Below are 57,671 nucleotides of genomic sequence, written 5' to 3' on the forward strand. Positions count from 1 at the left end.
CCGGCCAATCCTGGTCACCGGCTCGGTCCCGCGCCCGCAACGCGGTCGCTCCGCCCATGGAGTGGCCCACCAGCAGTAGCGACGAAGAGCGTCGGGCAGCCCACTCCGCTACGATCTCGACCGACCGTACCTCGGACGTGAAGTCGCGGAAGACAGGTGTCGAGTCCCCGGACCCGAGTGGGTCGATCGTCAATGTCTCGAAACCCTGCCAGGCCCATTCGTGAGCCAGCCGGTTGTACAGCCCGTACGGGCCGTGCCTAGAACTGCCGAAGTAGCCGGGGATGACGACGATGGTCCGGCGGCTCGCCGCCCAGCTCGGCACGTGCCTGGTCACGGCGACCGCGCCGTCGGGCGACGCTATGCGGAGTTGGTCGATGTCGGGCCACGAACCTCGCGGAAAGGCGGGCGTGGCCGACCAGGCGTCACCCTCACCCCGCCACACCCGGGCGCTCCCGTTGGGAGTGGCCAGGTAGCGGTAGCGGGCATCGCTGGGCAGAACGCCGTTGAGCAGGTGGGCGAGCATGAGAACCGTCGAACTGCTACCCACCACAAGACGGTTGGGGCACCGGTCCCGGCCATCTTTCCGCCACCACGCCACCAGTCGCCGCTCAAGATCGCGGGCGGTCTCGGCCTCAGGGATGTCCAGGTCGACCGCGCTGATCACCCGTGTCCGGAACCGGTCGAGCGACCGGTGCGCTCGGGGGTGGGCGGTCCGCAGTTCCGCTGTCGACCTGCCGGCGGCCACCCCGAGGTCGATGGCGGGCAGGTCGAGTTCTCCCTCGTACCGCACTCCGAGCTGCCCCGCGAGCAGTTGCGCCGAGACGACGGCCTGCGCGGTGGGTGTCGCGACGACGGCTGTCACGCCGACCGCGGCGGCCTGGATCGCACGCGCCAGTCGCGTGACCTGTTCCTGGCCACGGGCGGTGACCGAGGCGAGGTCGGATGGGCCATGGATGTCGCGCAGATTCTTCTCGGTCTCGACATGACGGGCAAGGACGATGACTGCCATCCGTTGCCCGCCCGTTACGAGATCGCCAGCGGGCCGGCGTTCGACAGAAGCCGCTCGGCCATGATCAGAGCCGTCAGGTAGTAGCGCTGGATCCGCGGTAGGAAGGAATCACGAGTGACCGGAAGAGTGAACTCCTCCCACCGTTGTCCGCCCGACCGCTCGAAGGTGTGACCGCGCAGAACAAGATCGTCGACCTTCTCCGTGAACAATTCCATGCCCGCAGCCACGGGTAGCCAGACCAGCGCCGCGACCTCATCGGCGGCTGGCCGGTAGACACCCAGGGGACGGTCGCATCGGTAGAGGAACACCGACTGGTACTCGCGGTTCCGTTGACCGTTCGACTGGTCGGCGACCTCGACCCGCTCACCGAGGTGGTGCAGGCGCTCCGGCTCGACGGTCAGACCGAGTTCCTCGGCAACCTCGCGCAGCCCGGCCATGACCGGCTCGCCAGCTTCCAGGTGGCCGGCGGCGCTCACATCCAGCAGCCCCGGAAAGTTGCGCATGGTGTCCGACCGCTTCTGAAGCAGCAGCGCGCCACCGTCATCGCCGGAGACGATCCAGCAATGGAACGTTCGGTGCCATTCACCCTGATGGTGAGCCTGGATGCGCTCCATGCTCCCGCGCGGCTCCAGATTGGCGTTGTAGATGTCGATCCGCTCTGCCATAGCCTCACCTTCCAGTGATGAACGCGGCACCCGCCGGCCGGGCCCAGACGGATGCCGCCACCGCCCGGTCACGCAGTGTTGCCAGCTGTCCTGCCTCCGCATCTTCGTGTATCGCCTGGAGAATTCGTATCTCCAGCACGAGCGACTTTGCGTACCTTCCCTGATCCGACTCGGCCTGGAAACCTGCCTTGGCCTGACGGACCAGATCGAGGGCCTCGCGGAGCGCGGCGGTGCCCCGAGCATCACTCGGCTCGATGGAGCCACCGGTGTTCACGCCCAGTCGGGTGACGATGGCGAGCGAGCGCGCGTAGTCGACGTGGGCCAGGTCCACACGTACCTCGTGCGGCGCGAGAGCGGCCACGCCGGCAAGCAACTGCTCCGCACGGTCGAAATTCCCTTCGGGGGCCTCGCCGTCGCGCGTCGTCCTGGTCACGCCGAGATGCCGATGCGCCTTGGCCAGCAGAAGACTTCGTCGGGGTTCGCCGAAGCCGTCGGGTAGTTGTTCACCGTACCGAATCGCACGTTCGATGTTGACCACAGCGGTGTTTCGGCCGAGAAGGTAGTTGGCCCAGCCAAGGTCGTCGATGAGGATCGAGATGATCGCCAGCTTGTCGTCCACGAACTGCGCGGACTCCAGGGCCCACTCGCCGAGTTCGACGCGTTGTTCGTGGAAGCCGAGGACGTGCAGGGTGAGTGAAGAGTTCTCCCGGAGTCGCAGCACCGCAGGGTCTCGCTGCTGCTCGTGCAGAATCCGGCCGTAGGCGATGACACCCGCGGCGTACTGGTGGTAGGCGTCGCGTACGTCAGCCTTGTCGGTTCGCCGCGTGAGCAGATAGGCAACTTCGACGACTGACCCCGCGGCAATCACCACCACTGCCACTGCTGACGGGAGAAGCCAGCGATACGCGTGTTCGTGCCCGCCCTCATCCACCCACTCCTGAGTCGTCTGGAAGGCGAAAGTGGCGAGCGCGAGGGCCATGCCGACGACGAAAGTGGTGACCGTTGCGGTCCCGCTAAGCGTGCGCCGCAGGGTCACCGGCCGCCTCCCGGTTACGGACATGAATGGGTCGCTGATGCTACCGGTGCACCGCTCCTGATCCGAAGTCGTCTTTCCGACTCGCTACCGGCGTCACATGCATCCGGCGCGAGGCGGAAACCGCCACCGGCTATCGGCGCACCAGGAGGTCGATCACGCCGGTCAGGCCCTCCGCGCCGTCGCCCCCGGCCAGCCGGCGGCGCATCAACGCGAAGTAGGGATAGAGCAGTTCCGTGCTGACGTCCTGCTGCTCGGCGGTGTCCAGGAACGTCGGCACGCCCGCCACCTGCATGGCGAGGGTGGAGACGACACCCCTGGTGTAGTCGCCGCTGCGCAGGTGGCCGGCGGTCTGGTGGACCGAGGGGGCCATCGCGGTCAGCCAGTCGGCGAGCAGCGGGGCGAGCGATGCGGGGTCGATGTCCTCGCTGCGGATCAGGGCGAAGGCGTGCGCGGTGCCGGCGAACATGCCGTACATGGCGCTGAGCAGGGCCACGTCGTACAGGGCCGCGAAGCCGGCGTCCGCGCCGACGTAGGTGGCGCCGGCCGGGACGGCGAGCGTCTCCCGGTGCCGCTCGAAGAGCGCCGCCGAGCCGCTGTAGAGGATGTAGCCGCCGGCTTCCGGCACGCCGATCATCGGGGGGACGGCCATGATCCCGCCGTCCAGGTAGCGGGCGCCGCGCTCATGGGCCCACCGGGCGCGGGCGCGGGCCTGGGCGGGGGTGCTTGTGGTCAGGTTGACCAGGTCCCGGCCGGTCAGGTCGGCGTCGGCGAGCGCCTGGTCGACCGAGGCGTCGTCAAGCAGGCAGGTGACGACGAGGGTGTTCGCGGCGACCGCCTCGGCGGCGGTGCCGGCGACCCGCGTACCCTCGCCGGCGAGCCTCGTGGCGCGGGCCGGGGTGCGGTTCCAGACGGTGAGTGGGTGGCCGGCGGCGTTCCAGGCGCGGGCCAGCGCGGTGCCCATCGCGCCGAGGCCCAGCAGCGTGACGGGTGTCTTCTCCACAGTGTTCGGTGCCATGTCGACCAGGCTGGCCACCGGCCCGACGATGATCAAGTACGCACTTCGGAGTGGGTGGTTACCCTGGGGTGAGCGAGCAGGCCGGAGGGTGGGGACATGACGACATCGAACCGGCCGGGCGCACCGGACGGGCACACGTGCGGGATCGACGCCGCGATGGAGGTCATCGGCGGCAAGTGGAAGGTCCTGATCCTCTGGGCGCTCCACGAGCACCCGTGCCGCCGCTTCGGTGAGCTGCGGCGGCTCCTCCCGGGTGTCACCGAGAAGGTGCTGGCCTCGCACCTGCGCGAGATGGAGGCGGACGGCATCGTGCTCCGGGTCGCCTACGACGAGGTGCCGCCCCGCGTCGAATACTCGCTCACCGACGACGGCAGGCGCGTCAACGAGGCACTCCGGCCGTTGGCCGCGTGGGGGCGCGAGCGGCGGGCCGCTCGCCGGCCGGAGGTCCGGGCGGGCTAGACACGGGCGGTCGACGATCGGCGCCGCGTCGGACCGAACGCGGCCGAGCAGAGCAGCGGTACGCAGACCAGGGCCAGCGCCACGTCGACGCAGATCATGTTGCGCACGGTGGACAGCTCGCCGAACAACTGCTCGGTGAGCAGCCCCATCACCATGTTGTTGCCGGCGTGCGCCAGGCTGGTGACCCACACCGAGCCGGTCCGGGCGTAGAGCCAGCACAGCATCACCTGGAACAGCATGAACATCACCGTCCACAGCACCATGCTGACGGTGTGGTCGGTGAACTCGGCGTACCCGAGCCAGGCGAGCGGGTAGTGCCACACCGCCCAGACGAACCCGGTCGCGACCGCCGACACGCGCGGACGGCCGGGCGCCAGTCGCGTCCAGAGGAAGCTGGTCCAGCCGAACTCCTCCCCCCAGTAGACCGGCGTCGACACCAGTTGCAGGATCAGCAGCGGCGCGATGCCACCGGGCCCGCCGGCCGGCGACAGGTCCGGCCGCCACCAGCCGAGGGCGGCGGCGCAGCCCAGGGCCAGGAACGTGACGGCGAGCGGCGCGAACCACGCGAGCAGCCAGTGCGGCCACACGCCGCGCAGCCGCAACCGCAGGCCCGCGTCGGCGAACCCCTCTCGGGTCACCCACCGCCGCACCACCACGGCCCCGAGCGCGGGCATCATCGCCACCGGCAGTTGGACGAGCGGATTCACCAGCGACCAGCCCATCACCCACCGGGCGAAGAAGAGGTACGGCCATGTCCCGCCGAACGCGACGACCAGAAAGACGACGATTCCCCGTACCCGTTTCGACATGCCGTGAGCTGATCATCGCGGGCACGGTCGGAGCACTACCGCTGGACGGCCGGTTCGGAGTGGGTCTGGGGGTACCCGACCACATGTCGGGAAGGTCGGCAGTGTCTCGCCAGCCGAGGTTATCGGTGACGCCGCGTCGGGCACAGTGGTCCCGTGAACGATACTGAGCCGGCGTCGACGGTACGGGTCGCCGTAGTCGGGGAGCCCGGGTTGTGCCGGACGCTCGTGGCCGGGGTGGTGGCGTCGGCGCCCGACTTCGAGGTGGTGCGGGAGTGCGACGGGAACGCCACCGACCTGTGCCGTCTCGCCGCCGCCCACCCGGATCTCGTGCTCGTCGACCTGAGCCCGGAGCACGAGGACCCGGAACGTGAGGACCCGGAGCACGAACCGTGGGCCGTGGTGGCGGCGTTGCGCGGCGCGGTGCCGGACTGCGCCGTCGTGGTGCTGACGGGCCGGCCGACCGCCCGGGTGTTGCGCTCGGCGCTGCGGCTTCGGGCCCGTGGGGTCGTCGCGAAGGACGTGCCGCCCGAGGAGATGCTCGCCCGGTTGCGGGCGGTCGCCGACGGGCACCGCACCATCGACCCGGTGACCGCGCTCGCCGCACTCGACACCGCAGACAACCCGCTCAGCGACCGGGAGCGTGAGGTGGCCGCCGTCGCGGCGAAGGGACTGCCGAGCCGGGAGATCGCCGCGCTGCTGCACCTCGCTCCGGGCACGGTCCGCAACCACCTGTCCAGCCTCCTGCGGAAGGCCGGCGGCCGGAACCGGTGGGAGGCGGTGCAACGGGCCCGCGACGCCGGTTGGATCTGATTGCCGACACCCGGATACGGGTGTCGCCGAGCCAATGATTTACATAAGATCCTGACGGCTGGTTATCGGCTGTTCACATTGGGTCAGGAAGGCGGGGGTCATGGCTGGGAGTCGACATGGTCCGCACGCTGCTCGCGATCGAGGGACGGCTCGTCCGGGGGGCGCTCGCCCATTTGCTCGCCACCCAGGAGGACATCGATGTCGTCGCTGAGGCCGACACCGCCGACACCGTCCACGACGCGCTGCTGGACGTCCGCCCGGACGTCGCCGTCATCGACGTCGACGTCGTACCGGTGGAGCGGCTCGTGTGCCTGGCCGCCGCGGCCGACGGCAACCACGGCGGCCGGTTGCTGGTGCTCGTGGACCGGCGGCGGGCCGGTCGCCTCCGCGCGGTGCTCGCCGCGCATCGTGGCCGGATCGGCTTCCTCGACCGGGACGTACCACCCGCACGGATCGCCGAAGGGGTGCGGCAGGTCGCCGACGGTCAGGTGGTGCTCGACCCGGATCTGGTCGTCGCCGCGCTGGAGGTGGCGGACAATCCGTTGACCCCGCGTGAGCGGGAGGTGCTCGACGTGGCCGCCGCCGGCGTACCGGTGCGGGAGATCGCCGATAAGCTCGGCGTGTCCCCCGGCACGGTCCGCAACCACCTGTCCCACGTCATGGCGAAGACCGGGGCGCGGACCCGCTTGGAAGCGGTGCGGATCGCCCGGGAGTCCTGCTGGATCTGACCCCGTCGCCGGCCCAGTAGCCCACCAGCTCCCGGTAGGCCGCCGAACCGGCCAGCAGGCCGCGATGGCTGTCCAGGTGGGCGTACCCGCCGTCGAGCAGCAGCACCCGGCGGGCCCGCGCCGCCGAACTGATCCGGTGCGCGATCACCACGAGCGTCCCGGGCCGGGTGGCGAACGCCGTCTCCAGGCGCGCCTCGGTGGCCGGGTCCAGGTGGCAGGTCGCCTCGTCGAGGATGACCAGCGGCGCCGGGGACAGCCAGGCCCGCAGCAGCGCCACCTGCTGGCGTTCCCCGGCGGACAGGCCCGCCGGCCGCAACGTCGCGTCGAGTCCGCCGAGCCGGGCCACCAGGTCGGCCAGGCCCATCCGGTCCGCCGCCCGATCGATGGCCGCGTCGTCGAGGTCGGGTCGCAGGTAGCGGACGTTGTCCCGGACCGTGCCGGTGAACACGTACGCCTCCTGCGGGATCAACACCCGGTGCGCGGCCAGCTCGGCGGCGGTGGCCGTGGCGGTCGGCGTCCCGGCCACGTGGACGGCGCCGGCCCCGGGGCGCAGCACGCCCGCCATCAGGCCCGCGAGGGTGGACTTGCCGATCCCGCTCGCGCCGACGATCACCAGGTGGTCACCGGCCGGCACGACCAGGTCGAAGCCGTCGAGCACCGGCACCGCGTCCGGGCCGTACCGGAACGTCACCGCCCGCAGCGACAGCGCGGGCGCGGCCGGGTCGCGCGGCGACGGGGCCGCCGCGACCGCCGACCCCTCCGGGGGTACGCAGGTCGTCAGCAGCCGGTCGAGGGTGACCACGAAGCGGAGACCGCCGGCCGCCACGCCCTGGAACAGCGTGTGCAGCGCCGGCTGGATGCCGCGGACCACGTAGACGAGCGCCCCGAGCAGCGCGCCCGGTCCGAGGCCCTGCCGAAGCAGCCACGGGGCGGCCACCAGCAGCAGCGGCACCGGCAGCCACCCGCCGACGGCCAGGCTCAGGCTCCGCGCGGCGGCCATGACGGCCAGCCGCCGCTCCACCCGCGCCTGCGCGTCGACGTGACCGCCGAGCCAGCCGACGACCCGGTCCCCGGTCCCGCTGACCGTGACGTCGCGGTGCCCGGCCACCGCCACGACCGCGTCCCGGCCGAGCCGCTCACCGGCCAGGACGTACTCCCGTTGCCGGGCGACCATCGCCGGCAGCGCGGCGGCGAAGAGCAGGAGACCGGCGAGGACCGGCCCGGTGACAAGCAGCGCGACCGGAGCGGCCAGGGAGCAGAGGCCGACCACGGCGGCGCCGGCGGCGAACACGAAACCCCGGACCACCATCAGCAGGCCCGCCCAGGTGTCCCGGACCATCTCCACCTGGTGGGTCAGCCGGGTCACCGCCGCGTCGTCGCCCCGCCCGCCCGTCGCGCCCGCGAGTGTCCCCGCCACCACCCGCCGCAGCAGGTCGTCCCGGAACGGCTCCACCACGTCACCCAGCAGCCCGTACGCCTGCCGGGTGCCGAGCGCGCCGACGAGCACGGCGACCGCCAGCAGGCCCAGCCACGCCAGCCCGACGCCGGGCCGGCCGGCCAGGAACCCGTCGTCCACGGCACGGGCGGTCAGCAGCCCGGTCAACGCCGCTGGCAGCGCCTCCGCAAGCGACCAGCCGGCCAGGCGCAGCAGCGGACCGCGACGCTGCGCCAGCGCCGCGCGGGTCGTCGCGCCCACCGTGGTCACGACCGGAACACCGCCCGGTAGGCCGGATCGTCCCAGAGCACCTCGTGCGGCGCCACCGCCCGCACCCGGCCGCCGTCGACCCAGGCGACCAGGTCGGCGCGGGCGGCGGTGCCCACCCGGTGGCTGACCACCACCCGGGTACGCCTGTCGTGCGGGCCGGTGATCGCGTCCACCACCCGGTGCTCGGTGACGGTGTCCAGGCTGGACGTCGCGTCGTCGAGGATCAGCAGCCGTTCGGCCCGTAGCGCGCGGGCCAGGCCGAGCCGCTGCCGCTCCCCGCCGGACAGGGCCAGCCCGGCGAGTGGCGTGCGGTAGCGCTCGGGCAGCAGCCGCACCACGTCGTGCACCTGCGCCGCCCGGGTCAGCGGCACCGGGTCGTCGCCGCAGCCGACCGCCGCGCCGACCGTGTCGCCCACGAGCACGGGCCGCTCGAAGCCGTAGCCGACCGCCCGACCCAGCGCCGCCGGCGTCAACTGCGGCAGCGGTACGCCGTCCAGGCGTACCTCGCCGGCGTCCGGGTCCCGCAGCCGGCCGGCCACGGCGGCGAGCAGGGACTTGCCGGCGCCGGACGGCCCGACGACGGCGAGCAGCGTGCCACCGGGCACCCGCAGGTCGACCCGGTCGAGCAGCGGCTCGCCGTCGTCGCCACGGACGTCGACGCCGCACAGCTCCAGCCGGCCCGACCCGGGCGGCAGGTCGCGGGCGCCGTGCCGGCGGGCCGGCTCGTCGAGGATCTCGGCGGCCCGGGCGCAGCCGGCGCGGACCCGGACGGCGGTGTTCACGGCGCTGATCGCGGCGCCCAGCCCCGCGCCGATCGCCGCGTACTGGAGGGCGGCGAGCAGTTCGCCCGGGGTCAGCCGACCGGCCGACAGCGACCAGCCGCCGACCGCCACGACCGCCAGTTGCAGCAACGGATTCAGCAGCGCGCCCCGGGCGGACGCCCCGGCCAGCACCCGCCAGGTGCGTACGCCGTGCCGGCGCAGCTCCGGCAGCGGGGTGAGCACCCGGTCGACCTCCCACCCGGCGGTGCCGGCGGCGGTGATGGTCCGCGCGCCGGCGAGCGCCTCGACGAGCCGCCCGGCCAGATCCCCCTGGGCCCGCTGGTAGCCGGCGACCGCGTCGGACGCCTCGCTGACGAAACGCCGCAGCAGCAGCGCCAGGAGCAGCAGGCCGACCACGAAGGTCAGGCCGAGCCACGGGTCGAGCAGGGTGAGCGCGACCAGGCTGCCCAGCGGTGGCAGCAGCACGCTGCCGGCCAGCACGACCGTCGGGGCGGCCTGCCCGGCGTCGGCGACCTGCCCGACCAGGCGGCCGACCAGGTCGCCCACCGGTCGGCGGGCCACCGTGCGCGGGTCGAGCGTGAAGAGGTGCCGGACCAGGGCGTGCCGCAGCGCGGCGACCGAGCGGGCCCCGGCCACGCCGTCGCCGAAGTCGCTTGCCGCCCGCGTGCCGATCAGCACCAGCACCAGCGCGGCGACCACCGCGATCCACCTGTCGGCCGACGACTGCGGGGCGGCGCCGACCACGGCGTCCACGGCGCGCCCCAGGACGGCGGGGAGCGCCAGTTCGGCAGCGGCCTCGACCACGGCGAGCACCGCCAACGACGGTGTCCACCATCCGGCGAAGGCCACGGCGCGAAGCGCGAGCCGGTCGGCGGGGGTCATCGGGCCTCCCACGGGCGCGGGCCCCGGGCCGGCGTACGCCGGTCCGGGGCCAAGCGACTGATCGTCAGTTGCAGGTGGTGACGCTCAGCGAGCTGTCGCCGCAGAGCAGCAGGCTGGCCTGGCTGCCACCGCCGGTGCGCTCGACGGTCGGCAGTTCCATTCCCTGGAGGTCGAGCAGAGTCATGTCGCTTCCTCGTTTCTCTCGTGTGACGTCGGTCGTCGGACGGATCACTTGCAGGTGGTGACGCTCAGCGAGCTGTCGCCGCAGAGCAGCAGGCTGGCGCGGCTGCCACCGCCGGTGCGCTCGGCGGCCGGCAGTTCCATGCCCTGGAGATCGAGCAGAACCATGTCGATTCACCTCCTTCCGGTCACGTCGGTACGGGATCGCCCCGGGGAAACCGGGGGGTCGGTGGCCGTTCGGTCCGCGCCCGCGACGCGCGGCGCGTCGGGCAGCGGAGTCAGGAACGGCAGGTGGAGCGGGTCGGCCGGCCGGGTCGCCGCGAGCGCGGCGAGCACACCGGCGGCGCCGGTGGCCAGGTCCATGGAGAGCCGCAGGAGCTGGTCGCCGGGGAAGGCGGGCCGGTCGGAGTACGGCAGGGCGTGCCAGCCGAGCAGCCGGGCCTGCTGTCGGGCCGCGTCCCGGTCACCGTGCTCGGCGAGGTACGCGACGATCCCGGCGCGGCCGGCGAAGAGGCCGGACTGCGCGTAGAACGGGGAGTCGGCGGCGCGGCGGATCGCGGTCGCCTCGTCGCGCAGCTCGTCGTCGGGGCGGTGCCGCAGGTACTGGTCGAGCACCAGCCCGACGCCGACGCTCCCCTCGGCCAGATAGGGCATGGTCCGCCAGCCCTCGTTGACCTCCAGGTGCCCGGCGTCACGGCGGACGCAGCGGCGCAGGTCCTGGCGCAGCGCGGTGCGGGCGTGGTCGAGGAGATCGGCGTCGCCGGTCCGCTCGTACATCCGCAGCAGCATCAACGCCACGCCGGCCCCGCCCCGGGCCAGCCCGGCGTACGGGTGCTGCCCGCCGCTGACCTCGGCGACCGAGTCGACGTCGCCGAGCCGTCCGACCACCACGTCGACGGCTCGCCGGGCGGCGTCGGCGTACCGCCGCTCGCCGGTGCGCGCGGCGAAGTGGGCCAGGTTCAGCGCGATGCCGGACAGCCCTCCGGTCAGGTCGTCGCGAAGCTCGGTCCAGGGCTGGTCGAGGGCGAGGTCGAGCAGGCGCACCGCCTCGTCCCGGTGGCCCAGCAGGTCCAGCACGTACGCGATGCCGTGCAGCCCGTCGTAGAGGCCGAGCCGGCTGCCGGAGGCGGGTTGGCGGACCCGGTCGATCAGCCACCGCTCGTGCGCGGGGTCGGTGCCGGCGCCGCTGGCGTGCAGCGCCCAGAGCACCCCGGCCGCGCCGTACGCGAGGTTGAGCCCGCCGTCGGCGCCGGCGAACTGGCGGATGTCGCCGGGGAAGAGGCGGTCGTCGCGTTCCGGTGTGGCGCTTGCGGTGATCGCCTCGGCGATCCGGTCGCGCAGGCCGGGCCAGTCGTCCGGGTCGATCGCGACGACGTGCCGGAGGTCCGCCGGCCGGCCGCCCACGATCACCTCGACCGCCTCGTCGAGCAGCTCGCGCGGCACCGGGAAGTTCTCCGCGACCACGTCGGCCAGGTGCGCCGCCTTGGCGGGCGCCAGCCGCAGCATCGCGGTCAACGGCAGGAACAGGGCCAGGCGCAGGCAGGCGAGCGCGTACGTGTCGACCTCGGTGCCGGTGCGGTCCCGGGGCGCGGCGAACGCCTGGTTGCGCAGCGCGGGCCGGGTCGCCTCGTCGACACTGGTGGCGACCTCGAAGTCGACGAGGGTCACCTCGCCGTCGTCGCCGACCATGATGTTGAACAGATGCAGGTCGCCGTAGACGACGCCGTGCGCGTGGATGGCGGCGACCGCCTCGGCGACCTGGCGGTGCACCTCCAGGGCCCACCGGGTGTAGTCGGCCCGGTCGGCGTCCGGGTGGACCAGCGGGTACCGCTCCACCACCACCTGGTTGAGCGGGCGACCCTCGACGAAGGCCAGGGCCAGGAACTCGTGGCCGCCGAAGCTGAACTCGTCGTGCACCCGGACCAGGTGCGGCACGTCGGCGAGGCGCCGAAGGGTCTGCGCCTCGCGGCGCAGCCGGGTCACCGCGTCGGCGCCGGTGGCGTCCAGGCCGGCGTGCGGGCGCGCCTCCTTGAGCACCACCCGCTCGTCGGTGCGGGTGTCGCGGGCCTCGTACAGACCGCCGCCGTTGGAGAAGTGGATCACCTTCTCGATCCGGTACGGCAGGTCCGTGGTCGTCGCCGCGTTCCGGGCGGCCAGGTGCGGGGCGAGGAAGTCCGGCAGCGTCACCCACTCCGGCACGTGGAACACCGGGTCCCGCCGGTCCGGCACCAGGACGCCGTCCGCGTCCTCGATCGCCGGCACCGTCTGCCCGTCGGCGGAGACGCAGTAGCGGGCGGCGAAACCGCCGTAGCGCAGGTAGACCGGGCCGTCGCCGTAGCGCAGGTCGCTGAGGATGTACGGCCCCTGCTCGCCGTCGAGGAGGCCGGCGAGTTCCTTGGCCGTCAGCTCCAGCTCGGCGTCGTCGCGCGGGTAGACGGTGACGAACTTCCCGCTGGCGCCGCGCCGGGCGTACTTGCTGTTGCGCATGAGCAGCAGGCGCGGGCCGCGTAGGTGCTTGAACGGGATGCCGCGGGGCCGGCAGTAGTCGACCACCTGGGCGAGGACGTGCTCGGCGTTGTCCAGGCACGCGGAGATGTGGATCTTCCAGCCCTGGGCGGGGAGGGAACCGTCGACCGGGCCGTGGATCATCCAGTCGTCCTTGGCCTCGCACTCCCAGCCCGGCGGGACCGGGCCGGTCGAGTAGCCGTCGGCCTCGGCCGTGGTGCTCGCCAGCGAGTCGTAGAAGAGCGGATCGACCGCGCAGTACGAGTCGTACCGTTCGTCCATGTCGGATGCCTCCACCGCCTGATCGGTTGATGTCAATCAAACCGGAAGGCGGAGGCGGGGCACAGTGCGATGAGTCATGACCGGCCGATGAGTTCCACACGCCGAAGTCGTGACAACAGCGGAGTTTGAACTCACGAATACCGATTGACCAGTCACGTCACCCCCCTCCCCTCCCCCGGCCCGGCCCGGCCCGGCCCGGCCCGGCCCGGCCCGGCGATCATGAGGTTGACGGCGGTGTTGATCTCCACCGAAGCCGTCAACTTCATGATCACCCTTCTCTGCCGCTCCTCGTTCCGCCCGGCGGCAGCCCCATTAGCCGTGATCAAGGAGTTTGCGTCGAAGTCGATCTCCGTGGCTGACGCGAACTCCTTGATCACCTGCTGGCTCCCAGCACCGGCGGACCAATGGCGCGTGGTGGGGAAGCGCTTCGGCGGCCGTCGACTGTGTCGGTGGGCGGCGGCGGTTACCCGTGAGGGCGGTGGTCACGGGGCGCAGGGCCGGGAGTGTCGCCTCGGCGCGTTGTCCGGCAGTCGGGTGGAACGCCATGGGTGCCCGTGGCGCTCGGACGCACCCACGGCGTTCCAGCCGCCGGCAGGGTGGGATTTGAGTTGAGCGGCACGGGTGTCTGCGGTGCCGGGACACAACCATTGCGTTTCACCGACCACCGCGCATACCGCTGCGGTGACCACAACCGCCGGCCGATGCCGGACACCGCGCCGGGCCCGTGGACCAGGCGGACCGGCAAGCGCTTCGCGCAGCCCACCAGCGGCTTCCGGCAGGGTCAGAGCCGGCCCATGGGACAGGCGACGACGGCTGCCCGGCTCCCGGGAGCGAACAGATGACGCCCAGCCGGCGAAGAATCTCTTCCCGAGGTCGTGAGACGGGGCCCCTTCTATACCGGAGGCGTTAACAAGGGGCCCCGCCTTACCTCACATCGGGGGTGCGGAGGCGGCGGATCAGGCGCTGCCCGATGAAGGTCCGCCACACCCGCTCGGCGACCGTCGGCTCGACGATCCAGAGCCGGCGCTGCGCGTCGGCGAGGGTGAGCGGCGCGGTGAAGAGGTCCAGGAACAGCCGGCTGCTGCGGTTGAGCGCGAACACCTGCCCGTCGGCCCGCCGGAACAGGTGCCGGCCGGGCGGCAGCTCGCCCGTGCCGTCCTGGTCGTCCGACTGGATCCGCCGGTACGCCTCCCGCAGCTGCTCGTCGTCGTGGTCGACGAAGCAGCCGTTGGCGAGGAACTCGGTCCGGTCGTCGGAGTCCAGCCGGACCCGGTCGTCGGCGAGCACGCCACGCACCGACGTGCCGTAGCGGTCGTGGTAGAAGAACGTGTGCGGGGTGTCGGTGGAGCCGAGCCACGGGCGGTGGAAGTGCCCGGGGTTCAGGTCGGCCTTGGCCTGGGCGACCTCGTCGCGCGCCGCCTCGGTCACCGGCTCGTCGTACTGGAGAACCCGGACGATGTCCGAACCCTCCACCGGCCGGACGTTGGTGAGGCCGAACCGCTCCGGCTCCTTGGCGACGATGGCGCCCGGGGTCAGCATGAAGTCGCCGAGCCCGCCGAGGGTCCACAGGTCCGGGTTGTCGCGCAGGAACGTGATGCTGTCCAGCGCCTCCTCCCGGGTCTCGGTGGGGAAGCCGGTGAAGCCCATCATCTGCACCCCGATGTTGGCCTTGGTCATCGCCGTCATGGTGCGGCGTACCTGCTCCGGCTTGGTGCCCTTGTCGATCAGGTCGAGGATGCGTTGGTTGCCGGACTCGAAGCCGACCGAGATGGCCACGCAGCCACTGCGCCGCAACAGCTCGCAGCGCTCGTCCGACCAGTACTTCTCCAGCCGGATCTCGGCCCCCCAGCGGAAGTCGAGCCCCCGTTCGACGACGCGCTCGGCGAAACGCAGGATGGTGGCGGGCGCGAGCACGTCCACCGAGAAGTAGATGAACTTGGCGAACTTCGACAGCTCGGTGACGTCCGCGACCATCGTGTCCACCGTGTCCTGCCGCCACGGGCTGGTCGGGCCGTCGGTGTTCAGGCCGTAGTCGCAGAACGTGCACTTGTTCCAGTAGCAGCCGCGCGTCGGCGAGTAGTAGACGAACCGCTCCGGGCTGAGATAGAGGTCCCACGGCAGGCCGGAGAAGTCCGGGACGGGCACCTGCGCCAGGCGCTCGTAGCGCAGGGGCAGGTGGCGCTGGCGGCCGTACTTCGGGTGCAGGCGGACGTTGGGATGCCCGCCCGGCAGGGTCCCGGTCGCCACCGCGTCCAGGATCTCCGTGTACGCGCTCTCCCCCTCCCCGACCACGATCGCGTCGAAGTCGGCGAGCACCTGGAAGACGTACTCGGGCCGGCTGGCGCACTTCCAGACGTCGGAGATCTCGGTGCCGCCGGCAATGAGGAAGACGTCCGGGCAGGCCCGCCGGACGAGCCGGGCGATCCAGAGCGCGAACGGGAGCTGCCACTGGTAGGTGGCGCTGATCCCGATCACCTGGTGCCCGCCCGCCACCAGCCGCGGGATCAGCACGTCCTCGTAGTAGGGCTGGAAGGGCCGGTTGAGCCGGCCGAGCAACGTCTCGTCGGTGAGCGCGGCGACCGAACCGACCGAGATCATCGGCGGCGGGTGGAGCCGGAAGCCGGCGCGGAACTGCCCGGGGAAGCCGACCGCGCCGAGCGCGTCCATCCAGGAGATCACACCCTCGACGGCGTCCTGGTAGTGCGCGTAGTCGTAGAACAGGGTCGGGTCCTGCAACACGCCGATCGACCGGCGCAGCCGCTCCGGGTCGGGGTCGGGCAGGCCGAGCTGGTTCGCCCGGGCCATCAGCGCGTCCGGGCCGCTGAGGTCGTCGGTCGAGCGCCGGGACAGTTCCCGCCGCAGCCACTCGTACGCCGACGGGGTGTACGAGTGGTGGAACGCCTCGATGTTGGCGTCGATGATCTCCGCCGGCCGGTGTCCCTGCGCCCGGGCGTACGAGTCGAGGTAGTTCAGGGAGTGGTATCCCGAGGTGGGATCGGTCAGCGGGGGGTAGATCAGTGCCGCGTTCACCATGCCGCTCATCGACTCCTCCTCAGCCGACCCGGGCCGCGGAACCGGCCAGGGTCTCCTCCGGCGCGCGCTGCGCCACCGCCGGCAGCCGGGGGGCGCCGAACGCCTTCACGTACGCCACCAACGGTTCGGCGGCGTACCGGAACGCCGCCAGGTCGACGAAGCCCCGGTCCCACGCCGCCGCCTCAAGCCCGTCGGCGCCGCAGCCCCACAACGCGGCGAAGCACTCGTCGACGACCTCGGTGCGGAAGTGCAGCCGACCACCTGGGCGGCGGCGTCCCGTCGTACGCGGGACGAGCGTCTCGTTCAGCGACGCCGCGGTCGCCGCGACCTGCCGGGCCGCGGCGAGCATCGCGGGGGTACGCAGCGGCGCCGCGACCATCCACAGGGCCAGGCTGCGGTAGGGCGTGGTGCCGAAGGCCCGCACCAGCACCCGCAGCACCGCCTCGCGCTGGTCGAGCGCGCGCTCGCGCTCGGTCAGCCAGTCGGACCCGGTCGGTGTCGGGTGGGTCAGTCCGCGGCGGCGGGCGACCTCGTGGGCGCGTTCCTCGACTGTCGGGTCGGCGAGGTCGGCTCCGACCAGTCCGGCCAGCACCGCGCGCCGGTGCCAGGTCGGCGCCTCGGGGTGCGTCAGCATCAGCACCGCGGCGGCGTCCCGGTCGTTCACCCGGTGCCCGCCGACCGACGCCCCGGCGAACCGCGCCCGCCAGCTGTCGAGGAAGCGGGTGTGCAGATTGTCGATCGGCTGGTCGGCGGCGTGCGCCGGGCACAACTCGGGCGCGTTACGCGCCGCCATCGACAGCAGCGTCCGCGCGTCGGCGCTCTTGGCGTCCCACGGGTTCCGCCGGTGCCAGGCCAGGAAACGGTCCACAGTGGCCGCCGCACCGGGCGGCGCGGTGTGCGCCAGCGCGCGGTACGACCGCCGCCGGAACGGCAGGTCCCGGCCGGTTTCCAGCAGCAGCGTGGCCTCGGCGTCGCTGAGCACACCGGCGGCGACGGCGCGGCGCAGCGCGACCCGGATGTTGACGAGCGGCTCGCTCAGGCCGCGGTGGCCCTCCTCGGCCGGCCCGTGTACGACCGCCACCTCGTCGTCGCCGGTGACGACGCCGTCGCGGTAGAGCCGGAACACCTCGCCCACGCCGCGCATCCCGAACGGCCACAGCTCCGCGGCACGCAGCGCGCCCATGCTGGCGGCGCCGGCCACGGTCACCCCCCGGTCGAGCAGGTCGAGGATCTCCCGGTGGCGGACCGGCGGGTGTTGCAGGAAGAACCCGTCGATCACGAGGACCCGGTCGCCGGGGCCGACGTCGAGGCGCAGCAGGTCGCCGTGCGCCACCGGGGGCAGCACCACCGCGTCGGGCAGCAGCCGGCCGACCTCGTCGGCCGGCAGGCTCGGACCGATGTAGACGACGTCAGTCACGTGGCACTCCCGGTCGGGTACTCAGGGCCCGCTCGTCGAACATCCGCAGGCCGGGGGCGAACACCTTGCTCACCGGGATGCCGATGTCGTCGTGCGTCAGGTCGACGCTGAACGGCTCGACGCCGGTGACCCGCCGTACCCGCGACGCCAGTTCGCGCAGCACCTGGGTGACATCGCCGGCGGGCGGCGGATCCCGGCGGACCGGCCGGACCGGCCGGTCGACGGTGGGTGGGGGCACCGGCGCGGCGCCGACGTCGCGGTACGCGGTGGCGTCGATGTCGTCCCGGGCCCCGGAGATCATCACCAGCCGCGACTGCGCCGCCTCGGCCATGGCCCGGCCGACGGCGATCTCCGGGTCCACGTGGCACCCGAAGCCGCCGAAGGTGACCGGCAGGTCCTCCGACCAGATCGAGGCGGCGTAGCAGGGCACGCCGAGGGCGTTGGTGATGTCGCAGACCTCCACCCAGCAGCCGGCCCGCACCAGCGCCTCGTGCACGGCGCGGGTCATCGCGTTGGTGGCGGTGCCGGGGTCGGCGTAGACGCGCTCGGACAACGGCGAGGTGCAGTACGGGGCGATGCAGTCGCGTTCGATGACCTCCAGCAGGGCGTGCAGGCTGGCCTCGGCGAAGGTGTTCCCGGTGGCGAGTCCGTTGCTGCTGGGCGTGAACAGGGCGCGGTCCCAGCCGCGCCGGACGGTGAAGTCGAGTTCGATGGTGGCGCGGGGCACCAGGCAGTCCGCGCCGGTCACCAGCCCCCGGCCGGCCACCCAGTCGAGTTCGACGGCGGAGGTCACGGGCGAGCGCTCGGCCAGGTGCAGCCAGCGGACGTCGTACGGCAGGTCGAGCGCCTCGGCCGGGGACCGGACGACGGTCCCCGGCCGGAGGTTCTCGGCGTGCCAGGACTCGATGCTCTCCATCACCGCGCTGACCCGGGCCTGCGTCGCCGTGGCGCCGGTGCCGACGCTCACCGCCATGGTGGCGCCGACCGGCCGGTAGGCGACGTGCACCGGGAGGCCGATCTCGTCGAGCCGGGTGATGTCGGCGACCCGGGTGATCCGGAACCTGTCGAGCATGCCACCGACCCGTGCCCAGGTCTGCTCCACGGTGGCCGTCCGGTAGGTGCCGGATCGGAAGGCGATGGTCTCGGTCGTGTCAGTCATCGAGGCTCCCGGCGGGGGTGGAACTCAGAGGATGAGAACGGCGATGACGTTGACGTTGTTGTCGGCGACCGGGGCCACGCCACCGGCGACGGTCTCCAGTTCGGCCTCGGTCAGCTCGTTGAGGTCGACCAGCGGCACCTCCGGCACGTGCAGCACGTGCCGGCCGGGCGTGCCGGACCAGTCGGCGACGATCTGGTCCTTGGTGTAGAGCGTGGCGGGCTGGGCGCGGTCGACCTCGACGGTGGCGCCGGGGGCGACCGGAAGGCCGGCGGCGGTCGCGTACGCGGTCGGGTCGGCGAGGAGCCGCTGCAGTTCCTCGTCGCTGCGCCACACCGCGGTGACCAGTTCCGAGTACTTCGTCACGAACCTCGCGCCGTATTCCTGGTCGTCGTTGCTCATCGTTCGGTCCTTTCCTCGGGGGTCGCTGCGGGAGGAGGGTTAATCGTTGTGGCGAGAACGCTAGGAATAGCGGTGTTCGACAATCAAGCTTTTCTTCCGGCTGCCATCAGAATGTGCCGCGCCACCCGCTGGGCGGCAGACATCGGTGTCAGGTGCAGCAGCACGGGCAGCAGCAGGCGCAGCTGGAGTCCAGGCCGGCGACGACGCTGTCCAATTCGTCCTCGGCCAGTTCCGCCTCGGCCACCGGCAGCAGCGACGGCACGAAGAGCACGAAGGCGCCGGTGGCCCCCGCCCGCTCCCACGACTCGACCTGCACCTCAAGGTCCGGATCGGCGTCGGCGACGTCGCGCACCACTCGGACCTGCACGTCTTCGGGCAGTTCAAGCCCGTAGCCGGCGAGGAATCCGCGCGGATCCGCGTCGAGCGCCTGTTCCCTGGCCGGGTCGGCCCAGACGTCGGCGACCAGTCGGCTGTACGCGGCCACGAAGACCGCTCGATCGACAGGTGTCACACCCCTACTCCCTTCGACGGCGGGCCGGCGGCGGCGTCGCCGCCGGCGGCCACAGGCGGCGCGGGAGATTCCGGGCCGCCGGTTCGCTTCATCGTGGGGCACCGGTGGAGCCGGTCCGCCCGGAGCGGGGCAATTTCATCGAATGTGGCCGCGAAAAGGTCGCGCTGCGGCGAAAGCCGGGTAATTTGGGAATGAGCGACGGGCGGCGGTTTGCGATTCTAATGACCGGCACCACTGTGGACAAGTAGTAATTCCTCGCCTGTCACCCGACCGGTGCCCGCACCTACGCTGCGATCGTCGGGCCGTCCCCCGTGACAGCGGTTCGACGGCGCGCCGTGTTCCGTCACCGAGATGTTGCCGGAGGCCACCGTGACCATCGACGAGGTGACGACGACGCCCGGCGGTTCGGCCGGGTACACCGTGGAGGAGCTCGCCCGCAAGGTCGGGATGTCGCCGCGCAACATCCGCGCCCACCAGGCCCGTCGACTGCTGCCCCCGCCGGTGCGGCACGGCCGGGCCGCGTTCTACGACGACTCCCACGTGCGCCGGTTGGACGCGATCCTCGCCCTGCAACGGCAGGGCTTCAACCTCGTCTCCATCGAGGCGATGCTCGGGGTCCGGGCACGGGACGAGGCGTCCGACGGGCTGACCGCGATGCTGCAACGCCTGACCACCGACCGTCCCGCGTTGGCCCACGCGCTGACCCGGCACGGCGTGATCGGACGGACCAGCGACGGCACCGTGCGCACCGTCCGGCCGCGCCCGCTGCGCGCCGCCCTGGACCTGCAGCGGGTACGGGTGGGCACGGCGCCGGCCCTGCAGACCCTCAGCGAGGTGCTGGACAGCCTCCGGCCGGTGGCCGACGAACTGGTCGCCGCCGTCACCGCGCGGTTGCTTGCCCTCGCGCCGGACCTGGTACGCGGCGGTGCCCGGTCGTCCTGGGCCGACCTGGACCGGGAGACGCTGCTGCTGACCCAGGGTGTGGTCAACGTGCTCAGCGAGGCGTTCCGGCTGGCCGTGGAGAACCAGGCGGAGGCGCACGTCGCGGAGCTGCTGGAGAACCACCTCGACACGGACGTGTGCCTGGAGGACAGCAGTGTCATCGACAACGGCTGACCGCCGTGGTCAGCCCGTCGCGGGCTGACCGTCCGGCTTCCGGCTCTCCACCACCACGTCCGCGGGCTCCGGCTCGGTCAGCAGTTGCCGCCGCGCCAACCTGTGGAACAGCCCGTCGGGTTGATCCATCAACTCGTCGTAGCTGCCCCGCTGGACGATCCGCCCGGCGTCGAGGACCACGATGGTGTCCGCCGCGCGGACCGTCGACAGCCGGTGCGCGATGACCACCCGGGTCGCGGCCAGCGTCGCGGTGCTCCGGGTGACCACCTCCTGGGTCCGGTTGTCCAGTGCGCTCGTCGCCTCGTCGAAGAAGATGATCCGGGGCCGGGGCGCCAACGCGCGGGCGATCAGCACCCGCTGGCGCTGCCCGACGGAGAGCGTCCCGCCGCCGAACGGCACCATGGTGCTCATTCCCATCGGCAGCGCCTCCAGGTCGTCGGCGAGTCCGGCCATCCGCGCCGCCTCCCAGACCTGGTCCAGCGGGAAGCTGCCGGCGCCGCAGATGTTGTCCCGCACCGAGCCGGCGAAGAGCTGGCCGTCCTGCAGGACCACGCCGCACTGCCGGCGGACCGCGTGCACGTCGAGCTCGGAGAGGTCCTGGCCGTCGTAGAGCACCGCGCCCTGCTGCTGGCGTTCGAAGCCGAGCAGCAGCCGCAGCAGGGTGGACTTCCCGCAGCCGCTCGGCCCGACGATGGCGACGAACTCACCCGGGCGGACGTGCAGGTCGATGTCGACGAGCACCGGCGGCTCGTCCGGCTGGTAGGCGAAGGTGAGCCGGTGCAGCGCGATCTCGCCGCGCAGCTCGCCGGGGTCCACCCGGTCCGGCCGCGCCTCGGGCTCGGCGCGCAGGATCTCCCGCAGGCTGCCCAGCCGGGACACCGCCGCGACCACTTCCACCCCGGCCGACACCAGCACCAGCAGCGCGCCGAGCAGCATCGCGAAGCCCACGTTGAGGACGAAGAAGTCGGCCGGCGCCACCCGGCCGGCGAGCGGTCCCATCAGCACGGCGAACAGGACCAGTTGGCCGGCGACCGGCAGCACGGTGGCGAAGGCGACCAGGCCGGACTGGCTCTGCCGGACCCGTTGCAGCGCCGCCCGGGCCACCGCGGCCGTCTCCGACCACCTGGCGTGCGCCCGGGCCTCGGCCGCCGCCAGCTTGATCTTGACGATGCCGCCGAGCAGCTGGTTGGTCATCGTCGCCGTCCGGTGCTCGGCCGGCAACGCGGACCGCTGCCGGCGGACGATGAGCACGGCGAACGCGACGAACGCGAGCGTGGTGACCGCGACGATCGCCAACCCCCACAACCCGAGCACGGGCTCGACCACCAGGAGCAGGCCCAGGGTCACCGCGACGGTCGCCGCCGCCGAGACGACCTGCGGCAACAGCGCGCTCAGCGCCTCGCCGACGAACGAGATCCCCAACATCGAGTTGGCGATCTCACCGCTGCTGCGGCCGGTGAAGAAACGGGCCGGCAGCCGCATCAGCCGGTCCCAGATCGCCATCTGCGCGCCGGACTGCAACCGCCCGTCCAACCGCAGCAGCCGCAGATTCTGCACCACGCCGACCAGCCCCGCCACCACCGCGGCGCTGAGCAGCAGCGCGAGGAAGCCGACCAGCCCGTCGACCTCGCCCTGCCGGGCCAACTGGCCGAGCACCTCGCCGGTCGCGAGCGGCACGCCCAGGCCGAGCAACCCCACGCAGGCGGCGGCGACCAGCAGGCCCCGCACGTCGCGGGCCGCGCCGACCAGCCCGGCCCGCAGCAGGTGGCGCATCCGCGCGGTCGACGGCAGCGGCGCCTGCACCTGGGTCGCCTCGGCGGCGAACGTCGCGGCCACCGTCGCGTCGACCGGGCCGTGCGCCCGGGTGTCCGGGTCGACGTGGTGGTAGCGACCCCGGCGGAACACCAGCGGCACCGCGACGGCGCGCTCCGGGTCGACCGCGACCCGCCACCCCACGAGCGGGCCCAGGTCCCGTCGCCACCAGCGGTCCGGCAGCCGCACCTCGCGCAGGAACAGGCTGGACGCGCGGGACACCGCATGCACCGCCGCCCGGTCGTCGAGCGGCACACGGCTGCGATCGGCCGGCTCGTTGACCGGGCAACCCATGCCCTCGGTGACCACCCCGACCACCGAAACCGCCCGACCGTACCTGTCGAAGCCGGGCTCATCCTCCGGAACCGGCACCGCTTCCCCCGCGCCGATCACCCCGATCGACCGGCGGGCCGCCGCGGCGAGCACCGCGGCGTCGATCTGCCGGCGCCGCTCCACCGCGCGCAGCAGGGCGGCGTCGGCCTCCTCGATCCGGGTCTCCACCATCCGCAGCAGCCGCGCCACGTGCTGGTCCACCGCCGCCCGGAGCTGACCGGTGACCAGCAGGTCCCAGCTGCCGTGGCTCTCCACCGCGCAGGCCGACTCGGCCACCACCCAGTCGCGCTCGGCGACCAGCAGCAGCTCCCGCTCCCCCGACATCTCCGCCGGGCCGCCGTCGTTGCGGCGCAGCTGCGCCCCGGCGCTGCGCAGCCACCACGCGCCGGCGGTGGAGGTGACCGCGCTCCCCGGCGCCAGCGAGACGATCTCGCGTCCGCGCAGGGTGGACGCCTCCCGGGGCGCCTGCCCCCGGCGCATCGCGTCGGCGACGGCGACGAGCACCAGGTCCACCGCCGCGACCAGCTCCGTCGCGGCGGTCCGCGCCCGCGGCGGCACCTCCTCGTCCCCGGCGCGACCGACCCGGACGTGCCGCTCCAACCGGGACAGGTGGTGCCGGGGCAACCCCCGCAGTTCCGTGCCGGGCAGCGGCACCAGGATCAACTGCCACGCGCCGATCGCGGTGGACGTCGGCACCAGGCCGCCCGCGGGCAGCCGGGCCACGTGGTGGCGGCGCGACGGGCTCATCCCCGCCCGGCGCACCGCGAACAGGTCGGCCTCGCCACCGGACACCAGCCAGCCGGCCACCGGGCCGTCCAGGCGACAGACCTCCCGTACGCCGTCGCCGCAGAGGCCGATCAGGCCACCGCCCGGGAGGTCCTCCACCGCGCCACTCATCAGTGTCTCCTCGGATCGTCGTGGTCAGTGGTCCCGGACCAGGCGCGCGTACGCCCCGTCCCGGGCGACAAGTTGCTCGTGGGTGCCGCGCTCCACCTCCCGACCGCCGTCCAGCACGACGATCAGGTCGCAGTCGCGGACCGTGGACAGGCGGTGCGCCACGATCAGACAGGTCGCCCCGCGCCGGCGCAGGTGCATGTCGATCCGGCGCTCGGTCTCGGCGTCGAGCGCGCTCGTGGCCTCGTCCAGCACCAGCACCCGGGGGTTGCGGACGAGCGCACGGGCGATCTCCAACCGCTGCCGCTGACCACCGGAGAAGTTGCGGGCGTTCTCCCGCACCGGGCTGCCCAGGCCGCCCGGGCGGGCGGCGACCTCGTCGTAGAGGCAGGCGTCGGTGAGCGCGGTGACGACGTCCTCGTCGGCGATCGTGAGGTCCCACATGGTGACGTTGTCCCGAACCGTTCCCTCGAACAGCCGCTGGTCCTGGTCCACCATGGCGACGGTGGCCGCCCACAGCCCGCCGTCTGCCTCCGACCGTTCCAGACCGTCCACCGTGACCCGCCCGGTCCACGGACGGTAGAGGCCGGCGACCAGCCGGCCCACCGTCGACTTGCCGCTGCCCGACCGCCCGACGAGCGCCACCCGGGCGCCCGGCGGCAGGTCCAGACTGAAGTTCTCCAACAGCGGACGGCCCAACGGGTTGTAGCCGAAGGTCACGTCCTCGATCCGCAGATGACCCTCCATCGGTGCCAGCGGCCCGGCCGACCGGTCCTCGACCGGTGCCAGCGGATAGCGCTCCACGTCGCGCAGCCGGTTGAGGTCGGCGCTCATGTCCTGCAGCCGGGAGCCCAGCGCGGCCAGGTTGCCCAACGGCCGGTTCATCGCGACGGCCAGGCTCTGCATGCCGACGAGCACGCCGACGCTCATCGCCTCCGCCACCACCTGCCGACTGCCCAGCCCCAACAACACCGCGGTGGTTCCCGAGGCGAGGAACACGGGCAGGACCGAGAGCACCGCGGTGGGCACCCCCAGCCGCTGCTGCCGGCTGGTGACGGTGGCGTTGCGGGCGGCGAACCGGGCCACGGCCCGTTCCTCCTCGCCACCGGCCTTCACCGTCTCGATCATCTGGACGGTGGTGTACACGGTGGTCACCAGCTTGCTGCGGTCCGCCTGCAATCCGGCGACAGCCGTCGACCGGGTCGAGGCGACGTAACGCAGCACGCTGACGTTCAACCCGGCCAGGACCACCGCGCACAGCCCGAGCAACAGGTCGTACTGGCAGAGCAGCGCCCCGTACGCCAGCACCAGGGCGGTGTCCACGACGGTGGTGGCCGCCCGGCGGGTGAGCACCTCGGCGACGACCTCGTTGCCGCGGACCCGCTGGCTGAGGTCGGCGGCCTGCCGCTGGTCGAAGAAGGTCGGCGGCAGCCGCAGCAGATGTCGGAAGAACCGGGCGGCGCTGCCCAGGGCCAGTGTCGTCTCCGACCGTACGGTCAGGCGTTGCTGGAGCAGGCTGGCGAGGAAGGTCAGCACGGCGGCCACCGCCACCGCGGCCACCAGGCCGGCGAACGCGGCCCGGTCCTCCTGCAACAGCACCCGGTCGACGAAGATCTGGGCCATCACCGGGATGGTCAGACCGACCAGGGCGATCAGCAGGCCGAGCAACAGCATCTGCGCGATCGCCGAGCCCGGGCCGCGCCACCGCTGCGCCAGCGCCCGCAGCAGCCGGTAGCGGGCGCCACCGGGCTCGAACTGCGGGCCGGGCTCCATGGTGAGCACGATGCCGGTGAAGGCGCCGTCGAACTCCTCCCAGCTCACCGCGCGTGGCCCGGTGGCCGGATCGTTGATGTGGACCTTGCGGCCGAGCCCCTCCAGCACCACGAAGTGCTCGAACCGCCAGAACAGCACCGCCGGCAACGCCACCCCGGCCAGGCCGCCCAGATCCATCTGGAAACCCTTGGCCACCATCCCGTACCGCCGGGCGCCCTTGAGCACGGTGGCTGCGGTCGAGCCGTCCCGGCTCACGCCGCACACCCGGCGCAGCTCCTCGAGCGGCACGTGCCGGCCGTGGTGACCGAGCAGGATCCCGAGCGCGGCGGCGCCGCACTCCACCGCCTCCATCTGGATCAGGGTGGGGGTACGCACCCGTCGACGTCGGATCCGGGGCAGCTCCGGCGCGCCGATCGCGGCGGTCCTCGGCCCGCTCATCGCCGCAGCAACCAGTCGATCGGGTGATCCTGGTCCACGGTGAACCAGGCGGTGACCTCGCTTGCCGAATTGAGCTGGAACGGCGGCGGGGACTTGGTCCACCGCAGACCGCCCGGCGCGGCCGGGTCGGCCTCCAGCGCGACCGTGACCCGGACCACGCTGCCCCGGGCGAGCAGCCGCCGGACGTCCGGCCCGGTGCCCAGGAAGGCACGCAGCGACGCCTCCGTCTCCGGGAAGGCACCGACCGTGCTCACCCGACCGGCCAGGGTGCCGAACACGTTGCGCGGCGCCGCCGCGGCGGCCACCTCGACGGGTACGCCCGGTTGCAGCAGCGGCGCGGCGACGGCCGGCGCGTACACGACGGCCTGCAACGCGTCCCCGGCGGTGTCGAGCCGTTCCAGGTCGGCCAGGTGCGAGCCCGGGGTGACGATCTCGCCCTCCGAGACCAGCCAGGCGACGACGTACGCGTCACCCGGCGCGGTCTCCACCCGCACCGCGCCGTCGGACGTGCGCAGGCTGTAGAGCGGGGTGCCCTTGGGCACCCGCTGGTGCGGGGACGCCCACACCTTGGTGACCTGACCGCTGTCGAGCGCGTCGAGGGCGGAGATCCCGTTGGAGTGGATCAGCACCCCGGCCGCCTCGACGGTCCGGGGCACCACCGTGCGCACCGACCAGACACCGGCCGCGATCACGACGATGACGAGCGCGGTGGTGGCCAACCAGCTGGGCACGGTGGTCAGCCGGACCGCCAGGTCCAGTTGCTCGGGCGCCTCCAACTGGCGCAACGCCTGCCGTCGGAACTTCACGGCCGGGCCCCCGCCCGCCCGAGCCCCGGCGGCACGTCGGCGCCGCGCGAGCCGAGCAGGAAGTCGGCCACGCTCGGCTCGACCAGCGGATCGAGCCCGGACAACTCGGCGAACGCCTGGGAGTCGCCGGCGCCGAGCGCGCACGGCGCCAGCCCCATGGCGGTGGCGACGAGATACATCTGCTGGGTCAGCACACCCGCGTCCTTGAGAATCATGGCGTAGCTCATCCCTTCGTACTTCCACATCAGTCGCTGGACCCGCGCGGTGACCAGCAGAACCGTCTGCGGCGGCCGGGGCATGGCGCCGGCCGCCCGGGCGTACGCCAACAGCCGGTCGGCGGCCGGCGCCCAGCCGGCGACCGGCTCCAGCCGGTGCCCGACGGCGTCGTAGTGGTAGAGCCCGGGGTCCAGCCCGGCGCACCGCGCGACAAGCGGATAGATCTCCAGTTCGTAGACCCCGCCGCCGCCCGGATAGGGCCGGTGGCCCACCTCCTGCCCGCCGGCCTCGCCGACGGCGGTGGTGTGCTGCGAGCGGTACAGGAACTCCGCCAGCCGCTCGATCGGCAACGGCACCGCGTCGTCGTGCTCGCGGATGCTGCGCCGATCGGCGACGACCTGACTGAACCCCGGATCCGCCTTGGCGATCGTCGCCAGGTCCGGCAGCGGCAGCTCGACCGCCCGGTCCCGGTCGTAGGGGCGGCGCAGCGGCTGCGGGGCGAACCGCTCGCGCATCCGGTAGGTGCCGCCCACCGGCAGCGCGTGCCGGCCGGCCCGGGACCGCTGGTGCAGCCGCAACTCCTCCGGCGACCAGTAGGCGAGCGGCGCGTCGTCGCGTTCCGCCTCGAACTCGGCGTCGGTGACCAGGACCCGGGCGGTGGCCAGCTCGTCGAGCACCCGACCGGCGGCGGCCGGCGACACGCCGAGCGTGCGGGCCACCGTGTCCGGGCCGACGCCCGGCACGGCGGCGGCCAGCACCGCGCCGACGGCGGCGTCGGCGCAACCGACCACGAGGGTGCTCAGCGACGACGCGGCCACCAGCATGTCCCGTTCGTGCTGGAGGGTGGCGAAGCGGGACAGCCGGTAGCGGACGCCTGGGGCGTGGGTGCGGCTCTCCGGCAGGCTGCCCCGGCCCAGGCCGGTCGGCACCAGGTCGAGCAGCGCCCGGTCGTCGACCTGGACGCGGCGCTCCAACCAGGAGTGGGCCAGCAGCCGGCGCAGCAGCAACTGCGCCGGCAGCACCCGGCTCTCCCCCTCCAGGCCGCTGATCAGCCGGCCGACCTCGACGTCACCGACCCAGTCGGCGGCGAGCCGCAGCAGCAGCGCCCGCCGGCCCATCCCCGGTCGCTCCAGGGTGAGCTGGAAGCGGGTCTGCCGCAGGGTCAGCGAACCGTCCTCACCGAGTCGCAACTCCGCGTCGCGGCGCAGCCGGTAGGACTCCTGGATCGGCGGGCCGCCGTTGGAGCCGCTCACGGCGACCGCCGGCCGTCCGGATCGGTGCTCATCTCCACGTCCCTCCCCCGGTTCCCGGCAGGTCGACAGCGTCGGTCAGAAAAAGACGTTCAACGGATTCGCCGACGTCTCGTCGACGGCCACCGGGCCGCGGCCGAGGCGGGCCGGGACCTCCCACAGCCGGCCCGGACCGAGCCGGCGCCAGAAGTGCCGCAGCCCCGGCACCACGACCTTCACCACCGCCAGCTCGATGTCCGGACGGGACTGGTCGACGACGATCACCTCCAGGCCGGCGCGCTCCGCCCGGCCGACGCAGCGACGCACGTCGTCGCCGACGTCGCCGGTGGCAAGCGTCGGGTGGTCGGCGGCGGTGCGCGGTGGCCGGGCCGGGTCCGGGGACAGCCAGGGCTGGTCGGCCACCCGAACGGTGCCGAACCAGCGCGCGGTGTCCGGGTCGTCGACGCCGTACCTGTTACGGCTCGACGTGGGACCGGGAACGGCGGGCAGGAACTGGTTCACCTCGGTCAGCGCCCGGGTCAGCGCGACCCGCGCGTCCAGGTGCGCGCCGAAGCCGACAAGCACGTCCTCCGGCCCGCCGTCGGCCCGCCGGGATACCGCCGCGAACGCCGGTACGCCGAGGTCGGCGGTCAGGTCGAGGGCCCACAGCTCGCGGCCCAGGGCGGTGGCGTGGTGCGCCACGCAGGCGGCCGTCCACGGGTCGGCGAACGAGGCGAGGTCCACCCCCGGCATCCGGGAGCGGTGATACCACCACAGGGCCACGCTGTCCCGCTCGACGAGTTCGCAGAAGCCCTGCAGGATCGCCTCGGAGCGGGTGCCGCCGGCCGCGCTGCCGTTCGAGTCGGCCGCGCACACCCCCGGCCCGGCCTGCTCCGGATGCCCGTACCAGCAGTACGCGGCGGGCAGCTCGCGCGGCGCCTGCCGGGTCAACGACCAGCCGGTGGTCCAGTCCAGTTCCGTCTCGTCAGCCAGCGGGCGCGGGATGCGGTGCAGATGGCCCAGGTCGCGGTTGAGCCGGTCGCGGTCGGCGTACTGGCGGTCCGAGAACAGCAGCAACTCGCGCAGGTGCAGCGCGCGGTCCGGGCCGAGCTGCCGGTAGGTCGCCCGGTGCACCGGGCGGTCGCCGCGCCACACCCCGCAGTAGCGCTCCACCGCCTCCCCGACCGCGCTCATCCGCGCCTGCAGGTCGGTGCGGCCCTTGCCGCCGCTCTGCCCGCGCAGGTTGCGGCGCAGCGCGGCGAGCTGGCGGGGTTGGGCGAAGTTGTGCCCGGCCGAATAGGTGTGGGTGACGCCGTTGTCGGTCGCCTCCAGCGGAGTCAGCCGGCTCACCACCCCCAGGTAGCGGCTGACGTGGTGGGCGAGCGCGGCGTACGCCTCGGCGGGGTCACGGGTGCGAGCCTCCGCGCCCCGGCTGGGCTCCGCGCCGCTGGGCGGCAGGTCGATCCGGGGCTCGGCCTTACCGACGAGATCCGGGTCGCCGCAGGCGGGGCACTGCGGTTGGCGTACCAGTTGGTGGCTCTCCGTGCTCAGGTCCCGGGTGTCCAGGGCGACCATCCGGCCGGTGAGGCGGGGCGACGTGCCCCGCACGGCGAGCACGGCGAGTTCGGCGGCGAGCAGCCCCGCGGCGGTGGTGGCCAGTCCGGGCAGGACCGCCCGGCCGGGCTGCGGCAGCGGACCGGCCAGGTCCTGCCCGCCGAGGAACGCGTTCACCTGCTCGTTCTCCTGCCAGCGTTGCCGCAGGCAGGCCCAGCAACCGGTGCGGCCGGGCACCAGGTGCGGCCCGAGGAGGACGACGTTGCCGTGCGGCCGGGCCAGGGTCCACGCCCGGCCGGCGGCCAGGTGGCGCTCGTTGAGCCGGGCCAGCCGGGGGTCGAGCATCGACGACGGAAGCACCAGCACCTGCGCGGCGCCCGAGTCGGCGTCCGGCGCATCCGGGTCGGCGTCCAGCGCGCCCGGGTCGGCGTCCGGTGCGCTCGGGTCGGCGTCCGGCCCGACCACGGTCGCGGTGAGCCCGAGGGCGCGCAACGCCCCGGCGACCTCGGCGACCCGCGGCGCCCCGAGGTCCACGATGGTGACCCGGCCGCCGGCCATCCACCGCAGCCCGGCCCCGGGGGGCACACCCCGGGCGTCCCAACCGGCGGCCTCGGCCGGCGACGCGTGCGCCGGACCGGACACGAGCAGGCCGTGGTCCCGCAGCCGGGCGAGGGCGGCGGCGACGGCGGCCATCGGGTGCCGGGCGGCCAGCCGGGCCACCACGTCGGCAAGCGGTACGGTGCCGTCGAGCCGATCGGCCAGCTCGGCGGTGACCGGGTCGTCGATGAGCAGGCTGCGGGTCTCCCCCAGCACCACGAGCGGACCGTCGGGCAGCCGCACCGGCAGGTAGTCCGATCGGAAGCGCGGACGCCACATGGTTCCTCCCGGGCCTGGTGGCCGGACCGCGACTGTGCCCCGCCCCGCCGGCGATCAGGGCTGCTGCCATCGTCGCGGTCCCGGGGGTCCGATCCCGAGTTCTGCCACCGGTTTCAGCCGTCGCCGGCAGCCCGGTCGGTGGCCGGCACGGTCAGGCGACGGCCGTCAGGCGGTGACCGTCAGGCGGCGGTGACGGTCAGCGCGGTGTCGTTGAGACCCAGCACCGAGGTGCCGGTGGCCTGTGCCGGCACCAGCAGCAGGAAGGTCTCCACCCGGGCCACCCGGATCGACTTCCCGCTCACCGGCGCGCGATGGCCGGTGGCGATCAGGTCCGGGCTCTGCGGCACCATCTTGACGGTGGCCGGGCCGTCGGGCGCCGGACTCAGCGTGTCGGTCGCGTGGATCGTCAGGAAGGTGAGCGTGCCGGTCGGCACCTCGACCGCGCAGTCCGACCACTCCGCCCGGTCCATCGTCCGTCGCACCGTCGCGCCGGCGCCGGCGAGCTGCTGCCCGTAGACCTCCCAACCGCCGGCGAACTGGCCGTCCAGCAGCGGGCTCGACGCGACGAGGGACCTGTTGCTCGTGGTGGAGCCGATGCTGCGGGCGAACACCTCGGCGGCGAGGGCCCGGCGGCTGGTCTCGTCCAGGGCCTCGCCGCCCTCCGTGGCCGGTCGGCCGTCGATGCTCCGGGCGACCACGAGCGACGGTTGGGTGACCTGGATGTTGTGACTGAGCTTCCACTGGCCGTCGGCGTCGAGCACGAACTGGCTGACGTCGGTGGGGGCCAGCTCCGAGCCGGCCAGCCGGAGGGTGGCCGTGGCCAGGAAGCAGGCCGGGTCGCCGGGCGGCACCGCGAAGGCCGGGTTGAGGTGCTGGAACGACGGCTGCGGACGCTTGTTGTAGGTGGCCCGGCGGACCGCGGCGATGCTGAGGTCCAGCGAGGGCGAGACCTCCTGGGTCCGCAGCGCCTCGACATCTCCGGCCACCGATGCCGCCGAGTCGGCCGAGTCGAAGGCGGTGAGCACCAGCGCGGCGCGGTCCCTGCCGAAGGTGGCCGAATCGGACGCCGCCGGCGCGGCCGCATCCACCGGTTCGTCCCCGCAGCCCGCCAGCACGAGCAACGCCAGCGCGGCGGCGGCGACCGGCATCGGCGGCGCGACGAGGCGGCGCGGGCTCCCAACGGATCTACTGCCCAGCATCTCGTCCTCCATCCGAAACCGGTGCACGGGAATCGCGCCCGATGCAGTCGAGTATGTGAGCGACGGTCGGAGCCCGCCGGTGGCGGCGCGGCCTCATGCTGCCGGGCCATCCGGCGTTGCACCGAATGACGTCATCCGGGCCGGATCGCGGTCACCGATCGGTGACATCGAGCCGGGCGACCCAGGCGACCAGAGCCGACCGGGACGCGACGCCCGCCTTGCGGTAGATCCGGGTGAGATGCGCCTCCACCGTGCGGGGACTGATGTTCAGCCGACGCCCGATCAACCGGCTGGTGACCCCGGTCGCCGCCAACTGCGCGATGTGCCACTCCCGATCGGTCAGGGCGGCGACCGCGCGCGCTCCGACCGGACTGGCCAGTCGCGCGCCGACCCGTTCCGTCCCGCACCACCGGGCCAGTTCCAGCGCCCGGCGGCGCGCCCGCGCCGCCGGAACGCCCCGGTCCGCGGCCTCGGCGGCCCGGGCCAGGGACGCAAGCGCGAAGCTGCGGCGCAGCGCCATCCCGCCGACGCGGAACAGATCGGCCGCGGACTCCAGATGAGGCAGCGCCGCCTCAACCTCACCGCGGGCGAGCAGCACCTCGCCGTACGCCGACTCGGCGAAGCCCCGCTGCCCGGGCAGCTCGACCCGCTCCGCCTCGGCCATCGCCAGCCGCGCCTGCCGCTCGGCGTCGGCCACCTCGCCCGCGGCGAGCGCGGCGGCACAGAGCAGTTCGTGCCACATCGGCCGCAACGTGTCCTGGAGGTGGCTCAGCCGGCTGTCGCCCCCGGCCGAACGCACCAGGTCGGCGCAGGTGGCCGGATCACCGGACAGCAACGTCGCGGTCGCCAACGCCGTCGCGGCGGTCCGGCCGGACCAGGTGGCGAGGTCGGTGGCGAGGTCGACGGCGCTGCGGGCCAGCCCGACCGCCCGTTCGTCGTCGCGGAGGCCACCACGCCACGCCGTCGCCTCCGCCTCGAACGCCAGGGCGAAACACAGCAGGTGGCGGCTGCCGATGCGCCGGGCGACGATGCCCGCCTCGGTGGCCAACCCGATGGCCGCGGTCAGTTGGCCGCTGTGGTAGGCCACCTGGCAGCGACCGAGCAGCAGCTGGCACAGGCCGTCGTCCCGGTGCGCGGCGCGGACAAGCGTCAACCCCCGGTCGAGGTGCCGCACCGCGTCGGCCTGACGTTCGAGATACAACGCGGTCAGGCCGAGCGCGGTCAGGCAGTCCGGATGGTCGCGCACGTCCCGGTCGGGCAGCGAGTCGACGATCCGGGCGCCGGCGTCGAGCAGACCCCGGGCGTCGTCGACCGCGCCGCCGTGGACGGCGGCCAGGCCGCGTACGGCCAGCAGGCCGGCCAGGTCCGCGCCGGAGCCGTCCGGGTCTCCGGTGAGCGCGTCGGGCAGTCCGGCCACCGGCCGCCCGGCGAGGATGCCGGCGGCGCCGATCTCGGTGGCGAGTCGGTAGCCGCCGGCGGGTCCGGTGCCGACCGGAAGGGCGGCCAGCTCGCGCCGGCTGATGGCCGCCGCCTCCGCGTAGTTCCCGAGGAGGCGCTCCACCCGCGCCCACAGCGCGACCGCCTGGGCCCGTCGCCCCTCCGGGTCGGCGGGGAGCAACGGCACGATCTCCTGGAGCAGGGCCCGGCTCTCGGCCAGGTCGCCCGCCTCCCCGATGACCCGGGCCAACGCCAGCGACACCTCCCGGTGACGCGGCGTCGAGCCGGCCGTCGGGCGCAGCGCCCGCAACGCCAGTCGCAGCCAGTGGATGGCCAGGTCCGGTGTCTCGCGCCGGATCTCCTGCGCGGCCCGGCAGAGCACGTCCACGCAGCGTTCGGCCCAACGGCCGCTCGGCAGGGCGAGCAGCCGCTCCGCGTAGCGGGCCCGCTCCGCGGGCGACGCGCCCAGATCGACGAGCGCGGTGAGCGCCCGCGCGCAGGCGTCCACCCGCCACGCCGGATCGGTATCCTGGGCGACCGCCATCCGCAGCACCGGATGCCGGAGGGCGAACCGTCCGGTGCCGGGCACCCGGCGGATCAGGTCGCGTCGGGCCAGCCGCCAACCGGCCTCGACCGCCAGGGCCGCGGGCACCTGCGCGACCTCGGCGAGCAGATCGGGGGCGAAGGGCGCGTCGAGGATCGCTCCGGCGCGCAGGCAGGCCAGGTCGACCGGGGGCAGGTCCGCCCACTCGCGGCGCAGCACCGCCATCGTCGCGTCGGACAGCCGGGCGCCCGGCGGTTCACGGACCTCCTCGGCGCGCTCCGCGGCCGGGCCGCCGGGCAGCGCCGCCAGGTAGCCGGGGTTGCCGCCGGTCAGCTCGTAGCGGGCGCGCAGCTCCGCCGGATCGACGCCAGGATGCAGGAGCGCGGTCTCGGCGAGGCTCAGGGGGTGGAGTTCGATCCGGTCGTGTGAGGCCGGTTCCGCCTCGACGTGTCCACCGGGATCGGGTGGACCGAACGGCATCGGCGTCGCCGTCTGCCGCGGCCGGTAGACGAGCACCAGCAGCAGCGGCGCGGGCACCGGATATCGCAGCAGATGGGCGATAAGGCCGGCGGAGGCGGCGTCCGCCCAGTGCAGATCGTCGAGGACCAGCACCAGGCCGTCCCGGGCGGCCAGGCCGATCAGCCGGCGGGCCAACTGGAAGGCCCGGAACCGCCGCGCGTCGGACGCCGACGTCGGCGGCGCCGCGGCGAAGCCCCAGATCTCCCCGGTCGCTCCGGTGGGTCGCCCGGCACCCAGCCCCCGTCGCGGTGACTGCCCCGCGGCGAAGGCGTGCCGGAACACGTGGAAGGGGACGCCCCGCTCCTCCGGCGCGCAGGTCCCGACCGTCCAGGGAACCTGGGGGACGCACTGGTGCAGGGCCTCGCGGACCAGTCGGGTCTTGCCGATCCCCGGCTCGCCGACCACCTCGCAGACCACCTGTCGCCCGCGGCTCAGGGCGGCGTCGTGGGCCCGGTCGATACGCGCCAACAGTGGTCGCCGCCCGACGAAACGGGGGCCCGTTGGCACATTATCCAGCCCAGTTGTCATCACGCAGCAAAACGCTTCCCGACGAACTCCAATGGGGATTGAACGCACTATACCGGAGCGCCGTCGACCGCCGAAAATACCGATGCGGCCCATCTATTTTCAGCAGCCGGGCCAAGGGCGCCTCTTCCCACATTCGCGCCACACCCTGCATAAGGGACCGGTCACCAAAAGGCCGGAACGATATCCCCGAAGCCCAATAAATTCGCCCGGATGCCGCGACCCGATCCGGCGATCTTGGAGGTTATGTCGGATTGATCCTTCTATCGGAGGCATAACCACCGCAGGGCGGCGGCTGTCACCGCCACCCCGCCCTCGGAACCCGGTGTTCCCTGAATTGCGACGGCGCGGGTGGGAGCGGTGATCCCGACACGCCAGTCGCCCAGGCGTTAGATGGGGCCCCTTCTATACCGCAGGCGTTAAGAAGGGGCCCCGCCTTACCTCAGTTGCGGGTGATGGTGAACGTGCTGGTGGTGTTGCGGATGTCCTGGGCGTTGTCGCTCAGGCGCAGGTTGGTGAAGGTCGCGGAGCCGACCGCCGGCCCCTGGCCCGCCTCGGGCATCTCGTTGACCCAGATGCCGATGCCGGACTTCGCGTCGAAGGCGTCACCGCTGCGCCGCGCCCCGGAGATCGAGACGTTCGTCAGCACCGTGTCGGTGATCGGGTTCTCCGGCTGGCTGCCGGTGTACTTGGTCTGGAACATGATCCCCGAGTACGTCGGGTCGACGATGTCGACGTCGGTCACCCGGATGCCGCGGAACTCCTTGGACGCGGAGAACAGCCACATCGCCGGGAACGTCTGCGCGCCCCAGAAGTGCCCGCCGGACCGGATCAGCGAGATGTTCTCGAACCGGGTGGGCGGGTTGGCGCCGAACCCGACGAACGGGTAGCCGAAGTCCAGCGAGCTGATGGTGATGCCCGAGTACGTCAACTGGTCGGCGATGTAGAGGTTGCGGAAGATGTTGTCGTAGCCGCCGTACACGGCGATGCCCGCCGCCCGCCAGGTGAGCGTGGCGGTCAGGTTCTCGAACACGTTGCCGTGGTTGCCGCCCGAGCCGCCCTGGTCGGTGGCGGAGAACAACGCGAACGCGTCGTCGCCGTTGGAGCGGCCCTCCGAGTTGGTGACCAGGGCGTTGGTGCTGCCGTTGGTCATGTTCACCGCGTCGGCGAAGGTGTTGCGGAACCGGCTGTCCCGGATGGTCAGCCCGTCCACGCTCACCCCCCAGTACGCGCAGACGGTGTGCTCGACCCAGACGCTGTCGAGCGTCAGGTCGTCCACGTCCTTCAGCTCGCCCCACACCTTGCCCGGACCGTCGATCCGGTTGGTGTAGTTGCCGAAGAACGCCAGGTGGGCGAAGGTCGAACCGCTGGCCGAGGACTCCACCCGGAACCCGGCGTCGGTGTTCTGCTGGTTGGTGGGCGTCTGGAAGCGGGTGTACCACATGCCCGCGCCGACGACCTTCACCGCCTTGCCGTACACCTGGAGTTTCTGCGCGGTCTCGTAGGTGCCGGCGGGCAGGTAGACGCCGACGAACGTGCCCGTGGTGTCCATCCGCACCGCGTCGAGCGCGTTCTGCACGTCGGCGTGGCTGAACCCGGTCGGCACCTTGTAGCGGGTCGGGTCCGGGTTCGCCCGGGGCGACACCAGCTCGGTGTTGACGAAGTCGATCGCGTACGTGGTGCTGTTCGCCGGGTCCTTCTGGAGCCGGATCCGGCTGCCCGCCGGGACGGTGGAGTTCAGCAGCACGTTCGCCTCGTCGTAGAGGTGCCGGGGCGCGCCCGCGCTCGGTGAGTCGCTCGGCGCGGCCTCCGCGCCGTAGAGCCAGATGTGCTTCGAGGTGAGGCTGATCGGCTTGTGCAGCACCCCGTTGACGTAGACGTTGAGCGTCGAGTCGATCCCGCCGCCACCCGGGGCGTCCGGGATGGAGAAGCGGGTGACCAGGGCGTTCGCGGCCGACTTGGTGGTCCACTCGACGTACGCGCCGGTGGTGTTGAGGGTGACCGCCCGCCGGCCGGACGCCTCGCCGGCCAGGTCGCCGATGATGCGGTTCGGTCCGATCACCTGCGCGCCGCCGCCGACCGAGCCGTCCTCGGCCTCGTACATGTCGTAGCCCAGGTTCGCCCCGCGACCGACGAACAGCGCCCGGTCACTCGTGTTGTTCTGCCGTTTCACCGGCAGCTCGTTGGCGTCGTCGGCGAGCACCACCCGCACGGTGTGGCGGCCGTTGGCGGCGGTCCAGGTGCCGAGCGACACCGGGCCGGCGGTGGCCCCGGCGGCGATCGTGCCGGAGTACGAGCCGGTGAGCGTGCGGACCACGGAACCCGAGTCGTTGAGCACGGTGAGCGTGATGCCGTGCGCGCCGCCCGCCGAGGCGATCGTGCCCTGGTTGCGCAGCGTCACCGCGAAACTGACCGTCGCGCCGGCCGCCGGCGTGCCCGGCGACCAGGTCACCGCGGAGGCCACCAGGTCGGAGCTGTCCACCGGGCGGACCGTCAAGGCGCTCGGGCTGGTGTAGGAGTTGTTCGCCTCGTTCTGCTCGATCACCGCGTTCGACTCGTCGACCTTGGCGGTGAGCGGGTAGCTGCCGGCGTCACGCGCGCCGATGTTCGCCGAGACGGTGCTCGACGCGCCGGCCGCGAGCGCGCCGACCGAGGCGGTGCCGACCTTCGTCGTACCCAGGTAGAGGTTGACGCTCGTGGCGGCGGACGCGGCGGTGCCGGCGTTGCGCACGGTGGCGGACAGGGTGATCGCGTCGGTCTCGACCGGCGCGGACGGCGCGGCCGTGAGCGCGGTGACGGTGAGGTCCGGGTTGGGCGCCGGCACGCCGATCACCTGGAGTTCCGCGACCTGGCCGTTGGAGGAGCCGGAGTTCGCGGTGAACTGCAACCGCACGTCCGCGGCGGTCGCCGAGACGGGGACGGTCACGGTGTTGCCGGTGTTCGGGTTGAAGGAGTACGTCGCGGAGCTGACCAGGCTGGTGAACCCGGACGCGGACTGGTCCCGGCCGAGCACCTGGAACGTCTGGGTGCGCGCGCCCCACGCCGGGTCCGGGTTGAGCTTCACCACCACGGCGCTGATGCTGGCGTTGGCGCCGAGCGCCACGGTGAGCGTGCTCGGGTACGCGCCGGGCGCGCCCTCCCAGTAGGTGGCGACGTCGTCGTCGACCGCGTTCGCGGCGTTGAACACGTGCACCACGGACGAGGCGGTGGCCGGCTTGCCGACGGCCAGGTTGGTGCCGCCGGTGCCGCTGCCGGTACGGGTGACGGTGTTGCTGTTCGCCGACACGTTGCCGGCCGCGTCGCGGGCCCGCACCTGGTAGGAGACGGTGGCGCTGGCCGGCTGGGTGTCGGTGTACGTCAGCGTGGAGCCGCCCACCGTGGCACGCAGCGCGCCGTTGGCCCACACCTCGTAGCCGGTGACCCCGACGTTGTCGGTGGACGCGGTCCAGGTCAGTTTGATCTGCCCGCTCGCCGGCTGGGTGTAGGCCAGGTTGCCGGGCGCGGTCGGCGCGGTGGTGTCGCCGGTGTTGCCGGTGCGGGTCACCGTGTTGCTGTTCGCGGACACGTTCCCGGCCGCGTCCCGGGCCCGGACGTGGTACGACACGGTGCTGCCGGCGGGCTGGGTGTCGGTGTACGTGAGCGTGGTGCCGCCGACGCTGGTGCGCAGCACGCCGTTGGCGTAGATGTCGTAGCCGGTGACGCCGACGTTGTCGGTGGACGCGGTCCAGGTCAGCCGGACCTGGCCGGTGGTGGGCTCGGTGAACGCCAGGTTGCCGGGCGCGCCCGGCGCCTGGGTGTCGCCGGTCGCCGGGCCGTAGATCTCCAGCTCGGCGAGCTGCCCGGCGGGCCACGCGCTGTTCGCGGTGAACAGCAGCCGCAGGTAGCGGGTGGACGCGGTGGGCACGGTGACGGTCACCGTGTTGCCCCCGGCCGGGTCGAACCCGTACGACGCGGACGCGACGAGCGTGCCGAACGTCGAGCCGTTGGTGCTGCCCTGCACGGTGAGCGTCTGGTGGCGCGCGCCCCAGCCGGTCGGTAGCCGCAGCACCAGCCGGTTGACGCTGGTGGCGGCGCCCAGGTCGGCCTGGATCCACTGCGGGAAGGCGTTGTTCGGGCTCTCCCAGTAGGTGGCCGCGTTGCCGTCGTTGGCGTTGCCGGCCCCGTACACGTCGGAGTGGCCGCTCTCGGTCATCGTCCGGCCGAGCGCCAGGTTCGTCGACGAACTGGCCGTGCCGTAGACCTCCAGCTCGGCGAGCTGCGCGGCGGCCCAGCCGGTGTTCGCGGTGATCACGACGCGCAGGTAGCGGGCGTTGGTGGCGGTGAAGCCGAGCGTCACCGTGTTGCCGGCGGCGGGGCTGAACGAGCGGGCGGCGGAGGCGACGACCGTGGTGAAGCCGCTGCCGTCGGCGCTGGCCTGCACGGACAGCGTCTGGTTGCGGGCCTCCCAGGCGGCCGGGAGTTTGAGCACCACCTGGTCGACGGCGCGGCTGGCGCCGAGGTCGACCTGCGCCCACTGCGGCAGCGCGCCGCTGCTCTCCCAGTAGCTGCCCTGGTCGCCGTCGGTCAGGTTGCCGGCGGCGTAGGGGCCGTTGACGCTGCTGGCGCTCGCGGGGCGGCCGGCGGCGAGGTTCGGGCCGCCGGCCGCGTGGGCCGGTGTGGCGGGCGCCGCGGTGACGGCCAGGCCGACCGCGGCGAGCACCGCGACCATTCTGGTACGGAATCTGGACATGGTGGACGGACACCTTCTTCCCGGGGGAGGTGGAGAGGCGTTGACGGGGGTGGGAAATGTGGTGGTGCGGCGGGGACCCGGGTGGGTCCCCGCCGCGCCGGTCAGGAGGCGTAGACCTCGAACTCGGAGAGCTGGCCGGCCGGCCAGCCGGTGTTGCCGGTGAAGGTCAGCCGCACGAAGCGGCGGTCACCGGAGGGCAGCGCGATCGACACGCTGTTGCCGCCCGCCGGGTCGAACGTGTAGCCGGCCGCCGCCTTGAGCGTGGCGAACGACGAGCCGTCGGTGGAGCCGAGCACGGTCACCGTCTGGGTGCGGGTCTGCCACGCCGCCGACGGTGGCAGCTTGAGCACCACCCGGGCCACCGGCCGGGCGCTGCCCAGGTCGACGGTCACCGACTGCGGGAAGGCGTTGTTGGCGCTCTCCCAGTAGGTGGTGGCGTTGCCGTCGACGGTGTTGCCGGCGCCGTACACGTCGGCGTGGCTGGTCTCCGCGACCGGGCGGCCGGCGGCCAGGTTCCCGGTCGGCGGCGCGGTGGTCGGCGGCGGGGTGGTGGTGGGCGGCGGGGTGGTCGTGCCGCCGCCGTACACCTCCAGCTCGGAGAGCTGGGCCGCCGGCCAGCCGGTGTTGCCGGTGACGGTGACCCGGACGTACCGGCGGGCGCCGGACGGCAGCGCGATCGACACGCTGTTGCCGGCCGCCGGGTCGAACACCCGGCCCGCCGACGCGGCGAGTGTGGTGAACGTGGAGCCGTCGGTGGAGCCGAGCACGGACAGCGTCTCGGTGCGGCGTTCCCAGCCGGCCGGGAGCTTCAGCACCACCCGGTCGACCGTGCGCGACGCGCCGAGGTCGACGGTCAGCGACTGCGGGAACGCGCTGTTGGCGCTCTCCCAGTAGCTGGCCGCGTTGCCGTCGACCGCGTTGCCCGCGGCGTACACCTGGTTGACGCTCGTGGCGGTCGCCGGGCGTCCCTGGGCGAGGTTGCCGCCGGCCGGCGGCGGGGTGGTCGGCGGCGCGGTGGTCGGCGGGGCCGTGGTCGGCGGGGCCGTGGTCGGCGGGGCCGTGGTCGGCGGCACGGTGGTCGGGGGCACGCTCGTCGGCGGCGGGCTCGACGGGCCGTTGCCCCACTGCGGCTGCGGCCACGGACCGCAGTACGGGGTGGCCGTGTACCAGCCGGAGTTGCCGCTGCCCTGGGTGATCTGGAAGCCGCTGCCCACGCAGTTGTGCATCGGGTTGGCCTGGGCGATGTTCGTGGCCCGCACGTTCGTGAAGCTGACCTGGCTGGGCGCCTGCACCTGGAGCGCGTACGTGCCCGCGCCGTCGATCCGGACGTTGGTGAAGCTGATCCCGCTGGTCTGTCCCTCGATCCAGTGCAGCGCCGCGTAGGAGCTGTCCAGGATGTCGGTGTCGGTGACGTTGATCGCCGCGCCCTGGATCGGCTCGTTGAGCGCCGAGAACCAGATCGCGCCCACCCCGAAGTTCCAGTTGTAGTCGGAGTTGCCGTTGCGGATCAGCGTGTTGCGGGCGACCGTGATGGTGCCGGCCACCGCCGTCGATCCGGTCACCCCGGGATAGCGGTTCGCCACGTGGATGCCGCCGCCGTTGGTCACCGAGTCGGCGGTCACGTTGTCCGCGATGGTGATGTTGCGCCCGCCGTACGTGACCAGGTGGTTCGCCAGGATCGTCACGCCGACCGTGTTGTGGGTGAACGAGTTGCCCACGTTCGGCACGCTCTGCGCCCACATGGCCAGGCCGTCGTCGCCGGTGTTGCGGACGAACGTGTTGGTGACCGTGGAGTTGGTGACCCCCCAGTGGAAGTTCACCCCGTCCGCGGTCTGGTCGAGGATCCGGCTGTTGCGGATGGTGAAGTTGTCCATCGGCCCGTCCATCCACGCGCCGACCTTGGTGTGCTGCAACCACAGGTTGTCCACCACCGAGTCGGTCATCGCGCCGCCGATCGCGTTCACCTGGTCCTCGTCCACCCGTTCGCGGATGTCGCCGATGATGGCGAAGTCCCGCAGCGTCACGTTGCGGCTCGGCCCGCCGGCCTCGTGCGAGCGGATCTCACCGGAGTAGCCGCCGCCCGGCACGTACTTGCCGTAGATGCCGGCGGCCCGCTTGCGGTCGGTGGGGTGCCGGCCGCCGAGCACCGAATACCACGGCCCGGCGCCGCGCAGCGTCACGCCGTCGACCACCACGTGGTCCCAGAGCGTGAACGTGCCGGCCGGGATCCACACCGTCTTCCCCTGCGCCTTCCCGGCGTCCACCGCGGCCTGGAACTTCGCGGTCGAGTCGGTGCCGCCGGTCGGGTCCGCGCCGAAGTCGGTGACCACGTCGAGCGCGCCGGACGGCTTGGCGATCGGCGACCCGACCAGCTCGAAGTCGGCCAGGTCGATGGTGAACGTGGGCGACTGCGCGGTCGACGACACCTGGAGCCGGATCTTCGTGCCGGCCGGATAGGTGGTGCCGAACATCGTCCGCGTCTCGTCGTAGAAGTGGTGCGGGTTGGTGTCGCCCGGGTTGTTGTTGAACGGGTACCCGCCGTAGAACCAGCCGTACCGGGAGGTCACCGGGACGGCCTTGACCAGCGTGCCGTTCGCGCGCAGGTCGATGCTGGCGTCGCGGCCGGTGCCGGCGGCGTTGTCCGGCAGGCTGTAGCGGAAGGTGACCGCGTTCGCCGGGGCGGCGAGCGTGAACTCGACGTACTCCCCGACCGCGTCGAGGGTGACCGCCTCCCGGCCGGACGCCTCCGACGGCAGCGTGCCGTAGCGGCGGTCCGGGCCGATCCTCGTGCCGTTGTGGGCGGCCTGCTCCGCCTCCTGCTCCCGGAACGGCACGGTGGCGCCGCGGCCGGAGATGTCGAACGGGGACAGCCCGGCGGCCTGCGCCGGGGTCGCGGTGGAGGTCAACGCCACGACGGTGAGTGTCGAGGCGGCGAGCGCGGCGGCGGCCAGGGCCGCCAGCCCGGTCCTGCGGTGGCGGTGCGTGGTGCGGTACTCGGCCATGCGGGGTGTGCTCCCTTTCATCGGTGGCCAGGTCCCCCGTGTGCGGCGGTGCGCTGCTCCTTTCTCCCCGGGCGCGGCGCGCCGGCGGCGGGACGGTGCCGCCGGCACGCCGCCGTCAGGCCGATCGGGTACGCAACCAGACGGCGGTGTCCGCTGGTAGCCGGTCGTCGTCGAGTGGTCCGCTCGCCAGCAGCAGCCGGTCGTACGCGGGCAGCGGCACGGCCTCGTCGCCGAGGTTGACCACGCAGGTGAGGCCGGGTTCGCGGGCGAACGCCAAGACCCGGTCGGGTGCGGGCAGCCAGGTCAACGCGCCGTCCCCGAGCGACGGTGAGGCCCGGCGCAGCGCCAGCGCCGCCCGGTACAGCTCCAGCATCGAGTGCGGGTCGCCGGCCTGGGCGCGGACCGTGCGGTCCTTCCAGTCCGCCGGCTGCGGCAGCCAGGGGGCGACTGTCGCGCCGTCCGGGCTGAACCCGAACGGCGGCGTGTCGCCCTGCCAGGGCAGCGGCACCCGGCACCCGTCGCGGCCCGGGTCGACCCGCCCGGAGCGTTCCCACATCGGGTCCTGCCGCAGCTCGTACGGGATGTCCTCGACCTCCCAGAGCCCCAGCTCCTCGCCCTGGTAGACGTAGGCGGCACCGGGCAGCGCCAGGGAGAGCAGCGCGGCGGCCCGGGCCCGGCGGGTGCCCAGTTCCAGGTCGGTGGGGATGCCCTCGCGCTTGGCCGCGAAGCTGAACGTGGTGTCGGCCCGGCCGTAGCGGGTGACGTGCCGGGTGACGTCGTGGTTCGACAGCACCCAGGTGGCCGGCGCGCCGACCGGCGCGTGCGCGGCGAGCGTGCCGTCGATGCTCTCCCGCAGCGCGACGGCGTCCCAGGCGCAGCCGAGGAAGTCGAAGTTGAACGCGGTGTGCAACTCGTCCGGGCGCAGGTAGTTGGCGAACCGCTGCCGGTCCGGCAGCCACACCTCGCCGACCAGCGCCCGCTGGCCCGGGTAGCTGTCGGCGATCCGCCGCCAGGCGCGGTAGACGTCGTGCACGCCGTCCAGGTCGCGGAACGGGTGCGGCCGGTCCGGGTGGACCTCGGGCAGCGTGCCGTCCTTGACCAGCAGGCCGGCCGAGTCGATCCGGATGCCGTCCACCCCGCGGTCGAACCAGAACCGCAGGATGTCCTCGAACTCGGCGCGGACCCGGGGGTGGTCCCAGTTGAAGTCCGGTTGCTGCGGGGCGAACAGGTGCAGGTACCAGTCGCCGGGGGTGCCGTCCGGGTCGGTGGTGCGGGTCCAGGTGGGGCCGCCGAACTCGCCGGTCCAGTCGGTGGGCGGGAGGTCGCCACCGGGGCCGCGCCCGGCGCGGAACCAGAACAGCTCCCGTTCCGGCGCGTCCGGGCCGCCGGCAAGCGCGGCCCGGAACCACGGGTGCGCGTCCGAGCAGTGGTTGGGCACCACGTCGACGATGGTCCGGATGCCGAGCGCGTGCGCCTCGGTGATCAGCGCCTCCACCTCGCCGAGGGTGCCGAAGACCGGGTCGATGTCGCGGTAGTCGGACACGTCGTAGCCGGCGTCGGCCATCGGCGAGGGATACCAGGGGCTGTACCAGATCGCGTCGACGCCGAGCGCCGCGAGGTGGTCCAGGCGGGACCGGATGCCGGCGACGTCGCCGATCCCGTCGCCGTTGCCGTCGGCGAAGCTACGCGGGTAGACCTGGTAGATCACCGCTGAGCGCCACCACGGGCTGCTGTCGACCATGGACACGGTCACCTGCTTTCTGCGGATCGGTTCTGCTGCGACGGGACTCGCGGCGGGCTGCGGGCGGCGGCGCCCGGTCAGCCCTTGAGGCCGCCGGTGGTCAGGCCGGACATGATGTTCCGTTGGAAGATCAGGAACAGCACGACGGTGGGGATCGCGGCGATCACCGAGGCGGCGATCACCACGTTCATCGGGGTGCCGCCGGCGAAGGCGTAGATGCCGACGCTCACCGTGCGCGTCTCCGGCGACGGCATGACCAGCTTCGGCCAGAGGAAGTCCTTCCAGACCGCCGTCACCGCGAAGATCGCGACCACGCCGAGGATCGGGCGGGACATCGGCAGCACGATCGACCAGAGCGTGCGCAGCGGCGACGCGCCGTCCATCACCGCGGCCGACATCAGGTCCTCCGGGATCGAGTCGAAGAACCGCTTCAGCAGGAAAATGTTGAACGCGTTGGCCACCAGCGGCAACCAGATCGCGAACGGCGAGTCGAGCAGGTTGACGTGCACGATCGGCAGGTCGATCACGGTCACGTACTGCGGCACGATCAGCACCATCGCCGGGATCATCAGCGTCGCCAGCATCATGCCGAGGATCAGCCCGCCGAGCACCGGGCGCAGCTTCGACAGCGCGTACGCCGCCGCGGTGTCGAACACCAACTGGAACAGCACCGCGCCGGTGGCGTAGTAGAACGTGTTGAACAGCAGCTTCGCCAGGTCGAGGTTGGTCCAGGCGTCCACGTAGTTCTGCGGCTGCGGGTCGCGCGGAAACAGCGACGGTGGGGTCTGCGCGATCTCCTGGCCGCTCTTGAGCGCCCCGGTGACCATCCAGTAGAGCGGGCCGAGGAAGACGAGCGTGAAGACCGCCACGACGACGGCGAGCACGGCCCAGTAGAGGATCCGGCCGCGACCGCGCCGCAGTTGGGCCGGGGAAATCAGGGTACGGGTGGTGAGGTCGGCTGCCATGTCCTAGTCCTGCCTCGCGGTCAGTCGCACGTAGACGGCGGAGAACCCGGCCAGCACCACCAGCATGATCACGCCGAGCGCGGCGGCGCCGTTGAGGTCGTTCTGGAAGAACCCGTGCTGATAGATCAGGTACGCCACCGAGGTCGCCGAGTCCTGCGTGCCGGCGCCGTTGGCGAGGATCAGCGGCTCGATGAAGAGCTGCATGGTGGCGACGATCTGGAGCATCGCCAGCAGCGCCAGGATCAGCCGGGTCTGCGGGATCGTCACGTGCACGATCCGCCGCCACACGCCGGCGCCGTCGATCTCGGCCGCCTCGTACAGCTCGCCGGGAATGTTCTGCAACGCCGCCAGGTAGATCAGCACCGCGCCGCCCATGTTCATCCAGGTCGACGCCAGCACCATCGCCGGCATCGTCATGGTCGGCGACTGCATCCACTCCGACGTGGGCAGGCCGAGCGCGGTGAGGACGGCGTTGAACAGCCCCGCCTCGCTCGGGTCGTACGCGTAGAACTTGAACAGGAACAGCGCGGACGCCGGCGGCAGCATCACCGGCAGGTAGACGAGCACCCGCAGGTAGCCCTTGGCGTGGCGCAGCTCGTTGAGCAGGATCGCCACGAAGAACGGCACCGCGTAGCCGAGCACGAGCGCCAGGACGGTGAAGACGAACGTGTTCTTCCAGGCGGTCCAGAAGCTCGGATCGGCCACGATCCGGGCGTAGTTGTCCCAGCCCACCCAGGTGGTCTCGCCGCGTCGGGTGCGCTGGAAGCTCATCACCACGCCGCGGACCATCGGATACCAGGAGAAGACGGCGAAGCACGCGACCGCGCCGATGAGGAACGTGTGCCCGGTGAGGTTGTCGCGTACCTTCCGACCGAGGCCGGCGCGGCGCGCGGCGGAACGCCGCGGCGGCGGGGCGGAACGGCTCGACCGGCGGGTGACACCCGGGGCGGTGGTGAGCGCCAAGGCAACTCCTGCGGTGCTCGGGGTGTGGGGGCCGGGCGCGCCGGCCCCCACACCTGTCGGTTCAGCTCTCGGCGGCCAGCAACTGGTTGACCTTGTCCTCGGCGGTCTTGAGCAGCGCGTCGACGTTCGCGTTCGGGTTCGTCAGCACCCCGGACATCGCGCCGTCGAGCACCGCGTAGATGGCCTGGGCGTTGCGCGGCTCCCCCTTGATCGGCACCGGGTTCGCCTCGAAGACGGCGAAGTTGGTGGTGTCGACGTTGGCGTTGGCCTTGCGCAGGTCGAGTTCCTGCTTCTGCGCGTCGCTACCGTTGGTGAACAGCAGCGGCTGGGGCAGGCCCACCGGGTAGTTCTGCGGCTTGGCCCGCGCGTAGTCGAACTGGCCCTTGCCCGGGGTGAGCTTCTGGTAGGCGATCCACTTCAGACCGGCCTTGACCTGCTCCGGGCTCAGGCCCTTCTTGAAGAAGTAGCCCTCGCCGCCGCCGAGCGTCGCCTTCGCCGGCCCGTCCTGGCCGGGCAGCGGGCCCATCGCCCAGTCCTGGTACTTGCCCTGGAACTGGCTGACGATCGCCTGGGTGGCGTCCGGCGCGCCGATGAACATGCCGACCTTGCCCGCGCCGGCGTTCGTGAGCAGGTCGCCCCACTGGAGCAACTGCCGGCTGCCCATGCTGTTGTCGCCGTACCGCATGTCCTTGAGGTTCTGCAGGACCTGCTTGCCGGCGGCGTTGTTGAAGTCGGCCTTCTTGCCGTCGGCGGTCAGCACCTGGCCGCCCTGCGAGTAGAGCAGCGAGGTGAAGTGCCAGCCGCCGGTGTTGCCGGCGCTGTACTCGGAGTAGCCGGCGACGCCGCCGCCGAGCGCGGAGATCTTCTTGGCCGCGGCACGCACCTCGGGCCACGTCTTCGGCGGGTTGTTCACGTCGAGCCCGGCGCGCTGGAACAGCGCCTTGTTGTAGATCAGGCCCATCGAGTAGTTCTTCACCGGTACGCCGTAGAGCTTGCCGGAGTCGGTGAAGACCTCCTTGAGCGCCGGGTCGACGCTGTCCCAGGTGGGAATCGTGTCCTTGGTGGCGTACTCGGTGATGTCCATGGCCTGGCCGGAGTCCAGCACCTGCTGAAGGTCGGTCATGTAGCCGTAGAACACGTCGGTGACGGTGCCGCCGGCGAGGCGGGCGGTGAAGTCCGGCGGGTTGTTGCACTGCTCGCCGACGCTGACGCTCTTCACCACGATCGTCGGGTTCTGCCGCTGGAACTCGGCGACGTCGTCGTTCCAGTTCTGGAGTAGCTCCTTCTGCGCGCCGACCGGCTGGCAGTCGACCGTGATGGTGACCTTGCCGCCGGCGTCGCCGGAGTCGTCGCTCTTCGTGGAGCAGGCCGCGAGGCTGAGCCCGAGGCCGGCCGCGAGCGCCGCCGCCGCGACCTTCCGGTACTGCGGTACGGACATGCTGTCCATCCCTTCGGGAACTGATGTATCGGTGACTTCCACTGAGGTGCGGGACCGCTGTGAGTGAAGTCAATGTAGCGACGTCGACTCTTTACAGCAAGGTGTCGACTGGATGACGAAAGAACACGACTTCGCAACGGCTGGTCTCGACCGAGGCGCTTCCCGGCACGCGAACGGCCGCCGACCGCGGGTGCGGTCGACGGCCGTTCGGATGGTGTCGTGCGGGCTGGGCAGGAGCGGAAGGGGATGCCGGGGTGACGAAGGGGTCAGGCTCGGGGTGCGGGGGCGGTGGAGCCGCGTACCACCAGCTCGGGCTCGAAGAGCAGCTCGTCGTGCAGCACGCCGGCCCCCTCGATCTGGGTGACGAGCAGGTCCACCGCGGCCTGGCCCATCGTCTCGATCGGCTGCCGCACCGTGGTCAGCGGCGGGTCGGTGCAGGTCATGAACGCCGAGTCGTCGAAGCCCACCACCGACACGTCGGCCGGCACCGCGCGACCGAGCCGGCGTGCCGCCCGGATGCTGCCGAGCGCCAGCACGTCGCTGGCGCAGACGATGCCCGTCACGCCGCGTTCGATCAGCTTGGTCGCCGCGACCCGGGCCCCCTCCATGGAGAAGCTGGAACGCTCGACGTAACTGGGGTCCTCGCCCCACCCGTCTATCCGGACCATGGCGTCCAGCTTGCGCCGGGAGGGCACATGGTCCTCCGGGCCGAGCACCATGCCGATCATCTCGTGCCCGAGCGACCGCAGGTGCCCGTACGCCTGCTCGACCGCGACCGCGTCGTCGGTGGACACCCGGGGGAAGCTCAGGTCCTCGACGCCGGCGTTCACCAGCACCACGGGCAGGCCCCGGTCGATCAGGCGCCGGTAGTGCTCGTGCGAGGCGTCGGCGAGCGCGTACGAGCCACCGGCGAAGATGACGCCGCTGACCTGGTGGTCCAGCAGCATCTCCACGTAGCCGGACTCGGGCACGCCGCCGATGGTGCGGGCGCAGAGCGCCGGGGTGAAGCCGCGTTGGGCGAGGGAGCCGGTGACCACCTCGGCCAGCGCCGGGAAGATCGGGTTCTGCAACTCCGGCAGGACCAGGCCGACCAGCCGCGCGCGTTCTCCGCGCAGCTTGGTCGGGCGCTCGTAGCCGAGCACGTCGAGCGCGGTCAGCACGGCCGTCCTGGTCGCCTCGGACACGCCGCCCCGGCCGTTGAGCACCCGGCTCACGGTCGCCTCGCTGACGCCCGCCTTGCGAGCCACCTCCGTCAGTCGTTTCGTCACGGCGTCAATCCTACGTCGGATTCTTGCAAGAAATGAACAGCAGTCCTGCCGCGTTTCGCCCCAGACTCGGCGAAAGATCCGAGCATCTAGATGCTTGAAATGCGACAGAACTAAGGAATAACATGGCCGCCACCGTCCCTCCCCTGAGAAAGTGGGTGCTCCGATGCAGCGGAGCGTTCCCGGCCCGGCGGGCCGTCCGTCCGTGCCCAAGATTCTCGCCGCCGCGGCCACCGCGATCGCCCTGGTCGTACCGTCCGGGGCCGCCGGCGCGTCGCCCGTCCCGGGCGGCCCACCGACCGCGACGACCCGCGCCGCCCTCGACCCGGCGCTTGTCGCCGGACGCGGCGCCACCGTCGACCACGTCGAACAGGAGGCCGAGCACGCCCGGACCACCGGCACGGTCATCGGCCCGGACCGGTCCGCGTACACGCTCGCCGGCGAGGCGTCCGGCCGCCGCGCCGTGCGCCTGCTTCCCGGCCAGTACGTCGAGTTCACGTTGCCCCGGGCCACCAACGCGCTGACCGTGCGCTACAGCATCCCGGACGCGCCGGGCGGGGGTGGGATCACCGCGCCGCTGCGGGTCGCCGTCGGGCGGACACCCGCGCGCACCATGACGCTCACCTCGCAGTACGCCTGGCTCTACAACCAGTACCCGTTCACCAACGACCCGGACGCCGACCTGCTGCACCCCGACTGGTGGATCACCGAGTGCGCCTGCGTGCCGGCGGCCACCACCCCCACGCCTGTCATCACCAAGCCGTTCCGACCGCACCACTTCTACGACGAGCAGCGGCTGCTGCTCGGCCGTACCCATCGGGCCGGCGAGGTGGTCCGGCTGACCGCGCCCACCGGCACGGCCGCCGCCTGGACCGTGATCGACCTGCTCGACGCGCACCTGGTCGCCCCGCCCCGGGTGCTCCCCCGCGCGGTGAACGTGCTGACCTTCGGCGCCGACCCGACCGGCCGGCGGGAGTCCGCCGGGGCGTTCGACCGGGCCGTCGCGTACGCCCGCCGGGTGCACCGACCGCTGTACCTGCCGCCGGGCACCTACCAGGTCAACCGGCACGTCGTGGTGGACGACGTGACCATCACCGGCGCCGGCAGCTGGTACACGGTGGTGAAGGGACGCGAGGTCGCCCTCGACACCCCGGCGCCCGACGGCTCCCGGCACACCGGCGTCGGCTTCTACGGCCGCGACGCCGCCGACGGTGGCAGTCGGAACGTGCACCTCTCCGGCTTCGCGATCGAGGGTGACGTCCGTGAGCGGATCGACACCGACCAGGTCAACGGCGTGGGCGGGGCGCTCAACCACAGCACCGTCGACGGGCTCTACCTGCACCACACCAAGGTCGGCATGTGGTTCGACGGGCCGATGACCGGCCTGCGGGTCACGAACACCGTCATCGCCGACCAGATTGCCGACGGGGTCAACTTCCACACCGGCGTCACGCACTCGTCGGTCACCAACTCGGTGGTCCGCAACAGCGGCGACGACGCGCTGGCCATGTGGTCGGAGGGGACGGCGAACGCCGCGAACACGTTCGCGTACAACACCGTGCAGTCGCCGGTGCTGGCAAACGGCATCGCGCTCTACGGCGGCGCCGACCTGACCGTCGCGCACAACCTGATCGCCGATCCGGTACGCGAGGGCAGCGCCATCCACGTCGGCTCCCGCTTCGGCGCGGAACCGTTCACCGGCCGGGTGCGGATCACCGGAAACACCACGGTACGGGCCGGCACCTACGACCTGAACTGGAACATCGGCCTGGGCGCGATCTGGTTCTACGCGCTGGACCGCAGCATCGACGCCGACATCCGGGTCACCGGCGACACCTATCTGGACAGCACCTACAACGCGATCATGCTGGTCAGCGACTGGCCGGTGAAGGACAGCGTACGGATCGACAACGTGGCGTTCCGCGACATCCGGGTCGACGGCACGGGCACCTCGGTGGTGAGCGCCCGGACCGCCGGCGGGGCGCGCTTCGCCGACGTCGACGCGCGCCACGTGGGCGCGGTCGGGGTGAACAACTGCGGCTCGTTCCACTTCACCCCGGCCGGGTCGGAGTTCGCCCTGACCGATCTCGGTGGGAACGACGGCGGTTGGCTCGCGCCGTGGCTGCTGCCGAACACCATCACCTGCGACGACCGCCCGGCAGTGGTGCCGCCCCCACCGCCGGCAACCTGGTGACCCGAACACGGTCCGGGGCGGCGGCCGGGTGACCGGGCGCGGCCCGAGGTGCGGGCGGGTGACCGGGCGCGGCCCGAGGTGCGGGCGGGTGACCGGGCGCGGCCCGAGGTGCGGGCGGGTGACCGGGCGCGGCCCGAGGTGCGGGCGGCATGATCAACACCATCTCGGCGATGTGGCGGTATCAACGGCCGGCTGATGCCGCCACATCGGCGAACTGGCGGGGTGCCAGGCACCCGCCAGGCAGGTGGTGGAACGATGCGACCGCCACTGGCGCCGTTGCCGGTGGCGGTCGGTCGTGGTGCGGTCAGAAGTGTTAAGAAGGGGCCCCGCCTATACCAAAGGCGTTAAGAGGGGCCCCCTCCTTACCTCTCAGGCCTCGGTGAGCTGGCCGCGCAGCTTGGTCAGGGCGCGGGCGAGCAGGCGGGACACGTGCATCTGGGAGACACCGACGCGGGCGGCGATCTCGCTCTGCGTCAGGTTGCCGTAGAAGCGGAGCGTGAGGATCTTCTGCTCCCGCTCGTCGAGCGTGGCCAGCGCCGGGCCGAGCGAGGCGCGCAGCTCGGCCAGCTCGTACTCGTTGTCCTCGATGCCGAGGGTGTCGCCCAGCTCGGTGGCGCTCTCGCCGTCACCGATCGGGGTCGAGAGCGAGACCGCATTGTAGGCGCGGGCGCCCTCCAGGCCCTCCAGCACCTCTTCCTCGGTGATGTCGAGGTGGGTGGCGATGTCGGCGACGGTCGGCGCCCGGTTGAGGGTCTGGGTCAGCGAGCTGTTCGCCTCGGAGATGCGCAGCCGCAACTCCTGGAGGCGACGCGGCACCCGGATGTTCCAGGTGCGGTCGCGGAAGTGCCGCTTGATCTCGCCGAGGATGGTGGGGATCGCGAAGCCGGCGAAGTCGACCCCACGGGAGGCGTCGAACCGGTCCACCGCCTTGATCAGGCCGAGCGCCGCCGTCTGCGCGAGGTCACCGGCCGGCTCGCCGCGACCGCTGTAGCGGGCGGCCAGGTGGTTGGCCAGCGGCAGCCACGCCTCGATGACCTGGTTACGCAGGGCGGCCCGGCGCGGGTGACCGGCCGGCAGCTCGGCCAGCGCCGCGATCAGTTCGCTGGCGCGGCTCTCCTCACCGGTCTGCGGCGCGCGGTGCACCTCGGTGACGGACGGTGCCATGGTCATCGTGGTCATGCTGCCCTTCCTGTCCTAGAAGAACGGGTGGTCTCCCACACTGGTCGTGCCAGCCACACTAGACCAAAGGTCACCGTCAAATCAACCGAACGGACGATGGATATTTAGTACCATTCCCGACATAAGGCTAGCGATGCAGGAGTGGGCGGTAGTCGGCGGCGGTGAGCGGCAGGGACGAGACGCTGCCGTCGGCGCGCGGCACCTCCAACGGTTGACCGTCCCGACGGAACGCGACGCTGTCCACGTCCGGCCGCTGGGTGAGGCTGCACACGATCTGCCCGAACGCGAGCACCTCGTCGCTGCGGCCGGTCTCCTCGCCGGCCTGGCGCACCTCGACCGTGGCGACGGCGCCGGTCAGGGTGGCCCCCGCCACCGTCACCGTGCCCGGCAACGCGGTGGCCAGCCCGGTCCGGCGTTCCGCGGAATTCGGCCCGGCCAGCAGGTGCTGGAGGTGGGCGTCCACCCCCGGCAGTCCGTCCGCCCGGCGGTTGACCACCACCAGCCCGTCGTCACGCACGAAGCAGAACGGCTCGTCGCTCCGCCCGGCCGGGGCGGTGGTCGTGGTGCCCGACGGCGTCGGGAACCGGCCCGAGGGCTCGCGTACCACCCGGGGCTCGTCGTCGACCGGCACGCCGCAGCCGGCGAGCAGCACGACCGCGAGCACCGTCGGGATCATCCGACGGCTCCGGGCAACCGGAGCCCCGCCCCGCCGACCGGTCCACGAACCACCCACGGCCGTCCGACCCGGACCCCACCACCCGATCATCGGACCGCCCCCGGCAACTCGACCCGGAACCGGGCGCCGCGGGCCCGGTCGAGCACGGCGGCCGTCCCGCCGTGCGCCGCGGCGTGCTGGGCCACCAGCGCGAGCCCGAGGCCGGTGCCGTCGGTGCCGGCCCGGGCGTGGGCGGCGCGACCCCGGACGAACCGGTCGAAGATCACTTCCCGGTCCGCCGGCGGCACACCCGGCCCGTCGTCGTCGACCTCCAGCACGCCCACCCCGTCCTCCGCGTCGAGGCGGACGGCGACCGGACCTCCGCCGTAGCGCTCGGCGTTCTCCAACAGGTTCAGCAGCACCTGCGCGAACCGGCGGCGGTCGACCCACCACTGGTCCGGGACGCCGTCGGCCACCGTGACCAGGCTTTCCGGCAACGACCGCTCCCGGCAGGCGGCCCGCGCCAACTCGGCCACGTCCACGGTCTGCCGGTGCGCGGGCTGCTCGGTGCGGGCGAGTTGGATCAGGTCGTCGACCAGCCGCTGGAACCGGGCCACCTCGTCGGCGACCAGGCCGGCCGCGGTGGCGGTGCGCTCGTCCTGGTGCTCCTTGCGGCGGGTCAGCACGCTTGCCGCCGCGGCGAGGGTCTGCAGCGGTGAGCGCAGCTCGTGGCTCACGTCGGCGGCGAAGCGCCGGTCCCGGTCGATCCGCTGCACCAACTTGTCGACCATCGCGTTGAACGAGGTGGACAGGCGGGTGAGGTCCGGATCGGTGGTCGGGTCGAGCCGGGTGGCGAAGTCGCCGGCCGCGATCCGCTCGGCGGCGTCGGCGACGGCGGTGAGCGGCCGGAGGCTGTTGCGGGTGGCGTACCAGCCGAGTGCCGCGCCCGCTCCGGCGATCATGATGGCCACCGCGGTCAGCGCCAGTCCGACCACCTGGAACGTGTCCTCCACCTCCCGCAGCGAGGTCAGCTCGTAGTAGCCCAGCTCGCCCTGGAGCGGCACGCCGACGAGCAGCGTCGGCTGGCCGTCCAGGCGGATCCGCTGCACGGCGGGCCGCCCCTCGGCGACCACGCGCTGCAACTCCACCGGCACCGAGCCGGCCCCCACGTCGGCGGTGCGGGCGTACCAGCCGGTGCGCAGGTGCAGCAGCGGACGACGGGCGCTGCCGGTGTCGAGCGAACGCAGCACCGCCACCACGTCCGGGGTGCCGGTGTCCAGGCCGGAACGCACCACCGCCGCGTCGTAGTACGCCGCCCGGACCGCGGCGCGCTCGCGCTCGTCGAGCAGCGAGCGCCGGGTCAGGTCGTACGAGAAGAGGGCCATCAGCGCGGCCAGCAGCAGGGCGCCGACGGCGAACGCCGCGGTGACTCTGGCACGCAGTCCGGGTCGGCTCATCGCTGCAGCTTGTAGCCGAGGCCCCGGAGCGTGACCAGGTGGCGGGGGTTGGCCGGATCCGGCTCGATCTTCTGCCGCAGGCGGCCGACGTGCACGTCCACCAGCCGCTCGTCGCCCGTCTCGTAGCCCCAGACGCGGCTGAGCAACTGTTGGCGGGAGAGCACCCGGCCGGCGTGCTCGGCCAGCTCGCAGAGCAGCCGGAACTCGGTCCGGGTCACCGGCACCGGCCGGCCGGAGCGGCGGACCTCGCCCGCCTCCGGGCTGATCTCCAGGTCGCCGAAGAACTGGGCCGGCGCCGGTCCGGCCACGGTCCGGGCCCGCCGGCGCAGGGCGCGCAGCCGGGCCGACAGTTCCTTGATCGCGACCGGCTTGACCACGTAGTCGTCGGCGCCGGCCTCCAGCGCGGCGACGATGTCGTGGGTGTCGTCGCGGGCGCTGATCACGACGACCGGGACGTCGTCGTCGCGACGCAACTGGCGGATGCAGTCGAAACCGTCGATTCCGGGCAGCATCAGGTCGACAAGCACGTAGTCGGCCGGGCTCTCCCGCTGGCGGCGCAACCCCTCCTCCGCGGTGGCCGCCCCGGCGGCGGTGTAGCCCTCCTCCTCCAGGGCGAGCTGCAACGCGAGTCGGATACGGTCGTCGTCCTCGATCACCAGTACGGCCGTCATATGGGCATCATGACCGGCCGACCACGGGTCTCCCAATCGCGCCGGCCGTTCACGACTTTTGTCACCGAACCGTCATCCAACCGTCCGGTGACCTCCAAGATCGCTGACCAGAGTGGGAAGAACACGGAACCCCGTCACGGAAGCGACCTGATGACCGTCTCCCTGCCGTCCGCCTCGCCGGAGTCCGCCGTGCCGCACGTGCGGGTGGAGATCACCGACGAGCTGGACCTGGCCGGTCTCCCCGAGGTGGCGCACGTGCTGGACCGGGTCCTCGCGTTGCAGCCCGGCGAGGTCACGATCGACCTTGCCCGGTGTCGTCACCTGGACGCCGCCGCCATCGCGCTGCTGCTGGACGTCCGTCGCCGCCTGGCCCGCCGGGACGGAACCCTCACCCTCAGCAACCCGCATCCCCGGATCCGGCGCATCCTCGCCACCGGCGGACTGGGCGCGGCCGTAACCGTCGTCGACACGCCGGGTCCGGCCGTACGCGGCCGGGCCCGGGTCCGGTCCCAGCCGCGCTGAGGAGGAGTGGTGACCACCAGCACGCTTGTCGGAGCACTCGTCGTCGGCCTCGTGGTCGGCGGCGTGGGCCGTCTCGCCGTCCCGGGACGCAAGGCCGTCCCGGTCTGGTTGACCCTCGCGCTCGGGGTGGCCGCCGCGCTGCTCGGGGCGATCGTGACCGGGCTCGTCGACCGGCGGCCCGACGGCTCGATGCTGCTGCCGCTGCTGGTGCAGGCCGGTTTCGCCGCCGTGGCGGTCATCCTGGCGGTGCTGGCCGCCGGACGGTCGGCGGCCGACCGGCAGGCGCACTCCGACCCGGGCGCCCGGCGGAAGGAGGAGGTGTGACGGTCGTACCGGCGGAACACCTGATGATGCTGATCTGCGACGGCTGCGGCGACAGCGTCACCGGCGCGGGTACCACGCTGCCGGACGCCGAGGTGGTGTGGACGCTTGTCTTCGAACACGACTGGGTCGGCTCGCCGTTCGCCTCCGGCCCGCACCACTGTCCCCGGTGCAGCGCCCGCGCGGCCGTCGCCGACGACGGCCTGGGCGTCGAAGACCTGGAGCAGGTCACCGGGCCGCGGGCCGCCTCGGAGGGGGACTCCGCGGAGGGGGTACGCCGGGCGCTCGCCGACCGGATCGTCCGCGACGACCGGGTGCTCGTCGACCTCGCCGGGATCGAGGTGATCGACTCCGTCGGCCTCGGCCTGCTGGTGCGGGCGCACCAGGACACCCGGCGCGACGGCCGGGAGCTGTGCCTGGTGGCCCCGTCCCGGTTCGTGCTCACCGTGTTGCACACCATGCGGCTCGACGGCGTCTTCGCCGTGGTCGACGATCCCGCCCCGACGTCGGGCGCCGCAACCGGCCGACGCGCATGACCGACGAAGAAGGAGCCCTCCCCCGATGATGCCCTGGCCGTACCCCGAGTTTCCGTTCCCCGGCGACGGGCCGGAGCCCGACGGCGCGGACGTGCGGCTCACGTCCCTGGTCGCCCAGCGGCTGAGCGCCGACTGGACCACCCGGCGCCAGCAGATCACCGTCACCGTGCAGAACCGGGTGGTCATCCTCGCCGGCCTGGTCGCGGATCCGGAGACGCGCCGGGTCGCCGCCGAGCTGGCGTGGGACGTGCCGGGGGTGTTCGACGTCTGCAACGCGCTGCGGCTCTACGGCGGGCGCCGTACCCGGCGCTGATCCGCCGGGGTGCTGGTTGCACGTATCGGTATCCGCCTCTACCCTCGGCGTGGGAGCGCTCCCCAGGCCGCCACGTCGGGCTTTCCGGGCAGGTTCACGACGGGCAACGTCCGTTTCATCACCCACCAGATGGGACCTTCCCGCATGTCCTCGATACCCCGGCCGTCCCGGCGGCACCTGCTCGTCGGCGGCGCCGTCGGTGCGCTCGCCCTCGCGACCACGGCCGCCCTGCCGTTGACGAACGCGATGGCGGCGACCGGCTGCGCCGTCACCTACACCACCAACTCCTGGCAGGGTGGCTTCACCGCCAATGTGACGGTCAAGAACCTCGGCGACCCGGTGAGCAACTGGACGCTGGGCTTCACCTTCCCCGACGGTGGCCAACGCGTCGTGCAGGGCTGGTCGGCCACGTGGCAGCAGAGCGGCTCCGCGGTCACCGCACGCAACGTGGACTACAACGGCTCCCTCGGCACCGGCGCCAGCACCAGCATCGGCTTCAACGGCTCCTGGACCGGGTCGAACCCGGACCCGACCTCGTTCACGCTCAACGGCGCGGTCTGCACCGGCGGCGTCACCACGCCGCCGACGAGCACGCCGCCCACCACCACTCCCCCGACGACCACGCCCCCGCCGCCGACCGGCACCACGCCGGTGGCGATCAACGGACAGTTGCGGGTCTGCGGGGTCAACCTCTGCAACCAGTACGGCCGGCCGATCCAGCTGCGCGGGATGAGCACGCACGGGTTGCAGTGGTTCGCCAACTGCTACACCGACACCTCGCTCACCGCGCTCGCCGACGAGTGGCAGGCCGACCTGCTGCGCATCTCGATGTACGTGCAGGAGAAGGGCTACGAGACCAACCCGGCCGCCTTCACCAACCAGGTGAACACGCTCGTCGACAAGGCCGAGGCCCGGGGCATGTACGCGCTGATCGACTTCCACACGCTGACCCCCGGCGACCCGATGTACAACCTGGACCGGGCCAAGACGTTCTTCGCCAACGTGGCGTCGCGCAACGCCGCCAAGAAGAACGTGATCTACGAGATCACCAACGAGCCCAACG

44 protein-coding genes (2 of these 44 running past the window's edge) are annotated in these 57,671 nt (G+C 72.7%); 10 read left to right on the forward strand and 34 right to left on the reverse strand.

All coding sequences use genetic code 11. The features are described 5' to 3' along the window. From O7602_RS14590 to O7602_RS14605, 4 genes are all read right to left on the reverse strand, one after another. Nucleotides 1–1,009, reverse strand: the 5' portion of a protein-coding gene (locus O7602_RS14590; RefSeq protein ID WP_281589665.1) for an alpha/beta fold hydrolase. It extends 368 nt beyond the left edge of the window; 1,009 of the gene's 1,377 nt are visible here — the first part of the coding sequence; it begins with the start codon at nt 1,007–1,009; its stop codon lies beyond the left edge, outside the window. A gap of 14 nt (nt 1,010–1,023) precedes the next feature. Next, nucleotides 1,024–1,674 carry an NUDIX domain-containing protein gene (locus tag O7602_RS14595; protein WP_281589667.1) on the reverse strand — a complete coding sequence of 217 codons (651 nt, stop codon included), beginning with the start codon at nt 1,672–1,674 and terminating at the stop codon, nt 1,024–1,026. 4 nt (nt 1,675–1,678) lie between these two features. After that, nucleotides 1,679–2,710, reverse strand: coding sequence for a hypothetical protein (locus O7602_RS14600; RefSeq protein WP_281589669.1), 1,032 nt, complete (start codon nt 2,708–2,710; stop codon nt 1,679–1,681). Between the two features lie 130 nt (nt 2,711–2,840). Beyond that, nucleotides 2,841–3,725 (reverse strand): NAD(P)-binding domain-containing protein, encoded by an 885-nt coding sequence (locus O7602_RS14605; RefSeq protein ID WP_281589671.1) that lies wholly within the window; start codon nt 3,723–3,725, stop codon nt 2,841–2,843. Nucleotides 3,726–3,821: 96 nt separating this feature from the next. Between O7602_RS14605 and O7602_RS14610 the strand changes: the two genes are divergently transcribed. Next, entirely contained in the window at nt 3,822–4,184 is a 363-nt protein-coding gene (locus O7602_RS14610; RefSeq protein WP_281589673.1) for a helix-turn-helix domain-containing protein, read from the forward strand. On the opposite strand, the gene O7602_RS14615 is transcribed toward O7602_RS14610, so the two are convergent. Beyond that, the gene (locus O7602_RS14615) at nt 4,181–4,993 is read right to left on the reverse strand and encodes a CPBP family intramembrane glutamic endopeptidase (protein WP_281589675.1); all 813 of its coding nucleotides are present in this window, start codon (nt 4,991–4,993) and stop codon (nt 4,181–4,183) included. The two genes, O7602_RS14610 and O7602_RS14615, sit on opposite strands and share 4 nt — an antisense overlap. A 153-nt stretch (nt 4,994–5,146) precedes the next feature. Between O7602_RS14615 and O7602_RS14620 the strand changes: the two genes are divergently transcribed. Further along, entirely contained in the window at nt 5,147–5,803 is a 657-nt protein-coding gene (locus tag O7602_RS14620; protein ID WP_281589677.1) for a response regulator transcription factor, read from the forward strand. A gap of 116 nt (nt 5,804–5,919) precedes the next feature. After that, a complete protein-coding gene (locus tag O7602_RS14625; RefSeq protein ID WP_281589679.1) occupies nt 5,920–6,531 on the forward strand; it encodes a response regulator transcription factor in 612 nt (203 codons plus the stop codon). Here the strand turns inward: O7602_RS14625 and O7602_RS14630 are convergent. The 11 genes from O7602_RS14630 to O7602_RS14680 form a co-directional block, all read right to left on the reverse strand. Then, entirely contained in the window at nt 6,461–8,236 is a 1,776-nt protein-coding gene (locus tag O7602_RS14630; protein WP_281589681.1) for an ABC transporter ATP-binding protein, read from the reverse strand. The genes O7602_RS14625 and O7602_RS14630 overlap by 71 nt on opposite strands. After that, on the reverse strand, nt 8,233–9,900 hold the full coding sequence (locus O7602_RS14635; RefSeq protein WP_281589683.1) for an ABC transporter ATP-binding protein: 1,668 nt from the start codon (nt 9,898–9,900) through the stop codon (nt 8,233–8,235). Before O7602_RS14635 ends, O7602_RS14630 begins: the two co-directional genes overlap by 4 nt. A gap of 64 nt (nt 9,901–9,964) precedes the next feature. Further along, a complete protein-coding gene (locus O7602_RS14640) occupies nt 9,965–10,084 on the reverse strand; it encodes a SapB/AmfS family lanthipeptide (RefSeq protein WP_281589684.1) in 120 nt (39 codons plus the stop codon). A 44-nt stretch (nt 10,085–10,128) separates the two neighbouring features. Beyond that, complete coding sequence (locus O7602_RS14645; RefSeq protein WP_281589685.1) at nt 10,129–10,248, reverse strand: SapB/AmfS family lanthipeptide; 120 nt, start codon at nt 10,246–10,248, stop codon at nt 10,129–10,131. 6 nt (nt 10,249–10,254) lie between these two features. Continuing rightward, a complete protein-coding gene (gene lanKC / locus O7602_RS14650; protein WP_281589687.1) occupies nt 10,255–12,867 on the reverse strand; it encodes a class III lanthionine synthetase LanKC in 2,613 nt (870 codons plus the stop codon). 152 nt (nt 12,868–13,019) lie between these two features. Continuing rightward, nucleotides 13,020–13,244: a hypothetical protein gene (locus O7602_RS14655; protein ID WP_281589689.1), complete on the reverse strand. Its 225-nt coding sequence runs from the start codon at nt 13,242–13,244 to the stop codon at nt 13,020–13,022. A 547-nt stretch (nt 13,245–13,791) separates the two neighbouring features. Next, on the reverse strand, nt 13,792–15,909 hold the full coding sequence (locus tag O7602_RS14660; protein WP_281589691.1) for a radical SAM protein: 2,118 nt from the start codon (nt 15,907–15,909) through the stop codon (nt 13,792–13,794). Between the two features lie 10 nt (nt 15,910–15,919). Then, nucleotides 15,920–17,317, reverse strand: a complete 1,398-nt coding sequence (locus O7602_RS14665; RefSeq protein ID WP_281589693.1) for a TfuA-like protein — start codon at nt 17,315–17,317, stop codon at nt 15,920–15,922. Beyond that, nucleotides 17,310–18,476, reverse strand: a complete 1,167-nt coding sequence (locus O7602_RS14670; protein WP_281589695.1) for a YcaO-like family protein — start codon at nt 18,474–18,476, stop codon at nt 17,310–17,312. The genes O7602_RS14665 and O7602_RS14670 overlap by 8 nt, the downstream gene beginning before the upstream one ends. Nucleotides 18,477–18,500: 24 nt before the next feature. Beyond that, entirely contained in the window at nt 18,501–18,875 is a 375-nt protein-coding gene (locus tag O7602_RS14675; protein WP_281589696.1) for a hypothetical protein, read from the reverse strand. Nucleotides 18,876–19,023: 148 nt separating this feature from the next. Further along, nucleotides 19,024–19,386, reverse strand: a complete 363-nt coding sequence (locus O7602_RS14680; RefSeq protein ID WP_281589698.1) for a hypothetical protein — start codon at nt 19,384–19,386, stop codon at nt 19,024–19,026. Between the two features lie 369 nt (nt 19,387–19,755). On the opposite strand from O7602_RS14680, the gene O7602_RS14685 reads away from it, so the two are divergent. Further along, nucleotides 19,756–20,502, forward strand: coding sequence for a MerR family transcriptional regulator (locus O7602_RS14685; RefSeq protein ID WP_281589700.1), 747 nt, complete (start codon nt 19,756–19,758; stop codon nt 20,500–20,502). A 9-nt stretch (nt 20,503–20,511) separates the two neighbouring features. On the opposite strand, the gene O7602_RS14690 is transcribed toward O7602_RS14685, so the two are convergent. The 14 genes from O7602_RS14690 to O7602_RS14755 form a co-directional block, all read right to left on the reverse strand. After that, complete coding sequence (locus O7602_RS14690; protein ID WP_281589702.1) at nt 20,512–23,544, reverse strand: ATP-binding cassette domain-containing protein; 3,033 nt, start codon at nt 23,542–23,544, stop codon at nt 20,512–20,514. 24 nt (nt 23,545–23,568) lie between these two features. Then, on the reverse strand, nt 23,569–25,752 hold the full coding sequence (locus O7602_RS14695; RefSeq protein WP_281589704.1) for an NHLP family bacteriocin export ABC transporter peptidase/permease/ATPase subunit: 2,184 nt from the start codon (nt 25,750–25,752) through the stop codon (nt 23,569–23,571). Then, nucleotides 25,749–26,558, reverse strand: a complete 810-nt coding sequence (locus tag O7602_RS14700; RefSeq protein WP_281589705.1) for an HlyD family efflux transporter periplasmic adaptor subunit — start codon at nt 26,556–26,558, stop codon at nt 25,749–25,751. The genes O7602_RS14695 and O7602_RS14700 overlap by 4 nt, the downstream gene beginning before the upstream one ends. Then, nucleotides 26,555–28,027, reverse strand: a complete 1,473-nt coding sequence (locus O7602_RS14705) for a SagB family peptide dehydrogenase (protein WP_281589706.1) — start codon at nt 28,025–28,027, stop codon at nt 26,555–26,557. Before O7602_RS14705 ends, O7602_RS14700 begins: the two co-directional genes overlap by 4 nt. Before the next feature lie 75 nt (nt 28,028–28,102). Next, nucleotides 28,103–30,433, reverse strand: coding sequence for a TOMM precursor leader peptide-binding protein (locus O7602_RS14710; RefSeq protein ID WP_281589708.1), 2,331 nt, complete (start codon nt 30,431–30,433; stop codon nt 28,103–28,105). Nucleotides 30,434–30,612: 179 nt separating this feature from the next. Next, nucleotides 30,613–31,632 carry a hypothetical protein gene (locus O7602_RS14715; protein WP_281589710.1) on the reverse strand — a complete coding sequence of 340 codons (1,020 nt, stop codon included), beginning with the start codon at nt 31,630–31,632 and terminating at the stop codon, nt 30,613–30,615. Between the two features lie 151 nt (nt 31,633–31,783). Continuing rightward, nucleotides 31,784–34,600, reverse strand: a complete 2,817-nt coding sequence (locus O7602_RS14720; RefSeq protein ID WP_281589712.1) for a LuxR family transcriptional regulator — start codon at nt 34,598–34,600, stop codon at nt 31,784–31,786. A 499-nt stretch (nt 34,601–35,099) separates the two neighbouring features. Continuing rightward, on the reverse strand, nt 35,100–39,386 hold the full coding sequence (locus tag O7602_RS14725; protein WP_281589714.1) for a discoidin domain-containing protein: 4,287 nt from the start codon (nt 39,384–39,386) through the stop codon (nt 35,100–35,102). Nucleotides 39,387–39,487: 101 nt separating this feature from the next. Beyond that, on the reverse strand, nt 39,488–42,388 hold the full coding sequence (locus tag O7602_RS14730) for a discoidin domain-containing protein (protein ID WP_281589715.1): 2,901 nt from the start codon (nt 42,386–42,388) through the stop codon (nt 39,488–39,490). Between the two features lie 115 nt (nt 42,389–42,503). Further along, on the reverse strand, nt 42,504–44,129 hold the full coding sequence (locus O7602_RS14735) for a glycoside hydrolase family 13 protein (protein WP_281590310.1): 1,626 nt from the start codon (nt 44,127–44,129) through the stop codon (nt 42,504–42,506). Nucleotides 44,130–44,206: 77 nt separating this feature from the next. Next, a complete protein-coding gene (locus O7602_RS14740) occupies nt 44,207–45,094 on the reverse strand; it encodes a carbohydrate ABC transporter permease (protein WP_281589717.1) in 888 nt (295 codons plus the stop codon). Between the two features lie 3 nt (nt 45,095–45,097). Then, nucleotides 45,098–46,057 carry a sugar ABC transporter permease gene (locus O7602_RS14745; protein WP_281589719.1) on the reverse strand — a complete coding sequence of 320 codons (960 nt, stop codon included), beginning with the start codon at nt 46,055–46,057 and terminating at the stop codon, nt 45,098–45,100. Nucleotides 46,058–46,118: 61 nt separating this feature from the next. Further along, nucleotides 46,119–47,495, reverse strand: coding sequence for an extracellular solute-binding protein (locus tag O7602_RS14750; protein ID WP_281589721.1), 1,377 nt, complete (start codon nt 47,493–47,495; stop codon nt 46,119–46,121). 266 nt (nt 47,496–47,761) lie between these two features. After that, nucleotides 47,762–48,763, reverse strand: a complete 1,002-nt coding sequence (locus tag O7602_RS14755; RefSeq protein WP_281589723.1) for a LacI family DNA-binding transcriptional regulator — start codon at nt 48,761–48,763, stop codon at nt 47,762–47,764. A 163-nt stretch (nt 48,764–48,926) separates the two neighbouring features. On the opposite strand from O7602_RS14755, the gene O7602_RS14760 reads away from it, so the two are divergent. After that, nucleotides 48,927–50,954 carry a glycosyl hydrolase family 28-related protein gene (locus O7602_RS14760; RefSeq protein WP_281589725.1) on the forward strand — a complete coding sequence of 676 codons (2,028 nt, stop codon included), beginning with the start codon at nt 48,927–48,929 and terminating at the stop codon, nt 50,952–50,954. A 369-nt stretch (nt 50,955–51,323) separates the two neighbouring features. Here O7602_RS14760 and O7602_RS14765 read toward each other — a convergent pair whose 3' ends face one another. The 4 genes from O7602_RS14765 to O7602_RS14780 all read right to left on the reverse strand — a co-directional run bounded on the left by O7602_RS14765 (nt 51,324) and on the right by O7602_RS14780 (nt 54,916). Next, nucleotides 51,324–52,133, reverse strand: coding sequence for a SigB/SigF/SigG family RNA polymerase sigma factor (locus tag O7602_RS14765; RefSeq protein WP_281589727.1), 810 nt, complete (start codon nt 52,131–52,133; stop codon nt 51,324–51,326). A gap of 127 nt (nt 52,134–52,260) precedes the next feature. After that, nucleotides 52,261–52,809, reverse strand: coding sequence for a GerMN domain-containing protein (locus O7602_RS14770; protein WP_281589729.1), 549 nt, complete (start codon nt 52,807–52,809; stop codon nt 52,261–52,263). Between the two features lie 86 nt (nt 52,810–52,895). Continuing rightward, the gene (locus O7602_RS14775) at nt 52,896–54,245 is read right to left on the reverse strand and encodes a HAMP domain-containing sensor histidine kinase (RefSeq protein ID WP_281589731.1); all 1,350 of its coding nucleotides are present in this window, start codon (nt 54,243–54,245) and stop codon (nt 52,896–52,898) included. Next, nucleotides 54,242–54,916 carry a response regulator transcription factor gene (locus tag O7602_RS14780; RefSeq protein ID WP_281589733.1) on the reverse strand — a complete coding sequence of 225 codons (675 nt, stop codon included), beginning with the start codon at nt 54,914–54,916 and terminating at the stop codon, nt 54,242–54,244. Before O7602_RS14780 ends, O7602_RS14775 begins: the two co-directional genes overlap by 4 nt. 150 nt (nt 54,917–55,066) lie before the next feature. Between O7602_RS14780 and O7602_RS14785 the strand changes: the two genes are divergently transcribed. The 5 genes from O7602_RS14785 to O7602_RS14805 all read left to right on the forward strand — a co-directional run. Beyond that, the gene (locus O7602_RS14785; protein ID WP_281589735.1) at nt 55,067–55,438 is read left to right on the forward strand and encodes an STAS domain-containing protein; all 372 of its coding nucleotides are present in this window, start codon (nt 55,067–55,069) and stop codon (nt 55,436–55,438) included. Between the two features lie 9 nt (nt 55,439–55,447). Continuing rightward, nucleotides 55,448–55,762 carry a hypothetical protein gene (locus O7602_RS14790; RefSeq protein WP_281589737.1) on the forward strand — a complete coding sequence of 105 codons (315 nt, stop codon included), beginning with the start codon at nt 55,448–55,450 and terminating at the stop codon, nt 55,760–55,762. Continuing rightward, a complete protein-coding gene (locus O7602_RS14795; RefSeq protein WP_281589739.1) occupies nt 55,759–56,295 on the forward strand; it encodes an STAS domain-containing protein in 537 nt (178 codons plus the stop codon). Before O7602_RS14790 ends, O7602_RS14795 begins: the two co-directional genes overlap by 4 nt. Nucleotides 56,296–56,323: 28 nt before the next feature. Beyond that, a complete protein-coding gene (locus O7602_RS14800) occupies nt 56,324–56,608 on the forward strand; it encodes a BON domain-containing protein (protein ID WP_281590312.1) in 285 nt (94 codons plus the stop codon). Nucleotides 56,609–56,752: 144 nt separating this feature from the next. Further along, a protein-coding gene (locus tag O7602_RS14805; protein ID WP_281589740.1) for a cellulase family glycosylhydrolase crosses the window boundary here: on the forward strand, nt 56,753–57,671 show its 5' portion. It continues 518 nt past the right edge of the window; 919 of the gene's 1,437 nt are visible here — the first part of the coding sequence; it begins with the start codon at nt 56,753–56,755; its stop codon lies off the right edge, out of view.

It is taken from the genome of Micromonospora sp. WMMD1128, from assembly GCF_027497235.1.
Classification (GTDB): Bacteria; Actinomycetota; Actinomycetes; order Mycobacteriales; family Micromonosporaceae; genus Micromonospora.

Excerpts from the sequence above, each read along its gene's own strand:
- O7602_RS14595 (WP_281589667.1), bottom strand. The coding sequence starts at position 1,674 with ATGGCAGAGCGGATCGACATCTACAACGCCAATCTGGAGCCGCGCGGG.
- O7602_RS14605 (WP_281589671.1), bottom strand. The coding sequence starts at position 3,725 with ATGGCACCGAACACTGTGGAGAAGACACCCGTCACGCTGCTGGGCCTC.
- O7602_RS14610 (WP_281589673.1), top strand. The coding sequence starts at position 3,822 with ATGACGACATCGAACCGGCCGGGCGCACCGGACGGGCACACGTGCGGG.
- O7602_RS14615 (WP_281589675.1), bottom strand. The coding sequence starts at position 4,993 with ATGTCGAAACGGGTACGGGGAATCGTCGTCTTTCTGGTCGTCGCGTTC.
- O7602_RS14625 (WP_281589679.1), top strand. The coding sequence starts at position 5,920 with ATGGTCCGCACGCTGCTCGCGATCGAGGGACGGCTCGTCCGGGGGGCG.
- O7602_RS14635 (WP_281589683.1), bottom strand. The coding sequence starts at position 9,900 with ATGACCCCCGCCGACCGGCTCGCGCTTCGCGCCGTGGCCTTCGCCGGA.
- O7602_RS14640 (WP_281589684.1), bottom strand. The coding sequence starts at position 10,084 with ATGACTCTGCTCGACCTCCAGGGAATGGAACTGCCGACCGTCGAGCGC.
- O7602_RS14645 (WP_281589685.1), bottom strand. The coding sequence starts at position 10,248 with ATGGTTCTGCTCGATCTCCAGGGCATGGAACTGCCGGCCGCCGAGCGC.
- lanKC (WP_281589687.1), bottom strand. The coding sequence starts at position 12,867 with ATGGACGAACGGTACGACTCGTACTGCGCGGTCGATCCGCTCTTCTAC.
- O7602_RS14660 (WP_281589691.1), bottom strand. The coding sequence starts at position 15,909 with ATGAGCGGCATGGTGAACGCGGCACTGATCTACCCCCCGCTGACCGAT.
- O7602_RS14670 (WP_281589695.1), bottom strand. The coding sequence starts at position 18,476 with ATGACTGACACGACCGAGACCATCGCCTTCCGATCCGGCACCTACCGG.
- O7602_RS14675 (WP_281589696.1), bottom strand. The coding sequence starts at position 18,875 with ATGAGCAACGACGACCAGGAATACGGCGCGAGGTTCGTGACGAAGTAC.
- O7602_RS14690 (WP_281589702.1), bottom strand. The coding sequence starts at position 23,544 with ATGAGTGGCGCGGTGGAGGACCTCCCGGGCGGTGGCCTGATCGGCCTC.
- O7602_RS14695 (WP_281589704.1), bottom strand. The coding sequence starts at position 25,752 with ATGAGCGGGCCGAGGACCGCCGCGATCGGCGCGCCGGAGCTGCCCCGG.
- O7602_RS14710 (WP_281589708.1), bottom strand. The coding sequence starts at position 30,433 with ATGTGGCGTCCGCGCTTCCGATCGGACTACCTGCCGGTGCGGCTGCCC.
- O7602_RS14715 (WP_281589710.1), bottom strand. The coding sequence starts at position 31,632 with ATGCTGGGCAGTAGATCCGTTGGGAGCCCGCGCCGCCTCGTCGCGCCG.
- O7602_RS14725 (WP_281589714.1), bottom strand. The coding sequence starts at position 39,386 with ATGTCCAGATTCCGTACCAGAATGGTCGCGGTGCTCGCCGCGGTCGGC.
- O7602_RS14730 (WP_281589715.1), bottom strand. The coding sequence starts at position 42,388 with ATGGCCGAGTACCGCACCACGCACCGCCACCGCAGGACCGGGCTGGCG.
- O7602_RS14735 (WP_281590310.1), bottom strand. The coding sequence starts at position 44,129 with ATGGTCGACAGCAGCCCGTGGTGGCGCTCAGCGGTGATCTACCAGGTC.
- O7602_RS14740 (WP_281589717.1), bottom strand. The coding sequence starts at position 45,094 with ATGGCAGCCGACCTCACCACCCGTACCCTGATTTCCCCGGCCCAACTG.
- O7602_RS14750 (WP_281589721.1), bottom strand. The coding sequence starts at position 47,495 with ATGTCCGTACCGCAGTACCGGAAGGTCGCGGCGGCGGCGCTCGCGGCC.
- O7602_RS14760 (WP_281589725.1), top strand. The coding sequence starts at position 48,927 with ATGCAGCGGAGCGTTCCCGGCCCGGCGGGCCGTCCGTCCGTGCCCAAG.
- O7602_RS14765 (WP_281589727.1), bottom strand. The coding sequence starts at position 52,133 with ATGACCACGATGACCATGGCACCGTCCGTCACCGAGGTGCACCGCGCG.
- O7602_RS14770 (WP_281589729.1), bottom strand. The coding sequence starts at position 52,809 with ATGATCCCGACGGTGCTCGCGGTCGTGCTGCTCGCCGGCTGCGGCGTG.
- O7602_RS14775 (WP_281589731.1), bottom strand. The coding sequence starts at position 54,245 with ATGAGCCGACCCGGACTGCGTGCCAGAGTCACCGCGGCGTTCGCCGTC.
- O7602_RS14780 (WP_281589733.1), bottom strand. The coding sequence starts at position 54,916 with ATGACGGCCGTACTGGTGATCGAGGACGACGACCGTATCCGACTCGCG.
- O7602_RS14785 (WP_281589735.1), top strand. The coding sequence starts at position 55,067 with ATGACCGTCTCCCTGCCGTCCGCCTCGCCGGAGTCCGCCGTGCCGCAC.
- O7602_RS14800 (WP_281590312.1), top strand. The coding sequence starts at position 56,324 with ATGCCCTGGCCGTACCCCGAGTTTCCGTTCCCCGGCGACGGGCCGGAG.